At 60.9% G+C, this 56,793-nt stretch carries 54 protein-coding genes, 1 tRNA gene and 1 pseudogene (2 of these 56 cut by a window edge); 19 read left to right on the top strand and 37 right to left on the bottom strand.

Translation table 11 applies throughout. The annotated features are described in order from the left end of the window. From LT42_RS01025 to LT42_RS00995, 7 genes are all read right to left on the bottom strand, one after another. A protein-coding gene (locus tag LT42_RS01025; protein ID WP_037009158.1) for a TRAP transporter small permease crosses the window boundary here: on the bottom strand, positions 1-40 show its 5' portion. Its footprint begins 593 nt before the window's first position; only the first 40 of its 633 coding nucleotides appear in the window; the start codon lies at positions 38-40; the stop codon falls past the left edge of the window. Positions 41-161: 121 nt separating this feature from the next. Further along, a complete protein-coding gene (locus LT42_RS01020; protein WP_037009157.1) occupies positions 162-1,160 on the bottom strand; it encodes a TRAP transporter substrate-binding protein in 999 nt (332 codons plus the stop codon). A gap of 164 nt (positions 1,161-1,324) precedes the next feature. Next, positions 1,325-2,149, bottom strand: coding sequence for an HpcH/HpaI aldolase/citrate lyase family protein (locus tag LT42_RS01015; RefSeq protein ID WP_037009156.1), 825 nt, complete (start codon positions 2,147-2,149; stop codon positions 1,325-1,327). A gap of 353 nt (positions 2,150-2,502) precedes the next feature. After that, positions 2,503-3,702 (bottom strand): CaiB/BaiF CoA transferase family protein, encoded by a 1,200-nt coding sequence (locus LT42_RS01010; RefSeq protein WP_037009154.1) that lies wholly within the window; start codon positions 3,700-3,702, stop codon positions 2,503-2,505. Between the two features lie 140 nt (positions 3,703-3,842). Continuing rightward, positions 3,843-5,192: an MmgE/PrpD family protein gene (locus LT42_RS01005; protein WP_037009151.1), complete on the bottom strand. Its 1,350-nt coding sequence runs from the start codon at positions 5,190-5,192 to the stop codon at positions 3,843-3,845. A 10-nt stretch (positions 5,193-5,202) separates the two neighbouring features. Further along, positions 5,203-6,366 carry an acyl-CoA dehydrogenase family protein gene (locus LT42_RS01000; protein ID WP_037012722.1) on the bottom strand — a complete coding sequence of 388 codons (1,164 nt, stop codon included), beginning with the start codon at positions 6,364-6,366 and terminating at the stop codon, positions 5,203-5,205. 62 nt (positions 6,367-6,428) lie between these two features. Then, positions 6,429-7,268 carry an HTD2 family dehydratase gene (locus tag LT42_RS00995; protein ID WP_037009149.1) on the bottom strand — a complete coding sequence of 280 codons (840 nt, stop codon included), beginning with the start codon at positions 7,266-7,268 and terminating at the stop codon, positions 6,429-6,431. Positions 7,269-7,396: 128 nt separating this feature from the next. Here LT42_RS00995 and LT42_RS00990 point away from each other — a divergent pair, with 128 nt between their 5' ends. Beyond that, entirely contained in the window at positions 7,397-8,305 is a 909-nt protein-coding gene (locus LT42_RS00990; RefSeq protein ID WP_037009145.1) for a LysR family transcriptional regulator, read from the top strand. Between the two features lies 1 nt (position 8,306). Here the strand turns inward: LT42_RS00990 and LT42_RS00985 are convergent, their stop codons facing one another. The 4 genes from LT42_RS00985 to deoC form a co-directional block, all read right to left on the bottom strand. Then, on the bottom strand, positions 8,307-8,687 hold the full coding sequence (locus tag LT42_RS00985) for a cupin domain-containing protein (protein ID WP_037009143.1): 381 nt from the start codon (positions 8,685-8,687) through the stop codon (positions 8,307-8,309). A 625-nt stretch (positions 8,688-9,312) separates the two neighbouring features. Next, positions 9,313-10,158, bottom strand: coding sequence for an AraC family transcriptional regulator (locus LT42_RS00980; RefSeq protein WP_052074948.1), 846 nt, complete (start codon positions 10,156-10,158; stop codon positions 9,313-9,315). Positions 10,159-10,185: 27 nt separating this feature from the next. Beyond that, positions 10,186-11,139, bottom strand: coding sequence for an alpha/beta hydrolase (locus LT42_RS00975; RefSeq protein WP_037009141.1), 954 nt, complete (start codon positions 11,137-11,139; stop codon positions 10,186-10,188). A 190-nt stretch (positions 11,140-11,329) separates the two neighbouring features. Beyond that, the gene (gene deoC, locus LT42_RS00970) at positions 11,330-12,010 is read right to left on the bottom strand and encodes a deoxyribose-phosphate aldolase (protein WP_037009139.1); all 681 of its coding nucleotides are present in this window, start codon (positions 12,008-12,010) and stop codon (positions 11,330-11,332) included. Between the two features lie 130 nt (positions 12,011-12,140). Between deoC and deoR the strand changes: the two genes are divergently transcribed. Next, positions 12,141-12,911, top strand: coding sequence for a DNA-binding transcriptional repressor DeoR (gene deoR / locus LT42_RS00965; protein ID WP_037009138.1), 771 nt, complete (start codon positions 12,141-12,143; stop codon positions 12,909-12,911). Between the two features lie 354 nt (positions 12,912-13,265). Here the strand turns inward: deoR and LT42_RS00960 are convergent, their stop codons facing one another. From LT42_RS00960 to LT42_RS00940, 5 genes are all read right to left on the bottom strand, one after another. Further along, complete coding sequence (locus tag LT42_RS00960) at positions 13,266-14,351, bottom strand: aldose 1-epimerase family protein (protein ID WP_037009136.1); 1,086 nt, start codon at positions 14,349-14,351, stop codon at positions 13,266-13,268. Further along, complete coding sequence (gene fucP, locus LT42_RS00955) at positions 14,348-15,679, bottom strand: L-fucose:H+ symporter permease (protein WP_037009135.1); 1,332 nt, start codon at positions 15,677-15,679, stop codon at positions 14,348-14,350. Before fucP ends, LT42_RS00960 begins: the two co-directional genes overlap by 4 nt. Positions 15,680-15,746: 67 nt before the next feature. Then, entirely contained in the window at positions 15,747-16,667 is a 921-nt protein-coding gene (gene rbsK, locus LT42_RS00950) for a ribokinase (protein ID WP_037009133.1), read from the bottom strand. 538 nt (positions 16,668-17,205) lie between these two features. Further along, positions 17,206-18,156 (bottom strand): DUF979 domain-containing protein, encoded by a 951-nt coding sequence (locus tag LT42_RS00945; protein WP_037009132.1) that lies wholly within the window; start codon positions 18,154-18,156, stop codon positions 17,206-17,208. Continuing rightward, complete coding sequence (locus LT42_RS00940; RefSeq protein WP_037012717.1) at positions 18,153-18,881, bottom strand: DUF969 domain-containing protein; 729 nt, start codon at positions 18,879-18,881, stop codon at positions 18,153-18,155. Before LT42_RS00940 ends, LT42_RS00945 begins: the two co-directional genes overlap by 4 nt. An 84-nt stretch (positions 18,882-18,965) precedes the next feature. Between LT42_RS00940 and LT42_RS25880 the strand changes: the two genes are divergently transcribed. Then, positions 18,966-19,232 (top strand): hypothetical protein, encoded by a 267-nt coding sequence (locus LT42_RS25880; protein WP_160176703.1) that lies wholly within the window; start codon positions 18,966-18,968, stop codon positions 19,230-19,232. Beyond that, positions 19,186-20,142: a LysR family transcriptional regulator gene (locus LT42_RS00935; RefSeq protein ID WP_037009130.1), complete on the top strand. Its 957-nt coding sequence runs from the start codon at positions 19,186-19,188 to the stop codon at positions 20,140-20,142. The genes LT42_RS25880 and LT42_RS00935 overlap by 47 nt, the downstream gene beginning before the upstream one ends. 194 nt (positions 20,143-20,336) lie before the next feature. Here LT42_RS00935 and LT42_RS00930 read toward each other — a convergent pair whose 3' ends face one another. Further along, positions 20,337-21,224, bottom strand: a complete 888-nt coding sequence (locus tag LT42_RS00930) for a LysR family transcriptional regulator (RefSeq protein WP_037012715.1) — start codon at positions 21,222-21,224, stop codon at positions 20,337-20,339. A 118-nt stretch (positions 21,225-21,342) separates the two neighbouring features. Here LT42_RS00930 and LT42_RS00925 point away from each other — a divergent pair, with 118 nt between their 5' ends. Together LT42_RS00925 and LT42_RS00920 are read left to right on the top strand one after the other, a co-directional pair. Further along, positions 21,343-21,828: a multidrug/biocide efflux PACE transporter gene (locus tag LT42_RS00925; protein WP_037012710.1), complete on the top strand. Its 486-nt coding sequence runs from the start codon at positions 21,343-21,345 to the stop codon at positions 21,826-21,828. A 121-nt stretch (positions 21,829-21,949) separates the two neighbouring features. After that, complete coding sequence (locus LT42_RS00920) at positions 21,950-22,387, top strand: carboxymuconolactone decarboxylase family protein (protein ID WP_037009129.1); 438 nt, start codon at positions 21,950-21,952, stop codon at positions 22,385-22,387. 123 nt (positions 22,388-22,510) lie between these two features. Here the strand turns inward: LT42_RS00920 and LT42_RS00915 are convergent, their stop codons facing one another. Together LT42_RS00915 and LT42_RS00910 are read right to left on the bottom strand one after the other, a co-directional pair. Beyond that, positions 22,511-23,662, bottom strand: coding sequence for an MFS transporter (locus LT42_RS00915; RefSeq protein ID WP_037009128.1), 1,152 nt, complete (start codon positions 23,660-23,662; stop codon positions 22,511-22,513). 737 nt (positions 23,663-24,399) lie between these two features. Beyond that, entirely contained in the window at positions 24,400-25,041 is a 642-nt protein-coding gene (locus LT42_RS00910) for an HD domain-containing protein (protein WP_037009127.1), read from the bottom strand. A 282-nt stretch (positions 25,042-25,323) separates the two neighbouring features. On the opposite strand from LT42_RS00910, the gene rarD reads away from it, so the two are divergent. Next, complete coding sequence (rarD, locus tag LT42_RS00905; RefSeq protein ID WP_037009125.1) at positions 25,324-26,208, top strand: EamA family transporter RarD; 885 nt, start codon at positions 25,324-25,326, stop codon at positions 26,206-26,208. 103 nt (positions 26,209-26,311) lie between these two features. Here rarD and zapE read toward each other — a convergent pair whose 3' ends face one another. Beyond that, the gene (zapE, locus tag LT42_RS00900; protein WP_037009123.1) at positions 26,312-27,433 is read right to left on the bottom strand and encodes a cell division protein ZapE; all 1,122 of its coding nucleotides are present in this window, start codon (positions 27,431-27,433) and stop codon (positions 26,312-26,314) included. 8 nt (positions 27,434-27,441) lie between these two features. Then, positions 27,442-28,650, bottom strand: coding sequence for an MFS transporter (locus LT42_RS00895; RefSeq protein WP_037009121.1), 1,209 nt, complete (start codon positions 28,648-28,650; stop codon positions 27,442-27,444). A gap of 190 nt (positions 28,651-28,840) precedes the next feature. On the opposite strand from LT42_RS00895, the gene LT42_RS00890 reads away from it, so the two are divergent. After that, entirely contained in the window at positions 28,841-30,286 is a 1,446-nt protein-coding gene (locus LT42_RS00890) for a SulP family inorganic anion transporter (protein ID WP_037009119.1), read from the top strand. Positions 30,287-30,310: 24 nt separating this feature from the next. Here LT42_RS00890 and LT42_RS00885 read toward each other — a convergent pair whose 3' ends face one another. Together LT42_RS00885 and LT42_RS00880 are read right to left on the bottom strand one after the other, a co-directional pair. Then, a complete protein-coding gene (locus tag LT42_RS00885; protein ID WP_037009117.1) occupies positions 30,311-30,871 on the bottom strand; it encodes a cysteine hydrolase family protein in 561 nt (186 codons plus the stop codon). A gap of 46 nt (positions 30,872-30,917) precedes the next feature. Then, positions 30,918-31,841 (bottom strand): annotated as a pseudogene (locus tag LT42_RS00880) (LysR family transcriptional regulator). 119 nt (positions 31,842-31,960) lie between these two features. Here LT42_RS00880 and LT42_RS00875 point away from each other — a divergent pair. Both LT42_RS00875 and LT42_RS00870 read left to right on the top strand, forming a co-directional pair. After that, positions 31,961-32,710 carry a 3-oxoacyl-ACP reductase family protein gene (locus tag LT42_RS00875; protein ID WP_037009116.1) on the top strand — a complete coding sequence of 250 codons (750 nt, stop codon included), beginning with the start codon at positions 31,961-31,963 and terminating at the stop codon, positions 32,708-32,710. Positions 32,711-32,874: 164 nt separating this feature from the next. Next, positions 32,875-32,964, top strand: a tRNA-Ser gene (locus LT42_RS00870). Between the two features lie 130 nt (positions 32,965-33,094). Here LT42_RS00870 and LT42_RS00865 read toward each other — a convergent pair. Then, complete coding sequence (locus tag LT42_RS00865) at positions 33,095-33,547, bottom strand: hypothetical protein (protein ID WP_037009114.1); 453 nt, start codon at positions 33,545-33,547, stop codon at positions 33,095-33,097. Positions 33,548-34,332: 785 nt separating this feature from the next. On the opposite strand from LT42_RS00865, the gene LT42_RS24960 reads away from it, so the two are divergent. From LT42_RS24960 to LT42_RS00825, 8 genes are all read left to right on the top strand, one after another. Beyond that, positions 34,333-34,827 (top strand): helix-turn-helix domain-containing protein, encoded by a 495-nt coding sequence (locus LT42_RS24960; RefSeq protein ID WP_037009112.1) that lies wholly within the window; start codon positions 34,333-34,335, stop codon positions 34,825-34,827. Positions 34,828-34,894: 67 nt separating this feature from the next. Further along, a complete protein-coding gene (locus tag LT42_RS00855; protein ID WP_052074947.1) occupies positions 34,895-35,338 on the top strand; it encodes a DUF4124 domain-containing protein in 444 nt (147 codons plus the stop codon). A gap of 191 nt (positions 35,339-35,529) precedes the next feature. Then, on the top strand, positions 35,530-35,928 hold the full coding sequence (locus LT42_RS00850) for a YybH family protein (RefSeq protein WP_037009110.1): 399 nt from the start codon (positions 35,530-35,532) through the stop codon (positions 35,926-35,928). 180 nt (positions 35,929-36,108) lie between these two features. Further along, positions 36,109-37,611: a purine-cytosine permease family protein gene (locus tag LT42_RS00845; protein WP_037009108.1), complete on the top strand. Its 1,503-nt coding sequence runs from the start codon at positions 36,109-36,111 to the stop codon at positions 37,609-37,611. A gap of 192 nt (positions 37,612-37,803) precedes the next feature. Further along, positions 37,804-38,097, top strand: coding sequence for a DUF6388 family protein (locus tag LT42_RS00840; protein ID WP_037009104.1), 294 nt, complete (start codon positions 37,804-37,806; stop codon positions 38,095-38,097). A gap of 133 nt (positions 38,098-38,230) precedes the next feature. Further along, positions 38,231-38,920 carry a crotonase/enoyl-CoA hydratase family protein gene (locus LT42_RS00835; RefSeq protein WP_037009102.1) on the top strand — a complete coding sequence of 230 codons (690 nt, stop codon included), beginning with the start codon at positions 38,231-38,233 and terminating at the stop codon, positions 38,918-38,920. A 148-nt stretch (positions 38,921-39,068) separates the two neighbouring features. After that, entirely contained in the window at positions 39,069-39,821 is a 753-nt protein-coding gene (locus LT42_RS00830; RefSeq protein WP_052074946.1) for a lysophospholipid acyltransferase family protein, read from the top strand. A 92-nt stretch (positions 39,822-39,913) separates the two neighbouring features. Further along, positions 39,914-40,885, top strand: coding sequence for a magnesium and cobalt transport protein CorA (locus LT42_RS00825; protein ID WP_037009100.1), 972 nt, complete (start codon positions 39,914-39,916; stop codon positions 40,883-40,885). A gap of 82 nt (positions 40,886-40,967) precedes the next feature. Here LT42_RS00825 and LT42_RS00820 read toward each other — a convergent pair whose 3' ends face one another. From LT42_RS00820 to LT42_RS00760, 13 genes are all read right to left on the bottom strand, one after another. Further along, positions 40,968-41,690 carry an amidotransferase gene (locus LT42_RS00820; RefSeq protein ID WP_037009098.1) on the bottom strand — a complete coding sequence of 241 codons (723 nt, stop codon included), beginning with the start codon at positions 41,688-41,690 and terminating at the stop codon, positions 40,968-40,970. 161 nt (positions 41,691-41,851) lie between these two features. After that, positions 41,852-43,999, bottom strand: coding sequence for a 3-hydroxyacyl-CoA dehydrogenase NAD-binding domain-containing protein (locus LT42_RS00815; protein ID WP_037009096.1), 2,148 nt, complete (start codon positions 43,997-43,999; stop codon positions 41,852-41,854). A 64-nt stretch (positions 44,000-44,063) separates the two neighbouring features. Beyond that, entirely contained in the window at positions 44,064-45,269 is a 1,206-nt protein-coding gene (locus tag LT42_RS00810; RefSeq protein WP_037009093.1) for an acetyl-CoA C-acetyltransferase, read from the bottom strand. 784 nt (positions 45,270-46,053) lie between these two features. Continuing rightward, complete coding sequence (locus LT42_RS00805) at positions 46,054-46,902, bottom strand: transglutaminase family protein (RefSeq protein WP_052074945.1); 849 nt, start codon at positions 46,900-46,902, stop codon at positions 46,054-46,056. Next, on the bottom strand, positions 46,899-47,858 hold the full coding sequence (locus LT42_RS00800; protein WP_037009090.1) for an alpha-E domain-containing protein: 960 nt from the start codon (positions 47,856-47,858) through the stop codon (positions 46,899-46,901). The genes LT42_RS00805 and LT42_RS00800 overlap by 4 nt, the downstream gene beginning before the upstream one ends. Before the next feature lie 12 nt (positions 47,859-47,870). Beyond that, positions 47,871-49,280: a circularly permuted type 2 ATP-grasp protein gene (locus LT42_RS00795; RefSeq protein WP_037009087.1), complete on the bottom strand. Its 1,410-nt coding sequence runs from the start codon at positions 49,278-49,280 to the stop codon at positions 47,871-47,873. A gap of 458 nt (positions 49,281-49,738) precedes the next feature. After that, positions 49,739-50,077: a ribonuclease E inhibitor RraB gene (locus tag LT42_RS00790; RefSeq protein ID WP_037009085.1), complete on the bottom strand. Its 339-nt coding sequence runs from the start codon at positions 50,075-50,077 to the stop codon at positions 49,739-49,741. A gap of 251 nt (positions 50,078-50,328) precedes the next feature. Further along, positions 50,329-50,565: a hypothetical protein gene (locus LT42_RS00785; RefSeq protein WP_037009083.1), complete on the bottom strand. Its 237-nt coding sequence runs from the start codon at positions 50,563-50,565 to the stop codon at positions 50,329-50,331. Positions 50,566-50,734: 169 nt separating this feature from the next. Beyond that, positions 50,735-52,807: an LTA synthase family protein gene (locus tag LT42_RS00780; RefSeq protein ID WP_037009081.1), complete on the bottom strand. Its 2,073-nt coding sequence runs from the start codon at positions 52,805-52,807 to the stop codon at positions 50,735-50,737. Between the two features lie 268 nt (positions 52,808-53,075). After that, positions 53,076-54,287 (bottom strand): type II toxin-antitoxin system HipA family toxin, encoded by a 1,212-nt coding sequence (locus LT42_RS00775; protein ID WP_276209477.1) that lies wholly within the window; start codon positions 54,285-54,287, stop codon positions 53,076-53,078. Next, a complete protein-coding gene (locus LT42_RS00770; protein WP_037009078.1) occupies positions 54,284-54,535 on the bottom strand; it encodes a helix-turn-helix domain-containing protein in 252 nt (83 codons plus the stop codon). Before LT42_RS00770 ends, LT42_RS00775 begins: the two co-directional genes overlap by 4 nt. Positions 54,536-54,662: 127 nt before the next feature. Next, complete coding sequence (gene speE, locus LT42_RS00765; RefSeq protein WP_037009076.1) at positions 54,663-55,523, bottom strand: polyamine aminopropyltransferase; 861 nt, start codon at positions 55,521-55,523, stop codon at positions 54,663-54,665. A 222-nt stretch (positions 55,524-55,745) separates the two neighbouring features. Continuing rightward, positions 55,746-55,937 carry a PLDc N-terminal domain-containing protein gene (locus LT42_RS00760; protein ID WP_037009073.1) on the bottom strand — a complete coding sequence of 64 codons (192 nt, stop codon included), beginning with the start codon at positions 55,935-55,937 and terminating at the stop codon, positions 55,746-55,748. A gap of 222 nt (positions 55,938-56,159) precedes the next feature. On the opposite strand from LT42_RS00760, the gene LT42_RS00755 reads away from it, so the two are divergent. Next, on the top strand, positions 56,160-56,793 hold the 5' portion of the coding sequence (locus LT42_RS00755) for a mandelate racemase/muconate lactonizing enzyme family protein (protein ID WP_037009071.1). Its footprint extends 536 nt past the window's final position; only the first 634 of its 1,170 coding nucleotides appear in the window; it begins with the start codon at positions 56,160-56,162; its stop codon lies beyond the right edge, outside the window.

Here is a 56,793-nt window from a genome sequence, read left to right as displayed (position 1 = left end):
CCTCCTCCAGATGCTCCCAGAATCGCGTCAGCGGGTGCATAGGTATTTTCTCCAAAGGACGCCACACGTAGCCAGGCATAGCGCAGGTCGTGCGGGCTGACCACCCGCACGTGGGGTGGTCGCCGGACCGTCACTGTCTGTAACGAGAAACGATCTAAGGCTCAGGGCGCCTTGTTGGAATCGTCGGCTGCCTTGATCAGGTCGGCGCCGATGTCTTCGGAGAACTTGTCCCAGACCGGTTTCATGACTTCACGCCACTTGGCGCGCTGCTCGGGAGTCAACGTCACGATTTCGCTGGTTTTGGCGTCGATGATCTTCTGCTTCGCCGTCTGGTTCAGTGCTTCGGCCTGCTTGTTCACCTCGACAGTCACCTGGTCGAGGATCTTCTGCAGTTCGTCACGCACGTCCGCTGGCAGGCCGTTCCAGAACTTGGAGTTGGTGATGACCATGTAGTCGATCAGGCCGTGATTGGATTCGGTGAAGAACGGCTGCACCTCGTTGACCTTCTGGCTTTCGTAGTTCGACCAGGTGTTTTCAGTGCCGTTGACGGTGCCGGTCTGCAGGCCTTGATAGACCTCGGCGAAGCTCATCTTGCGCGGGTTGGCGCGCAGGGCAACGAACTGGGCTTCGAGGACGCTGGATGCCTGAACGCGGAATTTCAGGCCGCGCGCATCCTTCGGTTCGACCAGCTTCTTGTTGGCCGACAGTTGCTTCAAGCCGTTGTGCCAATACGCCAGGCCGTGAATGCCTTTGTCGTCCATTGAGGTCAGCAGGGCCTTGCCCTGAGGGCCTTGCTGGAAACGGTCAACGGCGGCCAGGTCATTGAACAGAAACGGCAGGTCGAAAATTTGCACTTTCTTGGTGTACTGCTCGAACTTGGCCAGAGACGGCGCCAGCATCTGCACATCACCCAGCAGCAGGGCTTCCATTTCCTTGCCGTCGCCGAACAGCGAAGAGTTCGGGTAGACCTCGACTTTGACCTTGTCTTTCAAGGCGGGGTCAGCGGCGACCATTTTCTGGAAGAGTAAGGCCCCTTGGCCTTTTGGTGTGTTTTCGGCCACCACGTGGGCGAACTTGATCGTGATCGGGTCAGCGGCGTGTGCCAGGCCGGCCACGGAAACAGCGGCCGCGCAGAAAAGCGCTTTGGTCAGCTTCAACATCGATATCACCTTCTTATTTTTGTAGGAGCTTATGTTTGCAGGAGCAGGTGGAGAGCATGAGCATAGTGCAATGTCACGATGACCAACCCCGAGTGTTTGGAGAATCAGGTTTTGTCTAAGCCGGCGTTCGCCGGTGCTGAACGCGAGCATGCGTTCAGGTGCGCTTATCCCGCCGCCAATGCCAGCAAGCGCTGAGCACGCAGCAGCACGGGTGCATCGATCATTTGCCCATCCAGCTGAAAAGCCCCGGCACCCCGTGCTGCGGCGCTGGCATCGATCACCTTGCGTGCCCAGTTGAGGTCTTCGGCACTGGGCGCCAGCGCGGCGTGGATGACCGGAACTTGCGCCGGATGAATGCACAGCGCGCCGCCGTAGCCCATGTCGTACGCGTGCCGGACCGCGCGATGCAGGCCCTGCTGATCGCCGATCGCGGGATAGACACCGTCCAGCGGTGGCAGCAGTTCCGCGCCTCTGGAGTGCAGCTGCACCGACATCCGCGCCTGATCCAGAAACATCTGTGCGGCGGGGGTTCCCGTATTGAGGCTCAGGTCCAGGGCCAGATCGAGCCCGCCGAATGACAAACGTTGGACACCAGTGGCGTGAGCGATCTGCTCCAGTGCCAGCAACCCCTTTGCGCTTTCGATGATCGGCCACACCGGCTTGCCCGCCTGCCAGACGGCCGCCACGTGAGCAGCGCTTTCGACCTTGGGCAAGAGCACCCCGACAACCCCGGCCTGTTGTCGGCAAAACGCCAGGTCATCGGCATGCTCGGCATGGGCAGGTGCGTTGACCCGGACCCATACGGCCGCTTGCGGATGGCTGTTCAGGAAGACCCCAAGGTTGTCCCGCGCCTGGCGCTTGAGCGATTCTTCGACGGCGTCTTCAAAATCGACAATCACCGCATCGGCGCCTGCGGCCAGCGCCTTGGCAAAGCGCTCGGGGCGACTGCCGGGAACGAACAGCGCGGAGCGAATGAGGGGGTGCGGCATGGTTGAAGCTCCTGAATAACGATTGTCGGCGCAACCCTCTGGCATGACCGGAAGGCGCTGGATCTAAATGGCGAAGCCTGTTTTCAGCCGCGGAAGATATGGCGGATGATCCGGCCTCTTCGCGGGCAAGCGCGCTCCTACAATGGTGGGCAGCGGCGAGTAGTCCGCATGGTCGTGCAATGGCGGGCAACGGCGAGTAGTCCGCATGGTCGTGCAATGGCGGGCAACGGCGAGTAGTCCGCATGGTCCTGCAATAGCGGGCAGCGACAATGGGACCGCGCTCTGCGATGGCGAAAGGACCCCGCGTTCCAATAAAGACGGGCATTGGCGACAGGTCCACGCGGTCGTGAGGCTTACACCACCCCGCCCGCCGCCATTCGCGTCTGGTCTTCGGCAGAAAACCCCAGCTCGCCGAGGATGCTGGCGGTGTGCTGACCCAAGCCCGGCACGCCGTCCATACGCGGAGTAAACGCCGCGTTATGGCCCGGCGGCAGCAGCGAGGGCAACGGGCCGGACGGGCTGTCGACTTCGCGCCAACGGTCACGCGACTTGAGCTGCGGATGGTCCCAGACGCCTTGCATGTCGTTGACGCGGGCGTTGGCGATCTGGGCGTCTTCCAGGCGTGCAACCACGTCGTCGACCGTCAGCGCGGCGAAGCCATCGACAATGATTTGTCTCAGCACCTCGCGGTTTTCAGATCGTTTGAAGTTCGCCGAGAAGCGCTCGTCCGTCGCCAGCGCCGGCTCAAGCAGGACTTTCTCGCAGAACAGCGCCCATTCCCGCTCGTTCTGCAGACCGAGCATGATGGTGCCGCCACCGCCCGTAGGAAACGGCCCATACGGATAGATCGTCGAATGCGATGCTCCGGCCCTTGGCGGCGGCGATGCGCCGTTGTAGGCGTAATACATCGGGTAACCCATCCACTCCACCAGGCTTTCGAGCATGCTGACGTCGATGCGGCTGCCCTCCCCGGTCTTGTCGCGCAGCATCAGCGCCGAAAGGATGCCGGTGTAGGCGTACATGCCGGCGGCGATGTCGGCGATGGAGCATCCGGCCTTGGCCATTTCGTTCTCGCCAGGCCCGCCGGTCACCGATAAAAAGCCGCCTTCACTCTGGATCAACAGGTCGTAGGCTTTCTTCTTCTCGTACGGCCCGCCTTCGCCGTAACCGGAAATGTCACACACGATCAGCCGCGGGAAACGTGCATGCAGGGTCTCGAACGACAGGCCCATGCGCGACGCAGCGCCCGGCGCAAGGTTCTGCACCAGCACGTCGGCCTTACCGAGCAGCGACTCCAGAATATCGCCGGCCTCGTCCTGCTTGAGGTCCAGGGTCAGGCTTTCCTTGGAGCGGTTGGTCCAGACGAAATGCGAGGCCAGGCCATCGACGCGCTGGTCGTAGCCCCGAGCGAAATCGCCAACGCCGGGGCGCTCGATCTTGATCACGCGCGCACCCAGGTCCGCCAGTTGCCGGGTGCAGAACGGTGCGGCGATGGCGTGTTCAAGGCTGACCACGGTGATGCCGTCGAGGGGACGGAGGGGTTGTTGAGTCATGTTCGTAAACCTCATAGCCCATGCCGGGCGACGATCTTGTAGGAGCGCGCTTGCCCGCGAATTGCGGAGTGCCAGTCACCGGCGCTGTCTCTGACACACCGCATCGCGGGCAAGCGCGCTCCTACAAAAAAGGGTTGCTGTTAGATCAGGTCGTGCAAATCCCGCGCGTCGCGCAGCTGCCAGACCCGCTGAATCAACGCCGTGCCCTGCTCCACCGTGCGCGCACCGGAGAACGCCAGCAGGCGCTGGACCTTGTCCTCAAGCTCGGCCCTGGACAGGGTGTTGCCCGGATCGCCTTTGGGCTCATCAATGCCCGCGCTCAGGGTGCGGCCATCGGTGGTGGACACCATGACCCGGCCCAGCCATCTCGCGGGATAAGCGTCATCCACTTCGGGGTCCAGCTCCATCGAGACCTTTTCGCGGAACGCAGCAACGTCAGGATCCGTCAGCGCCAGGTCGCGAAATTCGATCAGCTGGGCGCTGCCATGGACTGCGATCAGGCCCAGCACCGCGCCCATGGAAAACTTGGCCTGATGCACGGTCTGTGGCACATCAACCCGACCCAGCACATCAATGGCACCCTGATGCACCCGCGTGACGACCCTGGCGATCTGCTCATGGCGCAGGCCTTCCCGTTGCATCAGGTGCAGCAACGCATCAGCGGCGGGATGGGTATGCCGGCACGAGGCATGGAATTTGAACGAGGTTTCAACCAGCGCCCAACGGCTGCCGAGGCGGTCGGACAATTTGGTGGCATCGCTGTCGCTGGACATGCCCGCCGCCATGCCTTGATCGCCCTCCAGAATATTGCGCGCGCCGGTCAGGCCGTCTTCGGTGAGGTACGCCGCCAGCAGGCCATCGGCTGCAGCCTTGGCGGTGTGCAGCTGTTTGGAATCGGCAGCGTCACGCAAGAACTCCCACAACCCGGCGGCCTGCGTGCCTGCGGTGCCCAGCAGGTTGATGAATTGTTCCTTGTCAAAGTCCAGCAGCTTACCCACACCGACCGCTGCGGCGAGGGTGCCGACCGTCGCGGTGGTGTGAAAGATGCGGTAGTGCGAGCGGCCCATGAATTCGCCGATGCGAATGCCGGCCTCGTAGCCGGCCACGGACGCCAGCAACAGGTCCTGGCCAGTTTTGCCGAGGTCCTGCGCCGCTGCCAGCACCGCCGAAAAAACCACGGTTGCCGGGTGCAACACCGAGCTGTTGTGCAGATCGTCCTGTTCGACCAGGTGCGACGACGCGCCATTCACCAGCGCGGCGAAATACGCCGAGGTGCCACGACCGCTGACCAGAATCTTTGCCTTGCCCTGTTGCGGCCCCATGCGTTCGGCGTAGCGCTCGAACAGCGGGATGGGCCGTGCGCCCTGGCTGGCCAGCGCCGAGCCGATCCAGTCAAGAAACAGGTCTTCGGTGCGGTCGAGTACGACGCCTGGGATTTGCTCGTAGGTCAGCTCGGCGAGGAACCCCGCCAATGCCTGGGTATGGCTCATAGGGGAATCCTCAGAAACTGCGTGGCAGTTCGAGCAAGTGCTCGGCGACGTAGGAAAGAATCAGGTTGGTGGAGATTGGCGCGACCTGGTACAGGCGGGTTTCGCGAAATTTGCGCTCCACGTCGTATTCGCAGGCGAAGCCGAAGCCGCCGTGTGTTTGCAGGCAGGCATTGGCAGCCTCCCACGATGCCTTTGCGGCCAGGTACTTGGCCATGTTGGCGCTGGCCCCGGCGTTCTTGCCGGCGTCGTATTCTTCACAGGCACGCCAACGCATCAGGTCCGCGGCCTCGATCTCGATGTGCGCTTCGGCAATGGGGAACTGCACGCCCTGGTTTTGCCCGATCGGACGACCGAATACCACGCGATCACGGGCGTAGGCGGCGGATTTTTCGATGAACCAGCGCCCGTCACCGATGCACTCGGCGGCGATCAGTGTGCGTTCTGCGTTCAGGCCATCAAGGATGTAGCGGAAGCCTTTGCCTTCCTCGCCTATCAGGCTGTCGGCGGGCAGCTCAAGGTTGTCGAAAAACAGCTCGTTGGTTTCGTGGTTGACCATGTTGGCGATGGGCTGAACGGTCAGTCCGTTGCCAATGGCGTCACGCAGGTCGACGAGAAAGATCGACATGCCTTCGGACTTTTTGGTGACCTCGGCGAGCGGCGTGGTGCGCGCGAGCAGAATCATCAGGTCGGAATGCTGCACGCGGGAGATCCACACCTTCTGGCCGTTGATCACATACTTGTCGCCCTGCCTGACCGCCGTGGTCTTGATCTTGGTGGTGTCAGTACCGGTGGTGGGCTCGGTCACGCCCATCGACTGCAAGCGTAATTCGCCGCTGGCGAGCTTGGGCAAGTAGTAACTTTTCTGCGCCTCGCTGCCATGGCGCAGCAGGGTGAACATGTTGTACATCTGGCCATGCACCGTGCCGGAGTTGCCGCCACAGGCGTTCACTTCTTCGAGGATGACAGAGGCCTCCGCCAGGCCCAGGCCGGAGCCGCCGTATTCCTCGGGGATCATCGCCGACAGCCAGCCGGCATCGGTCAGCGCCTTGACGAATGCTTCCGGGAAACCTTTTTCTTCGTCGATCCTGCGCCAGTACTCGGCAGGGAACTCGGCACACAGCGCACGCACGCCGTCACGGATGGCATTGAGGTCTTCGTCTTCGTAGGGATTCATGGTGTTCACTCGCATCGGCCGGCGCGGGGATGACCGCCACGCTGGCTCAGTAAAAGAAGCAATCAGTCAAAGAGGACTTCAGCGCTCTGGGCCACGCCGGCATCGTTGCCCGCCCACAACTGCGCTTTGCCAGGCTCGACGACGCGCCCACCTACGCGGAAGGCCGCCGGCACGTTGAGCGGTCGCACGCCGCGATAGGCGAAATGCCGCACGTGCCTGTCGGGGTTGGCGCGGATGAACGCGCGAAGATTGAACGTGGCGATCATCGGCCCGTGCACGACCAGGCCTGAGTAGCCTTCAGTGTCGGTGACGTAGGGATAGTCGTAATGAATGCGATGACCGTTGAAGGTCACTGCCGAATAGCGGAACAGCAGCGTCGGCGTCGGCTCGATAACCTCGTTCCAGTCGCCCTGCTCCGGCGCGTCGCCACTACTGAGCTTGGGCGGGTTCGGCTCGCGGTAAACGATGTCCTGCTCTTCGCGGACGCAGAGTTCGCCCTGCTGCGAGTAGTCGTGACGCACCGTCACGAACAGCAGCGAGCCGGTACGACCGTGCTTCTCTTCAATGTGCAGGATGGTCGACAGACGATGCGCATCAGCGCCCACTTTGAGCGACCGGAGGAATTCAACCCGGCCACCAGCCCACATGCGGTTGCGATTGTCCGCAGGGGGCAGAAAGCCGCCGCGGGCCGGATGGCCGTCACCGCCGAGCTGCGATTCAAACACCGGTTCCTGAAAGAAACACCACTGCCACAGCGGCGGCAGAGGATCCCCAATGGCCGGGGTCGGCTCGCCAAAAGTGGCGGCGATGCGCTTGATCAGGTTGACGCTCAGATGATCCTGGGCTTCTTCGGTGCGCCCAATCCAGGCAGTGAAATCCATGGGCGTATCTGCAGCACTCATTGGAAGTAACCCTCCGGCTTTGTTGTTGTGGGCTGATCATGAAAGTGCGCCGGCATTCTGTGAATTTGCATTTGCGAATAGCGGCGTTCGGGTATGCTGAACGCCTTCTGCACCCCCCGGACACGTCCATGCACTTCGACCTTGCTGACCTGCGCCTCTTCATCCACATCGGAGAATCACCCAGCCTGACCCAGGGCGCGCGCCGGGCTTTTCTCTCTCCTGCAGCGGCGAGCGCCCGGATCAAGGCGCTGGAAGGCCAGCTCGGCACACGCCTGCTGTACCGCGACAGCCGCGGGGTTGAGCTAACCCCGGCCGGCCAGCGCCTGCTCAAACACGCGCGGCTGATCATGAGCCAGGTGGATTACCTCAAGAGCGAGTTCACCCACTACGGCACCGACTCGGCCGGGCACATCCGTATCTTCGCCAACACCACGGCCGTGACCGAGTTTCTGCCCGAGGTATTGGCCGGCTTTCTTGCGCAGCGGCCAGGTGTCACGGTCGATCTGCAAGAGCGTCTATCGCGGGACATCGTGCGCGGCGTGCTCGACGGCAGCAGCGACATGGGCATCATCGCCGGCCCGGTTGAAGCGGCGGGCTTGCAAGTGATCCACTTCAGCACCGACCGGCTGGTGCTGGCGGTGCCGGTGGGCCATGAGCTTGCAGGGGAGAAAAAGGTCACGTTCAAACAAACTCTGGCGTTTCAGCACATCGGCCTGCACGAAGGCAGCACGTTGCTGAGCTTTCTGCGCGATCACGTCGAGCGCATGGGCCAGCAGCTGTCGCTGCGGATTCAAGTATCGAGCTTTGAAGCCATCTGCCGGATGGTGGAAGCAGGCGTGGGGATCGGGGTGATCCCGGAGTCGGCGGCCTTGCGCCACAGCCGCACCATGAAGCTGGCGACCATTGAGCTCGACGAGCCATGGGCGGTGCGTGAACGCAGCATTCTGGTGCGTGAACTGGACGCCCTGCCCGGTGTGGTCAGGGCGCTGATTGCAGTGCTGCTGCCCAAGCCCGAGGCCGAGCAGCCGGCGACGTGAATCAGATCCAGACGTCGTTCTGAGCGGTGCGCGCGTTGGTGTCGTTGCCGGTATTGATCACACCTACGGGCTCGATCAGCATGAGCTTCACTTCCTGCTCGGCGGAGGGCTTGTGCTCCACCCCCTTGGGCACCACATACAGCTCGCCTGCATCGAGCTCGACAAAGCCGTCGCGAAAATCAATGCGCAGGCACCCTTCGAGCACGATGAACGTTTCATCGGTGTCGTCATGGCGGTGCCAGAGAAAATCCCCCTCCAGCCGCGCCAGCTTGAATTGGTAGTCGTTCATCTGCGCGACGACCTTTGGCTGCCACTGTTCGGTGAACAGGCTGTATTTGTGGGCGAAGTTGACGGGTGTGTGGCGGGTTTGGGACGTGGACACGTGAGCGGCTCCGAAGGCGGGTGATGTGGGCCAATCTAGAGCATGCGTTCCAGCAGGGTCTTGAACGTTATTGCACGGTTGAAGTGGCGGCCATTTCATTCTGGAGGAGCCGGCTTGCTGGCGAATCCGGTTTGATCAGCGCCGCTGCAGTGCCTGAAACTGCGCCTTCGCCAGCAAGCCGGCTGCTACAGTTTTGCGACCGACGCCAAATTCTTCGTTTGACGCCATTCACTCTGCAGGAGCCGGCTTGCTGGCGAACCCAGTCGCTCGGCGACATACCCGGCAACTGACACACCGCCTTCGCCAGTAAGCGCATTCGCGCAGGTTTTGCGACCGGCGCCAAATTCCTCGTTTGACGCCATTCACTCTGCAGGAGCCGGCTTGCTGGCGAACCCAGTCGCTCGGCGACATACCCGGCAACTGACACACCGCCTTCGCCAGCAAGCGCGTTCCCGCAGGTTTTGCGACCGGCGCCAAATTCCTCGTTTGACGCCATTCTGTAGGAGCCGGCTTGCTGGCGAACCCGGTCGCTCAGCGACATACCCGGCAACTGACACACCGCCTTCGCGGGCAAGCGCGCTCCTACAGGTTTGCGACCGGCGCCAAATTCCTCGTTTGACGCCATTCAGACGGCTCGCTGGACCTTCAACATCTTCAACCAGCGTCCCGGCGGGTAGCCGAAGGTTTTCACAAAATGGCGGGTCATGTGGCTCTGGTCCGCGAAGCCTGCCATGGCTGACGCGTCGGTGAGCGAGACGCCCAGCGCTATCGAATGGCGAACCTGGTCCAGCCGGCGCAGAGTCAGGTAGCGATAAGGCGTGGTCCCGAACAGCGCGCGAAAATCCCGCGACAGGCGCCAGCGATCGGTATCGCTGGCGTGCTCCAATTCAGCCAGGCTGACGCCTTGCTCCAGACTCGCCAGCAGCAATTCACGCGCACGCTGCGCGCCGGCGTAATTGACCGTCTGCCGTCCCTTGCGTACCCCGGCGGCTGCTTGCAGCGCGACAGCGATGTCGTAGAGGGCGTCGTCCAGCTCAAGCGGATCCAGCGCCGCGTCGAGGTCCGCCAACAACGCCTGAGTTGCGCTGAACAAACCGGGATGATTTGACGCGGCGCCCTTGATGAACGGCAGTGGCGTGCCGCCCAGCACCTGCTGGATCAAGGCCGGCTCCAGGTAGAACATCCGGTAGCGGAAGCCGTCCTCGGTGCCGGCACGCCCGTCGTGCGCCTCATCCGGGTGAAGCACAAGCGTGCGGCCCGGCAGGTTATTCACCCTTTCATTTCCGTATCGAAAGCTCTGCACACCCGACAGGGTATGACCGATGGCGTAGGTGTCGTGCCGGTGCATGTCGAACCCGTGCCCGTGAAAATACGCCTCGATCCTTTCCAGCTGCGGCAGCGGCGCAGCACGCAGTACCCAGTCATGCGGTGAGTGGGTCAGATGTGCATCGTCATGAGAGTGAGTGGCCATCGGTAGCGCTCCGCCATCGTGAAGAGACTAACCGGCCTGTTTGAGCGGTGCGGACTCGGCGGCGGAGGCATGCGCCGCCGGCGGCTTCGCGCTGAGCAGGTTCTGGATGGCCTGGGTATAGGCCTGACGTCCGAGGCTCATGCTGTTGTTGTGATTGCCGCCGGGCACCATCAACAAACGTTTGGGTTCTTGCGCGGCCTCGAACAGCGCCTCGCTGAATTGCGGCGCGACGAACTGGTCCGCTGTGCCGTGGACGATCAGCACGGGCATGTGCACGTCGGCGATTTTGTCGATGGAGTCGAATTTCTGCGAAACGAGCCAGCGCACCGGCAACGAGGTGCGTTTACTGGCGACCGAGGACGCCACGTCGGCCAAGTTGGTGAAGGTTGATTCGATGATCAAGCCGCGCGCCTGGATCGGCTCGTCGCCTTTTTGCGCATCGCGGCCCAGCTCGGCCGCGAGATCGACCGCCACAGCGCCACCCAGCGAATGCCCGTAGATCAGCCGCTTTTGCGGATCGGGCTGCAGCTGCACAAGGCGCTCCCAGGCGATGCGCGCGTCTTCATACACCGACGCCTCAGAAGGCAACTGGCCCTTGCTCTGGCCGAAGCCGCGATAGTCGATGGCGAGGATCGAGAAACCCAGCGCGCGCAATTGCTCGATACGAAACAGCTGGCCCGTCAGGTTCCAGCGCGAGCCGTGCAGATACAGAATCGCCGGGGCGTCTTTTTTGTCCGACGGCCACCACCACGCATGGATGTTCTGGGTGATGCCGAAGGAAGGCGCCTTGAGCTCAAGCTCTTGCACATCGGACGGCAGACCGTGGTACCAACTCGCGGTACCGGGTTCGATCATGAAAACCAGCTCACGCTCCTTGTGTTGCAACGCCGCGCACCCGACCGGCAGACCGACGACGATCACCAGCAGGCACAGCCAGAAGAACCAGCGAGCCTTGAGCCTCGCCAGGGAGAATGTTTGCATGGGGGATGAGTGTCCGGTGCAGAAATGAATGCACCGGCAGTTTGCCATTCATTGGCGGGGTGGGTCCTCTTCTTTCCGCTGAAAGGCCTTTCGTCGCAAGGCTTTCCGTCGCAAAGCCTTCCCTCAACAGGCCGGACGGATCGGGAGCGCTGCAACGCGATGGGTGCAGCGCTCTCTGACCGGGTGGCAATCAGTAACCTGTGCCCGACGCCGTTGCGCCGGTGACGATTGCGATGCCGGAGCTGGTGCCCAGCCGCGTGGCGCCCGCTTCGATCATCGCCACAGCCGTCGCGTAATCACGCACGCCGCCGGAGGCTTTTACACCGACGCCCTGCCCGACCACTTTGCGCATCAACGCCACGTCTTCCAGGGTCGCGCCGCTGCGGCTGAAACCCGTGGACGTTTTGACGAACGCGACATTGAGCTCGCGACAGATTTCGGCCGCGCGGGTTTTCTGTGCGTCGTCCAGCAGGCAGGTTTCGAAGATCACTTTCAAAGGCACGGCACCGCACGCGTCTTTGACCGCCGCAATGTCATCACGCACTTCGTCGAACAGACCGTCTTTCAGCCAGCCGATGTTCAAGACCATGTCGATCTCGCCAGCACCGGCAGCGATCGCCTGCCTGGCCTCGAACGCTTTGGTGTCGCTCAGCCCGGCGCCGAGTGGAAAGCCCACCACGGCGCAGACCTTGACGGCCTGCCCCTGCAGCAACGAAGCGGCATAAGGCACCTGGCCGGAATTCACGCACACCGAATAGAATCCGTGTTCCTGGGCTTCGCGGCACAGCATTGCGATCTGCTCGCGGCTGGCGTCGGCGGCCAGCAACGTGTGGTCGATGTACTGCGCGAGTGCTGCGGGTTCAATCTTCATGGCAAATCGTTTCCTGATAGTGAAGCGGTAACCGGCGACACGCTTTAAGCTTCATGCCTGAGCGCATCATTTTATGTTGTAAATATAACAATGAATGTTATTTTTTTACCATATCCATTCGACAATCGGAATGCCCGTGGACAGTAAAAAATCCGACCGCATCAAATTGATCCAGCAGGCCCTGCAAGACCAGAAGGCCATTCACCTGAAGGAAATGGCCGCCCTGCTGGATGTTTCGGAGATGACCCTGCGCCGCGACTTGACCCGGCACCCCGACAAATTTCATTTGTTGGGCGGGCACATCACCCTGGCGTTCGATCCGGCCGAGGCCAGTGACTACAAGGTCACCGAGCAAGGCATGCGTCACGTGGAGGAAAAGCGGCGCGTCGGCAAACTGGCCGCCGCGTTCATTCAGCCAGGCGACACGGTATTTTTTGACTGTGGGACGACCATTCCTTTTGTCATTGACTTCATACCGGATGAGCTGGAGTTCACTGCTGTGTGCAACTCGCTCAACGTGCTGCTCAAGCTGCAGCAGAAACCCAATTGTTCCATCGTGCTGTGCGGCGGCACCTTTCATCGCAAGAATCAGGTGTTCGAGCACCACAGCGAAGCGACGATTCTTGATGGCATTCGGCTGACTTGGGCGTTTGTCTCGGCTGCGGGTGTCAGCGATGAACTCGGCGTGACCTGCTTCAACTTCAACGAAGTGGAGGTGAAGCAAAAGGTCCTGCGTCAGGCCCGGCATTGCATGCTGCTGGCCGACCATTCCAAGTTCGATGCCGTGCGTACCGCGCACTTCGCCACGCTGCAGGATTTCCACGTGGTGGTGAGCGACAAGAAGCTGCCCAAAGCCTATCGGGATTTGATCGAGGGGTATGGGGCGCGTTGGGTGGTGTGAGCAACGCCCAGTCAGTGGCGCTGCCCGGTGGGCAGTGTGCGGTGTGCGACACATTCCTGATCCGTAGGAGCCGCCGGGGGGCTCCACCGTGCTGGCGAAGGCGGTCTGCCTGCAAGCGGATCCGCAGCTGAGCCACCGCGTTCGCCACTGTCGTAACCTCCAGCAGCTCCTACAGTGAGTGCGTACAGCCTCGACGGCCGGGGCGCCCGCAGCGCCCACAGTGACTGCGTACAGCCTCGACGACCGGGGCGCCCGCAGCGCTCACAATGACTGCGTACAGCCTCGACAGCCGGGGCGCCCGCAGCGCCTACAGTGAGTGCGTACAGCCTCGACGCCCGGGCGTCGACTGATCCCTCAGCGTTTCAAATCTCCTTCCAGCTGCTGCACTTCTTCTGCGGCCAGATACCCCGTTGTCACGCTGAACGAGGCGCTCTGCCCTGCGTCCAACTCGCGCACATTGCCCTTGGTCTTTTCCGCCAGATAACCCTCCGGCTCGCAGGTCGCAGGCAGCACGAAGGCGGCCACTTGCTGATCGGCGTTATGCAATATCCATCGGGCCGCGTGATCGAACTGTGCTGGCTGGTAGCGCGTGTAAAACGCCGGGCCGTCGGGATGCTTGAGCAGAAAATGCGCGTTGCCCTGAGCGTCCGCCCGGGCGCCGTCGAAGAAGCAGACGATCTCCGGGTCGTACAGCTCGGGCGTTTCAAGGCTTTCAAGCCGCGCAGGATCCTCCGTCAATTCGGCCATGTACGCCGACCACGCCGGCGTGGGCTTTACGTGGGCGGGAACGCTGCTGCGCACCCGCGTACGCTCCACGCCCAGCGGTTCGACGAAACGAGCGCCGTCTACGTAGGCGTAGTTCATGTGCGCCATGTACATCAGCTCCATCGGCTTGCCGGCCAGGTTGCGCACGTCCATGCCGATGTCGAACAGCGCCGAACCTGCGCGCAAGGTCACACTGGGCATCGCGCGATAGTGGTCACCGAAGCCCATCACGTACTCGTATTCGCCGCCGAGGCGCAAGAACGGTCCGGCGGCATCCTCACCGACTTCCAGCCACGCCCGGTCCATGGGCGCGCAGGGCATCTCGCCGTGCAGCGGGTGGTCGTCATCCGGCGTCGGGCAGCCGTTGCGCAGCAGACCGCTGTGAAACATGAAGCAGCCGTAAGTACCAATCACCGTCGGGCTGGGGCGCGGCTGTTCGAACATGTTGCGCATGGTCAGGTCGCAGCCGTCAAACACCGCCGACCAGACCATCTGCCCCTGATAAGGCAACACCACGACCCGGCCCCGATTGTTTTCCAGCGCCAGGGCCTTCACACCGCTGGGGTAGGCCCAGGCCAGCACACGAAAGTCGGCCGATTCCAGCAGTGTTTTCTCATCCCCGCTGAAGAGCTCGGGGTACACCGAAATGGTGGTGCGCTTGTCACTCGCCATCATGATGCCGTCACCGCGCCAACGGGTGCTTTGGCGGTCAGCGGGTCACGCATGCATTTGATCGCGTAGGCCACGATCACCACGAAGCACAGCAACGGTACGGTGTAGGCAATCTGCATGTTGCCGTGGGTGGCATCGGACAGCAGGCCCTGGAAGATCGGCATTACGCCGCCACCAACGATGCTCATCACCAGCAGCGAGCCGCCGACGCCGGTGTCTTCGCCCAGACCGTCAATGGTCAGGCCGTAGATGGTCGGCCAGCAAGGGCCCAGGAAAATGCTCACGCCGACGGCCGCATACACCGCGCTGATGTTCGGCACCAGAATGGTGTACGCCAGTAGCACGATGGTCAGTACGCCGTAGATCGCCAGCACCTTGGCCGGGGACATTTTGCGCATCAGCAGGTTGGCAACCATCTTGCCGACAAAGTAAGCGGCGAAGGTGGTCAGCAGGAACCACGAGGCGCTGCGCTCGTTCATCCCGCCCATTTGCATGGCCAGGCGAATGGTGAAACTCCACACGCCGACTTGCGCGCCCACGTACAGGAACTGCGCCAGCACACCGAAGGTGAAGCGCGGGTTACGCCACAAACGCGACAGGCTCTGGCCGATGCTGCTGGATTTGACCTGGGTCTGGACGTTGCCTTTGCAGGCCGGAAACTTGGTGAAGGCGATCAGCACGAACATCAGGATCAGCACCGCGATCATCCATTTGTACGGCAGCAGCGTTGACTGGATCATCTGCAGTTGCTGGATGGCCGCCTCCGAAGCACTCATCTGCGTCAGTTGCTCGGTGGTCGCATCGGTGTCCTTGAACATCACGAAGCTGCCCACGTATACGCCGGTCATCGCCCCGAACGGGTGGAAGGTCTGCGAGATATTCAGGCGACGGGTGCCGGTTTCACGCGGGCCCATCAGCGTCGAGTAGGTGTTGCATGCGGTCTCAAGGAACGCCAGGCCGGCCGCGATGACGAACAGTGCCATCAGGAACATGCCGTATTTGGCCATTGACGCTGCCGGGAAGAACAGCGAGCAGCCCGCCATGTACAGCACCAGGCCGATGAGGATGGTGGTCTTGTAGCTGAAACGCCTGACGACCATGGCCGCCGGAATCGCCACGAAGAAGTAACCGAGGTAGAACGCCGATTGCACAAAGGACGTCTGCACGTCGCTGAGCAGGAAGGCCTTTTTAAAGTGCGCGATGAGCACGTCGTTCATGCTCGCCGCCGCCGCCCACAACGCGAAGCAGCAGCACAGCAGCAGGAAGGCGAACCACGGCGTGCGGTTCAGGTAGAACCCGTCCGGTGATTGTTGGAGCGCGGGCGTTGTCATTGTTGTTCTCCGGGAAGTGCAGGGAATACCCGCCCCACCGATCAGGCGATCGGCAGGGCGCGGCGGCTCAAAGGGTGTCGAGAAAGTGGCCGAACGCGGCAGCGTCCGGGTAAGAACTCTGGGTACCGAGGCCTGTGACCGAACAGGCGGAATAGGCCACCGCACGGGTCATGGCGTTGCGCATGTCGCCGTCTTCGCTCCAGTGGCGGGCGAAGCAGCCAATGAACGCATCGCCTGCGCCGGTGGTGTCGCGGGCGTCGACCTTGATGCCCTCAACGCGAAATTCGCCTTCTTCGCCCACGTACAGCGCGCCCTTCTCACCCAGGGTCACGATGACGTGGCGGATACCGTCCTGTACCAGTTGCAAGGCTGCGGCGCGTGCCGATTCAAGGGAATCGACGGTCTGCCCGGTGATCAACGCCAGCTCGGTTTCGTTGGGGATGAAAAAGTCCAGCTGCGACAGGTGCTCACGGCTCAAGCCTTTGACGGCCGGCGCAGGGTTGAGCAGCACTGGAATCCCGTTGGCCTTGGCGAATTCGATGGCGTAGTAAACCGTCTCAAGCTCGATTTCCAGCTGCAGCACGATCAGCGCGCAATCGCGCAGTGCCGCCTGTGCCGCATCGATGTCTGCCGGCTTCAGGTGCGCATTGGCGCCTTTGACGATGAGGATGCTGTTGTGCGAGTCGCTCTGCACGAAGATCGGCGCCACGCCACTGGAAACCCCGGGCACCCGCTGCACGAACTGGGTATCGATCCCGTAGCGGGTGAAGTTGGCCAGGGTGTTGTCGGCAAACATGTCGTCGCCAACCTTGCTCAGCATCAGCACGTCCGCCCCAAGCTTGGCAGCCGCTACAGCCTGGTTGGCACCTTTGCCCCCGCAGCCCATGGCGAAATTGGGTGCTTCGAGGGTCTCGCCCTGCGCCGGCATCCGGTCGATGTAGGTGATCAAATCCACCATGTTGCTGCCGATGACCGCGATCTTGTTCATGTGTGTGATTACCTTGTGCACCCGCTGGGCCCGGAAGATGAGCCGCCGTCGCGGTTTTATTTTTGTTATTTAAATAACATTTTGTGTGACTATTCAACCTATTTTTTCAGGTGCTCACAGGCGCTTGTGCGCCAGCGGCGAAAAGCGCACGCCGAGGGTCGTTGGAAGCCTTGAGACAGAGGCTTCGCAACCACCGGTCGTACAGACCACGGTTTAGCGCAAACGTTTGCGATGAGGGGATTTAATGTCGTTAGTTATGGTGCCGGGAGGCAGAACAGTTGATCTGGAGACGAGGCTGGGCAGCGCAAGAGGCAGGAAAAGCAGGGAGGGATCGATTGCGTGGTTTGCTGCCGCTTCGCGCCAGATCGCGGGCAAGCGCGCTCCTACAGGACCGCGATGCCACTCGACCCTGAGCGAAAGCCAGACGCGGATGGAGATGGCTTTTGATCCTGAGCGTAGGCCGCAGGAGCGCGCTTGCCCGGGAAGGCGTCAGGGCAAGCTGTCATTTCATCGGCAAGTGAAGCCGATAACTCCACAATTACATCAGGAAATAGAGCAGCACTATGTTGGCCACCAACATCGCCAGCGCCGTCGGTATCTGCGCTTTGATCACCGCGTATTTGTCCGGCAGCTCCAGCAACGCGGCCGGGATCAGGTTGTAGTTTGCGGCCATCGGCGTCATCAGCGTGCCGCAGTAGCCCGAAAACATGCCAATCGCGGCCATGACCGCTGGATTGGCGCCGTACATGCCCACCAGCACCGGCACACCGATGCCGCCCGTCATTACCGGGAACGCCGCAAAACCGTTGCCCATGACAATAGTGAACAGCGCCATGCCCAGCACGTACACCATCACCGCGACGAGCCGGAAATCAAGGTTGATGTACGCCGTTGCCAAGTGCGCCACCGCCTTGCCAACGCCAGCATCGTTGAACACCAGCCCGAGCATCGCCAGCATCTGCGGCAGGACCAGCGCCCAGCCCAATGCTTCGGTGAGACGCCGCGACTCGCGCATGGCTTGCACCGGCGTGTCCCGGGTCAGCCAGCACGCCAGCCCCAACGCCACCAGGCTGCCAATGCCCAGCGACACGAACGTGCTGTTGGCCGGGTCCAGTAAATAGACATCGCCGAACTTGACGTTCTTCAGCAGCACCGCACCGACCACGGTGACCAGGGGAATCGCCAGGGCCGGAATGAACAGTTTGTTCTTCAACCGCCCTGCACTCTCGCGCCGTGCCCGGTCATTGAGGTTCTCATGCTGGCCGAAACCCACGCCGCCGAACCCGGCAATGACCGCCATGACGATCACACCGACGCCCACCCACACCGGCGGCAGGCGCTCGCCCACCAGGAACGCGATGGCGAACAAGCCCCAGAACAGCCCTGTCGTCCAGCGCTTGGGATTGCTGCGATCAGTGACGGTCATGAACGCGGTGATCGCCAGAATCACGCCCGCCAGCCAGTAAAGGTAGTGAATGGAAATGATCATGGCGCGAGCTCCTTCCGCGCAGCGGAGCCTGGCGGCAGCGCCTGCAGTTCGCGGTCAAGGCGCTGATCGAAACGGTGCAGGCGGATGGCGTGGATGACGAACGCGCAAATCGCCGTCGGGATTCCCCAGAAGGCGATGTGCATGGGGTCAACGTCAATGCCCGAGCCCAGCAGAAAGGTGTGCATCAGGGCAATCGCGCCAAACGCCACAAAGATGTCCTCACCGAAGAACAGCCCGACGTTATCCGTCGCCGCGCACAGCGACAGCAGCTTGATGCGCAAGGCTTCGGGTAACTTGCCGAAGCCCGACTCAGCGGCACCCTCGGCCATCGGCGCGAGCAGTGGGCGCACCATTTGCGGATGCCCGCCCAGGCTGGTAAGCCCCAGCGCCGCGGTGGTTTCTCGCACGAACAGGTAAGCGATCAGCAAGCGCCCTGCCGTGGCACCGGTGAATCGGGCGATCCAGTTTTGTGCATGCAGACGCAGGCCGTGCCGCTCAAGCAGGCCGATCACTGCCAGCGGCAGCAGGATGATCAGCGGCAGTGTGCGGGTCTTGATGAAACCGTTACCGATGGTGGCCAGCAGGGTGTCCAGCGGCATGCTGGCTGCAAGACCTGTGGCAAGCGCGGCAAGCGCCACGACCAGCATGGGATTGAAGCGCAGGACGAAGCCCAGAACGATGACCAGCACGCCGAGCAGCGGCCAGAGGTTGATTGCGGTTTGCATGATGGGATTCTCGGTGGCGGTTGCGATACCTTGCTGGGACACAAATGAGAAACGGATTGGCGAAACGAGCCGACGGCAGCGCCCATGCTCAGCGTAGTCATCGCGCCGCCGGCCCATGGCACCGCAGTCAGCGCCGCGACGTCCAACGGGAAAAAACCGCTATGCCCGATAAATTTTTCTGTTGCCCGGGTGGCATGCAACCTGCTGCCGCGTCTGCAGATTATTCCGGCGGTGACAGCCTCGCGCGTCGATTCCACGAGCGTGCTGCACGTCTCCGGGCCTCCATTGTTCAAGGAGTTTTTTGGTGAACCTCAAGTTTCTGGAAACCTTCGTCTGGGTCGCGCGGCTTAAGAGCTTTCGCCTCACGGCGGAAAAACTGTTCAGCACCCAGGCGTCCATTTCCAGCCGTATCGCCGCGCTGGAAGATGAAATGGGCGTGCGGCTGTTCGTTCGAGATTCCAGGGGCGTGTCGCTGACCACCGAAGGCCTGCGCGTGCTGGAATATGCCGAGCACATCATGGACACCCTGCAAAGCATGAAAGCGGCCATCAAAGACCCGAACCAGGTGCGTGGCCGCATTCGTATCGGCGCCATGGATACGGTCATACACACCTGGCTCAGCCCGTTGGTAACACGCCTGATGAAGTGTTACCCGAATCTGGAAATCGAGCTGACCGCCGAGACCGCCAGTAATCTTTGCTCGCAGCTGGAGAAGGGTTATCAGGACATCATCTTTCAGACCGATGTGCTGCGCTTCGACAGCGCGCGCAATGCGGTGCTAGCGCGCTACCCCCTGCGCTGGGTGGTGCCGGCCGGATCGGCATTCGACCGGCCCGACGTCACCCTTGAAGAAATTGCCGAGGCGCGCATCGTCACTTTCTCGCGCAACTCGCGGCCGCATCAGGACATCCTCAACATGTTGCACAGCGCCCACATCGTCACGCCGCGCATCAACTGCGTAAACTCGGCATCGGCCATCACCCGGCTGGTGCGCGACGGTTTCGGCATCGGCGCACTGCCGGTCACGCTGGTGCACGGGGAGTTGGCCCAAGGCGTGTTGACCCTGATCGAAAACGTGCCGCTGCCGCCCGTGATGGACATCGTCGCCAGCTGGCGCACCGGCGCCGGCATGGAACTGGTAGAAGACATCGTCGGCCTGACCCGCGAGGTGGTGAACGCCTTCGCCGAGGAGATGCCAGAGGGGTTTGTGCTGCCAGGGGTTGGGCTGGAGGGATTGGATTCGCCCGCTTTACCGCACTGATGGCAGACGCAGATCCTGTGGGACCGACCCGGGGGTGGCGCTCCACCTTGCCCGCGAAAACGATCGGCCTGACACACCTGTGCGGTCTGGTCTGACGCATCGCGGGCAAGCGCCTCCTACAAGGGGATGCGGGGCCTCTGAGGGCGCGATCAGACGGGCCGACGGGCAAAAACAGTGCATTTAGACCGCCTGGATTAATACCCGCCTCGCCCCTCCAGCAGCGTGTCCAGCAACCACGTCCCTGCCGGGCCGAGGCTCTTTTGCCGGGACCAGATCACGTCGACCGCCGAGCTGCGCGGCCAGCCCGGCACCTTGAGTTCCCTCAACCGACCCTGACCGCAGGTGCTGACCAGCCAGCGCGGCAGCGCCGACCAGCCGAATCCAAAGATCGCCATGTCCATCAACAGCAAGTAGTTGGGCGCTGACCAGCTGCGTCGCGCCCCACTGGGCAGGTCGTCGGTGGGCACGCTTTCATCGACGATGGTGTTCAGGCGCAACGCCCGATGCTGCGCCAGGTGGCGGTAATCAACAGCCGTTTCGGCGGCCAACGGGTGGCTGTGGGAAACGAAGATGCCAAAGTCGGCGCGCTCGACAATGGTCGCGTAGCCCACTTCCGGCGGGTAGGAAGCCTGGGCGGACAGCAAGCCCAGGGACGCGCGTCCCGTCTGGATCAAGTTGATCGCGTCGCCATGCTCGGCAAACACGCACTCCAGTTCCAGCTCCGGAAAGCGTTGATCAAGCTCGGTCATGCGGGCCTGGAATTCGGCGAACTGATTGGCGTCGGACAGCACCAGTGTCAGGCGCGGTTCCATCCCTTCAACCAGACGGCCCGCCGCGCGACGCAGCGTATCGGAGGCGGCGAGCACATCCTCGATGCGCCCTTCCAGCGCCCTGCCCGCTTCGGTCAGCGCCGGATGGCGGGTCGATCGATCAAACAGTTCGACGCCGAGATCAATTTCCAGCCGTGAAATGGCCTCGCTGATGGTCGACTGGCTTTTGCCCAGACGCCGGGCGGCGGCGCTGAACGAACCCAGCGCGATGGTCTGGGCGAACGCTTCGAGGGCTTCGGGGGAATAGCTCACAGTGGACACCTCTGAACAGCACATAGCGCCGCCATCGGTTTTTCCGATGGGACCGATCTTCACTCTAGCCCATGGCTACCTGACAATGCACGCCTGCCCTCGTAAAGCGATTGCCCACATGCCCCTGCACACTCTGTCATCGAAGCCGGTCGCCAAACCGGTCGTTGCGCCCAAGTCCCTCAAGGAGCGCGCGCTGCATGCGCTGCTGTTCGAGCTGATTGGCGTATTGATGTTCGCCCCCGGGCTGGCCTGGGTGCTGGGGCAATCGATCGGCAAGATGGGCGCGATGACGGTGATGATTTCCACAGTGGCGATGCTCTGGAACATGGTTTTCAATGCGCTGTTCGATCGCCTGCGGGCCCGCGTTGGCTTCGCCATGAGCCTGAAAGTTCGAGCCTTGCACGCCATCAGCTTTGAAGTGGGTCTGGTGTTTATGGTGGTGCCGATGGTGGCCTGGTGGCTGTCGATCAGCCTGCTCGAAGCCTTTGTGCTGGACATTGGCCTGCTGCTGCTGTTTCTGCCGTACACGATGCTGTTCAACCTCGCCTACGACCGTCTTCGCGAGCGCCTGCTCGCCCGTTCTCGCCCCTGTATGGTTGATTGACCGCGGCGTAATTGGACTCCCGGAAACCCTCTTTATTGGCTATTCGGCGCATCGCGGCCCAAGCGTAAAGTCTCGCCACGTGAAGCGACAGTCGCTGACCCCTACGAAGAGACCCTTTGCCATGAACACACGAATTGCCTGGGCGCAGAAATCTCCGGAAGTCTACAAAGCCATGGCCGGCCTCGAAGTCGTGCTGAGTAAATCCGGGCTGGACCACTCATTGCTGGAGCTGATTCGCCTGCGGGCTTCGCAGCTGAATGGCTGCGCCTATTGCGTCAACATGCACGCCAATGATGCGCGCAAGGCCGGTGAGACCGAGGCCAGGCTGCAGACGCTCAGCGTCTGGGAAGAGACCGAGTTCTTCACCGAGAAGGAAAAAGTCGTGCTCGCCTGGGTTGAAAGCCTGACCCTGCTGCCCGTGCATCGCGCGCCGCAGCATCAATACGAAGCGCTGCTGGAGCATTACAGCGAGGCCGAAGTGGTCAACATCACATTGGCCGCGGCGACCATCAATGCCTGGAACCGCTTCGGTGTGGGCTTTGCGATGATGCCAGGCTGATACTCAGCGCGGTCCGGGCGACAGGACGGCGCTGTATGAGCCTGCTCGCCCACAGGCGTCGCTGTCGCCGCGCCCCCATTGACGGACGCACCTTTAAAAGATGCATCGATCCGGTGCCAGGCATCACACCCGCAAGAACCGGCCACTGATTGCCACACCCAGCAGCATGACGGCGATCACCATGAACGCCGCACCGAGGCTGCTCAGGTGGGCGACGAAACCAATGCCGGCAGGCCCCATCAAAATGCCGGCGTACCCCAGGGTGGTGATCGCCGGCACCGCGACGTTCTCCGGCATGGTTTTCTGCCGCCCGACCGCGCTGTAGAACACCGGCACGATATTGGAACAGCCAATGCCCACCAGCGCGTAACCGCACAGCGCGGCCTGCCATACCGGAATCAACGTGGCGACGGTCATGCCGGCCGCCGCGCACAAGCCTCCGAACAGGATGATTTTGTGCACCCCCAAACGCCTGACGATAGGATCGCCGCACAGGCGTCCGATCGCCATGGCCAACGCGAACACCGCGTAACCGAACCCTGCGTAGGACGGCTCGACCCCGCGCTGCGCGCTGAGGAACACGGCGCTCCAGTCGAGCATCGCGCCTTCAGTGAGGAACACCGTGAAGCACATCAGGCCGAGGAACAGCACCACGCCACGGGGAATCGCAAACGCCGGACCTCCCGCTTCGCCCCCATAGGGCAGCAAATGCGGCGCCGCCTTGTACAGCGCAATCGCAATGAAAAACGCCACTACGCCCATCGCCAGCCAGGGGAAAACACCGACGCTGAGCAGAGCCGAAACACCTGCCGCGCCCACAATCCCGCCACAACTGAAGAGACCATGAAAACCGGACATCATGGTCTTGCCGCTCGCCCGTTCGACGATGATGGCCTGGATATTGGTGATGCAACCCAGCGCGCCCATGCTCCCGCCATAAACGAAGAGTGTGAGCACCATCAACGGCACGGAGGTCAGTGTCGCCAGCAGAGGCAGACACAGGCAGGCGATGGTGCCCGTCAGCAGGATCAGGCGCCGACAGCCATAGCGCACGGTCATGGCGCCGGCCAACGGCATCGAAACAATCGAGCCGATGCCCAGGCACAGCAGCAACAGGCCGAGGCCAGCGTCGTCCAGCCCTAGCCGGCTTTTTGCATAAGGCACCAGCGGCGCCCATGCGGACATGCTGAACCCGGTAACAAAAAAAGCGATACGTGTGGAAAACTGCTCCAGCCGCCCCGGTACAACAGGCGCTGCGGTGCTGATGGAGGTCATTGCCGCTCCCTTGAATGCCTGGACGGGGACAGATTCATTTACGGTGAAGCGATGTAAACAAATGAGTCCCCCTCGAAATAGGGACCAGCCTAACAAAGCTTGAAACAATGCCGAAGAAGGGATGTTGAAGGGACCCGCCTCAAGAACGCCTCAACCGGTCAGGGACACACCGACGCGGAGTGTCGACGGATGCATGACCACGCGGGGCGTGGGGAACGATCGATTACTTCAGTGGGACCGGCGTCAGTCGGGAAGAGGCTTGTGCGTACCCCCATCATTCTGCGGCGCGTCGCTCGACGCCTTCCCGGCTAAAGCCGGTCCCACAAAGGCATGGCGCGTTCCTTCAATTAACCCCAAACACAGCCCCCACTGAATGGACACGATGCTTTAGTGGGACTGGCTTCAGCCGGGAAGCAGTTGATCTGCTTTAAGAGCGCTTTTGATCTCCGTACGCAAAAATCCCAGTCACCGCCAATCGCGACTTGGGTGCAGGCTGAACGCAGGTCTCGTGGAGTGGGCCGAGCGGCATGGATGCCGTGAGAGCCGCCCCCCGCCATGGATGGCGGATGGCGGCGGGCCCACGGAGCGAGAGCGGAGTGAAGGAACCCCGACGAAGGAGGGGCCAAACCAGGAGCAGGCACTTTTGGTTACTTTTAGTGCTTTTTAAAAGTAACTCGCCGAAGGCGAAACCCGAGGCCGTTAGGCCGAAGCCCTTGATCTCAAGGACTTTGATCTGGTCACGCCCTCCAAGCCGACTGCCGAATGATCTGCACGAAATTCATCGGCTTGAACCCAGGATCTTCATCCACCAATACATCCGCGTTCACCGTACCAAACGTCGTATCAGGCTTATGCCGAAAGCCATCGGCAAACGCGCACAAAATGCACGCTTTGAAGTCCTCGCCGCGCGGGTGCGCATGGGTCACTACCTCACGCTGCTCCTCGCTGAACTGCGCGTAGTTGATGCCCAGCACGTCCATCTCGACGCCCGCCGTTACCAGCGCAACGTTCGGCCGCAAGTGCTCGGGGACACCCGGCGTCGTGTGCAACGCGATCGACAACCAGACCTGCTCCATATCCCCCTCAGACAACCCGAACGGCTGCATGAACGCCCGCGCGGCGTTGGCCGAATCCACCTCGAAACGCAGGTCCGCACTGCGATGCTGCTCCACCAGACCAAGGTCATGAAACATCGCACCGACATAAAGCTGCTCGGCGTCGTACTTGAGGCCCTTGCGCTCACCCGTCAGCGCGCCCCACAGAAACACCCGCCGTGAATGGTTGAACAGCAGGTCGCCCTCCTGATCGCGAATGTATTCGGTGGTCGCGCGCGCCATCGCGCTGTCAGGAAGGGTGATACCGGCGATCGATTGGGTCATGGGGGTGTTTCTCCAGCAGCCGCGCCGGTATGGCGCGTTGAGAAGAAGTCTGGGCGTGCGTGCAGATCGGCTCAATCGGCACGCGGTCTCGTTCTCTGCCAAACGTGCATCGTTTACTGCCAGCCCATCTGGGGTTTACCAGATTGCTGCGGACCTCCCACGGCCGCTCGGATAAACTCTGCTCGTTTTTTGCGACTGCGTGTCCTTCAAGTGTGCCGCCAGAGCCACCGTCATAAGCAATCCTGCACCTGATTCTGATTCATCGAAAAACAAGGAGCCCCTGTGTACAAGGGTGTTGCGTTATCGGTCATGGCCTCCTGCCTGTTCGCGGTCATGTACTACTACACCTCACTGCTGAAGCCATTGAGCGGTGAGGAAATCTTCGGTTGGCGCATGCTGCTGACCCTGCCCTGCGTGACGCTGTTCATGCTCTCCAGCGGAGACTGGAAACTCGCCCGCGCGCTGGCCGTGCGAGTGCGCCAGACCCCCGCGCTGCTGGCCGCGATGGCGTTGTCGGCGGCGCTGATGGGCGCGCAGTTGTGGCTGTTCATGTGGGCGCCGCTGCACGGTCGCAGCCTGGAGGTCTCGCTCGGCTATTTTCTGCTGCCGCTGACCATGATCCTTACCGGCCGCCTGGTGTATGGCGAGCATTTGTCACGCTTGCAGAAGATTGCTGCCTGCTGTGCGCTGGTCGGCGTCGGCAATGAGCTGCTGCGGCTGGGCAGCTTTTCCTGGGAAACCCTGCTTGTGTGCCTGGGTTATCCGCTGTATTTCATACTGCGGCGCAAACTCAAGACCGATAACCTTGGTGGCTTGTGGTGGGACATGTTGCTGATCCTGCCCGTGGCGGTGCTGTTCATCTGCCAGGGCAATCCGTCGGTGGTCGAACAATTCCCACGCTTCTATGTGCTGATTCCCGTGCTGGGGGCGATCAGCGCGTCTGCACTGGTCAGCTACATTCGCGCCAGCCGCCTGTTGGCCTTCAGCGTGTTCGGTTTGCTGAGCTACGTCGAGCCGGTGCTGCTGGTCGGCGTCGCCCTGCTGCTGGGTGAATCCATCAGCCGTGATGAATGGCTCACCTACCTGCCGATCTGGCTGGCGGTGATGGTGCTGGTCGGCGAAGGCGCAAAGCACGTACTGGCGCAGCGACGCCGCAACAGCGTGTGAGTGGCTATCGACAAGTGCCCAGTACCACAGCGCGTCTGCCGAATGTCAGCCTTCGGGAGCGAGCTCGCTCCCACGGGATCGTCGGTTGACTCCGCATCTTCTGTCAGCGTCCGAAGCGTGCCAGTTGCATCTCCTGCAACCGGCTCAACGTGCGCCGGAAGGCGAACGCCAGATAGCCCTCGGTATACAGCTCGGTCATCGGCAATGCCGCCTCGATGTACAGCGGCACCTTGCGGTCATAGCATTCGTCGACCAGCGCGATGAAACGCCGCACGCCATCGTCATAAGGCGATAGCTGCGGCAGTTCACGGTCGCCCGCGGTCACCTGTTCGACACCATCCTCGGTGCCTCGGGCAATGCGCCCCTCGCGCTGGGGAGCGCTCAGCGCCGGAACGTCACTCAACAGCACAGCCTTGTAGCGGTCACACAGCTCGATGAAATCCATCGCCGCCAGCGGTTGCTCGCACAGCTCGGCATAGCGGCACCAGACCACCGTGCGACTGCTGCGCACCACTGGCACATGCCGCCGCCCCAGTGGCACGGGTTGAATTGACACGGATTCACCGCTGCTCAACGTCTCGAACACCTCGACCAGCGCACTTGGGCCCGCCTCGGATTTGACCCAGTAACGCTGCTGCGCCTGACCGGGATGCAGCCGATGGTCTTCACCGCCGTCCACCGAGACGACGTCCATGAAGTGGTTGATCGCTGTGATCGCGGGCACGAAACGCTCGCGGTTATGACCGGTGGCATAAAGCTGTTCGGGCAATTGGTTGGAGGTGCAGACCAGCACCACGCCCTCCTCAAACATCGCACGCAGCAGCCCGCCGAGAATCACCGCATCGCCGATGTCATTGACGAACAACTCGTCGAAGCACAGCACGCGCACGTCCTGCGCCAGCTCCCGGGCCAGGATCTGCAGCGGTTTGGCCACGCCAGTGAGCTGGAACAGACGCTGATGCACCCAGCGCATGAAGTGATGAAAATGCTGGCGACGAGCAGGCACTTGCACGCTCTCGTAAAAACGGTCCATGAGCCAGGTCTTTCCGCGCCCGACCGGGCCCCACAGGTACACGCCTTTAACGGCGCCGCCCCGCTTGCCGTCGTGCAACGCCTGCCAGCAGGCTTGAAGGTGCAGCGCCGCATTGCGCTGCGCCTCGTCCGGCTGAAAACCCTGCGTGTCGACGGCGTGTTGCCAGGCATCAAGAGGAGAAAGAACAGTCATTTAACGCTTCACTGCACAGAGGAGTTTTGATCATGGCGTCTGGAATACGAAGCGCCCAACAGATAAAAACAGCCGCCGGCGATGATGAACGCCGCCAGCATGTAAAACATGAAATGTGCCGACTGGCTCGCCAGGGCAAACCCGCACAGCACCGGCCCCAGAGCGCCGCCGAGGTTGGACAGGTTCTGCGCCCCGTAATACATACCGCGCAAATGCGTCGGCGCAATCCGGTCGATGAACATGTATTCGGCCGGAAACACGATGATTTCGCCAAGGGTGAACACCGCGACAGCCAGCGACCAGTGCAGCACCGTGGTCGACATCGCAAACCCCACCACGCCCATCAGGAACAGGCTGAACCCTGCGGTCAGCCATTGGTTGAGGTACTGATGGCTGATGCGCTTGCCGACCACGTATTGCAGGCAAATCACCACGGCAGCATTGACGGCGACGACTGAGCTGATCACTTGATAAGTGAATTCCGGCGTGCGGGTGGTGACCAGGTATTGCGACAGGTAGGCCGTGAACTGACCGAACACCACGGCGCTGAGCACACCGCCGATGGTAAAGCAGACCAGGCGATGATCCTTGAGCAGAATGCGCCCCACCGCGATGAAGGAAATCGGCCCATTGGCCGGGTCCGCCGAACTCAGCTTGCGGTCACCGTAAAGCGCGTAGACAAGGAAGAAACCGAGTCCCAGCAGCGCGGACATGACGAACGGCAGCTTCATGTTCCAGTGCGCCAGGCCGGCGCCAATGAAGGGCCCGACCGCATAGCCAATATTGATCAGCGTGTAGCGCACCGAGAACACCTTGCTTTGCTCGCTCACCGGCAGCAGCTTGCCGAAGGCGGCCTTGACCACGATATCAACCACCGCGTACGCGAAATTGAACGACACCAGAAACAGAAAGAACAGCCAGAGTTTGCTGGTCACGCACATGCCGATAAAGCCGGCCACAAAGAACCCGGTGAAGCTCAGAATCAGGCGATAACTGGACAGTTTGTCGGTGAGATAACCGCCATACAGGCTCAGCAACGAACCGACGATCAGCGCACCGCCGACGATCATCCCGATGTCGCTCATGCTCAGGACGAAGTTGGAGGACAGGTAGATCACCAGATAGGGCAGCGTAATGGCCCTTCCCAGCGTCAGAAAAAGCGACGACGAAAGCAGGAGATTGACTGAAGCTGGGTAGTGCTTGAGCGCAGCGAGCATCCGTGTCCAATCCTTTATGACAGGCCGGGCAAGTCGGCCGTATTTTCGGGTCAAACATGGTTACACAATCGGGGTTGACTGGACACCTGCACGATCCATCGCGGTGCCATGTCGAGGCTCAAGCGGCTGGCCGTGCGCGTTCACATTCCGTAACATCGCCCCCTTTTGCGCATTGCACGTCAGGTATTTCATGAAACCCGCCCGTCTTCGTGCCGACGTCCTCGCCGGCCTTACCACCTCTTTCGCCCTGGTGCCCGAGTGCATCGCTTTTGCCCTGGTGGCGCACCTCAATCCGCTGATGGGCCTGTACGGCGCCTTCATCATTTGCACGCTGACCGCCCTGTTCGGCGGGCGTCCCGGCATGGTCTCGGGGGCGGCAGGTTCGATGGCCGTGGTCATCGTGGCGCTGGTGGTGCAACACGGCGTGCAATACCTGCTGGCGACAATTCTACTGGGCGGGCTGGTGATGATCGCCTTCGGCTTGCTGCGCCTGGGCAAACTGGTGCGGATGGTGCCCTACCCGGTCATGCTCGGTTTCGTCAACGGCCTGGCCATCGTCATCGCGATGGCGCAACTGGAGCATTTCAAAAGCGGGGAATCCTGGCTCAGCGGCACGCCGCTCTATCTGATGATCGGCCTGGTGGCCATGACCATGGCGGTGGTGTATCTGCTGCCGCGTCTGACCCGTTCAGTGCCGCCAGCGCTGGTTGCGATTCTCGGCGTTGGCCTGCTGGTTTACCTCTTCGACCTGCCGACGCGCACCCTCGGTGACATGGCGCACATCGCGGGTGGCTTGCCCGGCCTGTCACTGCCGGACGTGCCGTGGAACCTCGACACCCTGCGGGTCATTGCGCCCTACGCCATTCTGATGGCACTGGTCGGTCTGCTGGAAACCCTGCTGACGCTGAACCTCACCGACGAAATCACCGAGAGCCGTGGCTACCCCGACCGCGAATGCGTGGCCTTGGGCGTGGCCAACATCGCCTCGGGCCTGTGCGGCGGCATGGGCGGCTGCGCCATGATCGGACAGACCGTTATCAACCTCAGCTCCGGTGGCCGTGGTCGTCTGTCGGGGATCGTCGCCGGTGTGATGATTCTGATGTTCGTATTGTTCCTGTCGCCGCTGATCGAGCGCATTCCGCTGGCGGCGCTGGTCGGCGTGATGTTCGTGGTGGCGCAGCAGACCTTCGCCTGGGCATCGCTGCGGGTGCTGCGCAAAGTCCCGTTGAACGATGTCTTTGCGATCATCGCGGTGACCATCGTCACCGTGCTCACTGACCTGGCGACTGCTGTTCTGTTCGGCATCCTCATCGCCGCCCTCAACTTCGCCTGGCAGCAGGCCCGCGAGCTTTATGCGGACAGCCACGTCGAGCCCGATGGCAGCAAGATGTACCACCTGCATGGCACGCTGTTCTTCGCTTCAACGACGCCGTTTCTCGATCAGTTCGATCACCTGAACGACCCGCAGCACGTCACCCTGGACTGCCGCCACCTGATCTTCGTCGACTATTCGGCAATCGCTGCGCTGAAAACCCTGCGCGAGCGCTATCAGAAAGCCGGCAAGCATCTGCGCGTGGTGCATCTGTCGGAACGCTGCAAGAAGCTGCTCAAACGCGCAGGCGTCCAGCACGCCTAAGCGACTGGCTGCTAGCGACAGGCTTTAACGGAGGGCGCTCAGCAGGTCCTCGGTTGCCACCACCTGCGCATATTCGCCGTGCAGGTTCGCCAGCGACATGGCATGGATGTCCTCGGCGCTGCGCGGCTGGCCGAAAAAGTCCGCGCCGTCGAAGGTGTAGCAGGCATCGTGAGGCACGATGACCTCAAAGCCCAGATTGCCGCCGGTGCGCGCGGTCGACTCCACCGAGTTGTTGGTGACGACGCCAACAATCACCACCTGATTGATTCCGTCCGCACGCAGCCAACCTTCCAGCGCCGAATGGCAGAACGCATCGGGCACCTGTTTGTGCAGCTCGCCCTCACCGTCCCACGGCGCAAACGCCGGTTGAAACTCGACGCCCGATTGCTGCGGCCAGAACACCGAGTCGGGAGAGCGGGAGAAATGCCGGACGTGGATGACCGTCCGCGCGCTGTCACGCCAGGCGCTCAACAACGCGAGCATCTGTCGCTCGGCGTCCGGATTGTTGCGCCGTCCCAGCTTGGGGTGATTGATGCCCTGCTGCATGTCGATAAGGACCAGCGCGGCCTTGGGGTGGATATGCATCGTTATTCCTTTTGCCTTATCAGGATGCCCAACGGGGGCTGTCGGGTTACACAGCGCTGAAATGCTGCGCCCAGTTTTGCTCGGCGAACTGTTCAATCATGAAGTCGACGAAGGCGCGGGTCTTGCCCGGCAACAGGGCGTGCCCACTGTAATAGATGGAGATGTTGCCGTCCTCGACATACCACTCCGGAAGCACTCGCTGAAGTGCGCCGCTGCGCAGATACGGCAGCGCAAACGGCATGCTCACCAACGCAACGCCCAGCCCCTGCCCGGCAGCCCGACACGCTGCCTAGGAATCGCTGAGAGTCATGCGCACTTTCATGCGCAACGGGCTCTGTGTCTGGCTGCGATGACTCAAGGGCCAGGAACGAATCCGCCCGGTCTGCGGCGAACGGATCAGGATTCCGTCGCAATCGTGCAAATCATCTGGGTGCTCGATATCTGTGTTGGCCTGTAGCCATTCCGGCGATGCCACCAGCACACGGTGAGCAGGCGCCAGCTTGCGGGCGACCACGCCTTGCGGGAGTTCGAAGCCACCGCCGATGGCCGCGTCGAAGCCCTGCCCGATCAAGTCCACCTGACGGTTATCGAAATGCCAGTCAGGGATGATGGCCGGATAACGGCGGAGGAATTCGGCCAGCAGAGGCACCACGTACAGGCAGCCAAACAGGGTGCCGACGCTGACTTTCAGGGTGCCGGCGGGAGAGCCTTCGGCGCTGGCCAGGTTGGCGACGGCGTTCTGGATGGTGTTCAGGCTGGCGCTGACCTCGTTGAGGAAGCGCGCGCCCGCCTCGGTCAGCGTCAATTTGCGGGTGCTGCGCTGAAACAATCGTACGCCAAGCTTTGCCTCCAGCTTCGCGACACTTTTGCCTACCGCGGCGGGGGTCAGGCTCAAGCGCCGCGCCGCCTCGGCAAAGCTGCCGACCTCGGCGCTGCGCACGAAGCACTCGATGCTGCTGAAGTTATCCATCGCACCCACTCACAACTTTTGGTTTACACAGACTATCGTGAATACCGGCTACCGCGGCGGTAATGCCCGGCAGATACTCATGCCCATCCACTCAAGCCCTACCGTTAACGGAGAGCAACATGACTCACCCCACTAATCTGATCGGCAAAACAGCACTGGTACAAGGCGGCTCCCGCGGCATTGGCGCCGCCATCGTAAAACGTCTGGTGGCACAAGGCGCAGCGGTTGCCTTTACTTACGTCAGCTCTCAAGCAAAAGCCCAGGAGTTGCAGGACAGCGTCACGGCAGCGGGCGGTAAAGCCCTCGCAATCAAAGCTGACAGCGCCAACGCTGAAGAGATAACCAGCGCTGTCGACAGGACAGTCGAGGCGTTCGGCGGACTCGACATCCTCGTCAACAACGCCGGCGTGCTGGCGATTGCCCCGCTCGACGAATTCACCCTCGAAGACTTCGACCGAACCTTGGCCATCAACGTACGCAGCGTGTTCATCGCCAGTCAGGCGGCAGCGCGGCACATGAAAGAAGGCGGTCGCATCATCAACATCGGCAGCACCAACGCAGACCGCATGCCCTTTGCAGGCGGCGGCGTCTACGCCATGAGCAAATCGGCGCTGGTCGGCCTGACCAAAGGCCTGGCCCGCGACCTCGGCCCGCGCGGCATCACCATTAACAATGTACAGCCAGGCCCGGTGGACACCGACATGAACCCGGCCGATAGCGACTTCGCTGACTCACTGATGAACCTGATGGCCGTCCCGCGCTATGGCAAATCCGAGGAGATCGCCGCCATGGTCGCCTACCTCGCCGGGCCGGAAGCCGGATACGTAACCGGCGCCAGCCTGACCATCGACGGCGGCTTCGGCGCCTGATCCCTGCGCGGTGGCCATAAAGGGCAAGCCTCGGACCTCGATGAGCATCCGGGGCTTTGCGCTTCTGGCTTAAGCGCATGAAAATTCTGAAAAAAAGTTTTGCCTTCGGGAAAGCTTTCGACTACATTAGCGCGCCTCGACAGACTGAACGTCTGACGAGACACGGTGAAGTGTCCGAGTGGCTTAAGGAGCACGCCTGGAAAGTGTGTATACAAGAAATTGTATCGAGAGTTCGAATCTCTCCTTCACCGCCACATTTAAAAAATCCCCGCAGGCTGTCAGCTGCGGGGATTTTTGTTTATGAGGCCCTTACATTTCCAGTACGAGGTTGGCTATCCGACTGGCCTGGATCAGCAACGTGCGCTCCCTTCCCGGCATAGCCGCTCACTCCCGCTCATCCTTTTGGTCCAGGCTCACCCTGTACGATGTGAGACCATCGGCCTTGGTGTATTGCTTGCTGAAATAGCGATATACCACCCCCTTCACTGTAATACCCACGCCGTTGAGCGTATCGCTGACCACTACGTCCTCCAGGGCGCTGTCCGTGATCAGGAATGAGTTGCGGTCATTAAGCGCCTGAAGAATTTCTTCATCAGAACCCATGATCGGGTCAGTCAGGTAAAACCTTAAAGTGTCCAGGTCAGTGGCAGGCGCGCCATAATGAGTGATGTACATCCACGCACCGCCGTTTAGCTTTTGTTTCAATACAAGGTCATCTGCGTCCGCCATTCCACTCAGAACATGCACAAGCAAGTAGTAGATAAGCACCGCACTTCCAAGCATCCAAAAAAGGTACTTGTAAATGCGACCGCTGTTAATAGCCTTTTGATTTTGCATATTCTATACCCTGCATGATCCAGTATTGATCCTTGGGATCGTCCCCGAAAGGTGGTCTCCAATACCAGGCTCCCCAGTCTTTATCCGCGCTTTGGGTGTTTGCGCTAGTGTGGCTGTTCAATCGGTTATCCACCCAGAATGTCTCTGCTCCAGGCTCAAAGCTCGCACTCATAACCTGAACCGAATAAAACACACATATCAAAATACGTGAAGTCGCCATCGCCACTTTCGGAAAAAGGTGAGGAACATTGACAGAAATTTAGTTGATTACGAAAGCTGCAATAAACAAGTAGTACACAAGTTGTTTAAAGCGGCACTGATTAACGGCATGCAGATATATCCGCGTTTCAACATGCTGCCGGACTTCGAGCCAGCACCTCGGAACAATGTGAGCTTGGGCTCCCTCTGATGATGCCTTGGCACTTCCTCACCCGACACCCGCAAGCGGAGGTGCTGCACCCCTGTGCATTCTCCATGCAGGGCCGCTGACGGAATGCGCAGGCTCAGCATTTTGACGCCTTGCGCGCTTCCCAGCCCTGACGAGTGCCAGGTCTGACGCTCTAAACGGCCAAAGCCACCCGTGATGTTGAATTTTTCCACGCAAAGCGTCGGAAAAATCGCCATTTGAGTGCATGAGCAGTTACTGTCTACTCATCGTATGAGCTTGAATTGTTCCAACACCCACATGTGGCTCGCTTTGCATACGAGAAAACAGCCCGTGTTCCGGCCCCCATTGCGCACCCGCTTTCACAACGAGCAGGGTGCGAATTCGCAGGAGAAGGTTGATGAATGGTATCGGTAAGCGTTTGAGACAAGAGAGAAAACGGCTGAAGCTGACCCAAAGCGCGCTGGGCGCCATCGGTGGCGTCGAGGCCAATGCCCAGGGGCATTATGAAAGCGGGCAGCGTTTGCCCAGGGCGGATTATCTGTTCCGAATCGCCGCGGCCGGGGTCGACATCACCCGTGTTGTCACCGGCGTGGAAGCGACGGCCCGCAAAGAGATTCCGGTGTTCCCGGCAGCGCAGGACAGCCAGAGCCTGGACAGCGACGAAGACCTGGACAGTTCGGAAAGCATGGTGAAAATCATCAGCCAACTGCGTCAGAGTCTGTGGATTACGGCTAATGCCTTGTGCGAAGTCACCCGACTGGTGGATTCCGAGGAGCCCCGCTCCAGCACCGACCACGTGGAAGATCACCTGAAAGTGCTGCAAGGCGACGCCGACATGTTCGCAGCGTTGGCACTGGCCAAGGTGCAACGAGCGGCACACGAGACGCACTGACCCTAATTCCCAAATCCTGACATTACGCCTCCGGGATGGTAGCCTTGCGCCATCCACGGAGGTCTCGATGATTCAATTCTCTACGCTCTTCAACGCTGGACTGGCGTTGTCCGTTCTGCTCACCGCGAATGCTGCCAACGGCGAAGTCTTCAAGTGTGTCGCAGCCGACGGCACGACCCGTTTTGCGTTCAGCCCATGCCCAACGTACGTCGGTGAATCCACCCTGCAACGACCGGGACCGGCGCGCATCTCCAGCGAATGGGAAGAATCTGACTTTCCGTACCGCCTGAACAAGAACGCCACCGAGATCCTGCAGATCAGCCGACGCCGCAAGTTGGTGATCACCAACGAACGGGAAATTGCCGATCGCCTTCAGAGCATCCGCCCGCCTCCCCCGGCCGCCCCCTCAACCTGCATCGCGCCCCGCTACGACAGCGCCTGCTTCGATCCCTCCGGTGGTCGCGTGCGACAGCCCACGAAAAATGGCCTGATCAAATCCGCAGGTAACTGACCCCTCTGCCCCCTCTCCCACAATCAACGCTCGTGGCTCGTGGCTTGCGGCTTGCGGCTTGCGGCTAAGCGCTTGCCGCTTCAAATACTTGTCAATTTTCTGAACTAAGTTTTTACGGCTGCGGATGTGATGCCCAGGGCGAGCTGCTTAAAGTCAGGCCCCATCGCCAGAATCACAAAAACGAGACGGCCATGACTTCCGACGACCCCCGCCACGACGCAGTTTCACGCGCGGCACGCACGCTGATTGAGGCGTTTGCCAGCAACGATACGGATGCCTATTTCGACGCATTCACTGAAGACGCCACCTTCCTTTTTCACACGCTGCCGGCCCCTCTGTTGTCGCGCGCCGCCTATCGGGAGGTGTGGGCTGGCTGGCAAGCCGACGGTTTTGCCGTACTGAGTTGCGCGTCACGCAACGCGCACATCAGCCTTCAGGGCGAGCTGGCGATTTTCATGCACGACGTCGACACGCACGTGCGCTTCGGCCATGAAGACACTCATTCGAGCGAGCGCGAAACCATCGTCTTCAGGCAGTACGGTGATCGCTGGCTGGCCTGTCACGAGCATCTCTCCGTACAGTCGGGCTAGCCCGTTACTCCATTCCGGCGAATGGCCCGCAGAGGCCGTCGCACTCACTACGCAGCACTTTCAATGATTGATGGTCGCGATGGCGACCACTGCCAATGCCACGATCGTTAAACGATCGAGAGAACGGGCCAGCGCTCGCCGCCGGCCTTATAACAACACGACAGCGCGCAGGAACCTCCCATGACCCACCCCGCCAACCGAATTGAAAGTTTCGGCGTCGAGCAAATCCCCGATGCCGAGCGCGATGCCTCGCCACTTGACCTCTTCCGTCTGACGTTCGGCGGGGCCAACACTTTCGCCACTGCCGTGCTGGGCAGTTTCCCGGTGTTGTTCGGCCTGTCGTTTCAGGCGGGCGTCTGGGCGATTCTGCTGGGCGTCGTGCTCGGGTCGATCATCCTTGCGCCGATGGGCCTGTTCGGCGCCCTCAACGGCACCAACAACGCCGTTTCGTCCGGTGCCCACTTCGGCGTTCACGGTCGCATCGTTGGCTCGTTCCTGTCACTGCTCACGGCGGTTGCGTTCTTCTCTCTGTCGGTGTGGAGTTCCGGGGATGCCCTGATCGGCGGAGCGAAGCGCATGACCGGTCTGCCGGAGAATGACCTGACCCTGGGCCTGGCGTATGGCGTTTTCGCGGTGCTGGTACTGGTGGTGTGCATCTACGGTTTTCGCTTCATGCTGTGGGTCAACAAGATCGCCGTGTTCGCCTCAAGCCTCTTGTTCCTCCTAGGGATATTCGCCTTCAGCGGCAGCTTTGACGCAGGCTTCGCCGGCACGCTGAATAACGGCAGCGAAGGCTTCTGGGCAGCGTTCATCGGCGCTGCGTTGCTGGCCATGAGCAACCCGGTGTCCTTCGGCGCGTTTCTCGGCGACTGGTCGCGCTATATCCCGCGGCAGACGTCGAAGAAACGCATTATGGCGTCGGTGTTTCTGGCGCAGCTGTGCACGCTGATTCCATTCCTGTTCGGGCTGTGCACGGCCACCATCGTCGCCACCCAGGCGCCGCAATACATTGCAGACAACAACTATGTCGGCGGACTGCTCGCCGTGTCGCCCGGCTGGTTCTTCCTGCCGGTGTGCCTGATCGCGATCATCGGCGGTATGTCCACCGGGACAACATCGCTCTATGGCACAGGCCTGGACATGTCGAGCATGTTTCCGCGCCTGCTCAGTCGTGCCCAGGCCACGATCCTGATTGGCATCGCCGCGATTGCCTTTATCTTCATCGGTCGGTTCGCCTTCAATCTGGTGCAGAGCGTGTCGACCTTCGCGGTGTTGATCGTGACCTGCACCTCGCCGTGGATCATCATCATGGTGCTGGGCCTCATCGTTCGGCGTGGCTTTTATCACCCGGCGGACTTGCAGGTGTTCACTCGGGGGCAAAGCGGCGGTCATTACTGGTTCGAGCACGGCTGGAACTGGCGCGGCCTGGGTGCGTGGATCCCCAGCGCGGCGGTGGGTCTGTGCTTCGTCAACTTGCCGGGGCAGTTCGTCGGTCCGCTGGGTAACCTGGCCGGAGGTATCGACATCAGCCTGCCGATTACCCTGGGCCTTGCAGCACTGCTCTACATCACGCTGCTGCGCACGTTCCCGGAACCGGTTGGCGTATATGGCGCGCACGGGCCGCATCCGCTGTTGGGCGACAATGCGCACCGCAATGTGAAGAAACCCATGGCGATCGACTGATTTTCCGACGCTCTTGAACAGGGGCCTGCTTTGAAGCAGGCGCTTTTCATCGAGCGCCGTGTGATCCATGCCACCCCGACCGACGGGCCATCGGTGACTGGCGCGGGCGAATGACATCCCGCACAATCCGGGCTCACCTCAATTTCCATTCACTGCAATACGTCAGCTCGACCCACAGGAGATCACCCCCGCATGAACGCAAACGACTGGACCGAAGCTGCCTTGGCGAAGTACATCGTGACCAATCCGATGTTGCAGGCTGAAATCCAGGACTTGAGCCCCAAAGAGCAGCAACAGCAAACGCTCTGGGCCTTTGAGGATGAAGCGGAAAGCCTGGGCATCCCGACCTGGGAACTGGCATTGACGTTCATCGCCGAAACCCCGGAGCAGCTCAAGGAGCTGCGTCTGGCCGCACACAAGGAAGCCGCCGAAGCGCTGGACATGGACTGGGAAGAATACTGCGAGCTCAACGAAGTCGAAGTTTAGCCCCTCCCTCTCCCTCGGGTCGCCAGGCTGGGTGACCCGCACCCTCTGACTCCCCGGTCATCCTTTGTGCTTTACCTCGCACCGCCGGGTGAGTAACGTCTGCGCCACTTCAAAACAACAAAGGACGTGCTCCATGAGTGACTTGGTCGCCTATCAGCTGGACGACGGCGTTGCGACGCTGACCTTGGCCAACGGCAAGGTCAACGCCATCAGCAATGATGTGGTCGCTGCGTTCAACGCCGCCCTTGACCGCGCCGAGCAAGACCGCGCCGTGGTCATCATCACCGGCCAGCCGGGGATCCTCTCGGGCGGCTACGATCTAAAAATCATGACCTCATCCGCCGAAGCGGCGATGGGCCTGGTGGCCGAGGGCTCTACGCTCGCGCGGCGCATGCTGTCTTTCCCCTTCCCTATCGTCGTCGCGTGTGGCGGTCATGCGGTGGCCAAAGGCGCATTTCTGCTGTTGTCTGCGGACTACCGAATCGGCGTTGACGGCCCGTTCAGTATCGGCCTCAACGAAGTGCAGATCGGCATGACCATGCACCACGCCGGTATCGAACTGGCCCGTGACCGCCTGCGCAAAAGTGCGTTCGGCCGCTCGGTGATTTGCGGCGAAATGTTCGACCCCAAAGGTGCGCTGCAAGCCGGCTTCCTGGACAAGGTGGTCGCGCCTGACGAACTCACCGAAGCAGCGCGCACCGTGGCGCTGCAACTGAAGAAGATCAACATGCGCGCGCACAAGCAGACCAAGCTCAAAGTGCGCAAGGAACTGCTTGAAACCCTCGACCGCGCCATAGAACTGGATCGCCAGATCCCCCTTTGACCCGGCACGGCATCGCGCTGGAACCTCGCAGCGCGTTGTCCTGAAATATCCCGTTAAATTCCTCTGCCCCGCCCGGGCCATGTTCGATTGCCGACTTCAGTGCACACCCGTACACTGCGCGGCTTTTCGCCTGCCGGGTGGGTTTTGCATGCTGTTTGTTCTGCGTATGTTGCTGATGGGTCTGCACTTTATCGCTGCGGGCGTGCTCGGGCTGCTGCTCGGCTTGTGTCGACCTTTCAACCCGGACAATAGCCGCCTGTGTGCCCGCCTGTACGCGCGCCCCGCCATGCGCATTCTCGGCCTGCGCCTTGACGCGCAGCTCAGCCCGCAGTTCGCACGGGCGCGGCCTTGCGTCATCGTCTGCAATCATCAATCCAACTACGACCTGTTTGTGCTCGGCAACATCGTGCCGCCCCGCACGGTCTGCATCGGCAAGAAGAGCCTCAAGTGGGTGCCGCTGTTCGGCCAGTTGTTCTGGCTGGCGGGCAATGTGCTGATCGATCGCGGCAACCCGTTGCGGGCGCGTCGCTCCATTCTTCAGACAACCGAAACCCTGCAGCATAAAGACACCTCTATCTGGGTCTTCCCCGAAGGCACCCGCAACAAAGGCCATGGATTGCTCGCTTTCAAACGCGGCGCCTTTCAGATGGCGATCGAGGCCGGCGTGCCCATCGTGCCGGTATGCGTCAGCACCTATGTGCGCAGCATGAACTTACAGCGCTGGCGCAGCGGCGAAGTGATTATTCGCACGCTGCCCGCCATCCCGACCGCTGGCCTGTCCGCCGAGGATATCCCCCAGCTCATCGCGCAGTGCCACGCGCAGATGCAGGCCTGCATTGTCAGCATGGACACGCAACTGGGCGATGCCCTGCCCGACCAAACAGACGCTGAACGACGCTGAAAAAAACCTGCGAACTCGCTGATAACCGCCGACTCTGATCTGGGAGAGCGCTAAGCTGCGCGTCAGTTTCCTAAAAGAAGAAGCAGATCATCATGGGTCGAGTGGTTGCCGCTGCCGTCTACAGCGCTGGAAAGAAAGTCACCAATATCTCTCTGGATGAAGGCGCAGCCTGGGCAGCCAAGCCGGGGCATTTCGTCTGGATCGGCCTGGAGCACCCCGGCCTGGAGGAACTCACGACCCTGCAACGCCAATTCAACCTGCACGAACTGGCCATTGAAGATGCGCTGGAAGTCCACAGCCGACCCAAGCTGGAGACCTTCGGCGACGCCCTGTTTATCGTGACCTACGCGCCGATCCGCGAAAACGGCAAGCTGATTTTCATCGAAACCCATATCTTCGCCGGCAAGGGTTACATCATCACCTCACGCAACGGCGACTCCAAATCCTACGGGCTGGTGCGCCAACGCTGTGAGGCGAGGCCGTTGCTGCTGGAGCACGGTGAGGACTTCGTGCTCTACGCGCTGCTGGACTTCGTCACCGAGAACTACCAGCCGGTCACCGAGTCGATCCACTGCGAGCTCGAAGAGCTGGAGCACAATGTGCTGCGCAAAGACCTCAACGAATCCTACATCCATCGCATCCACGCCCTGCGCCGGGACCTGCTGCGCCTGCGCCGCTACGTGGCGCCCATGGTCGAGATCGGTGAAGAACTGCAAAAGCTGAGTTTCCCCTTCATCGACAAGAACATGCGGCCGTACTTCCGTGACGTTGAGATTCATGTCAAACGGCAGATGGAAGACCTTGCCAACCTGCGCGACATTGCCAGCCAGACCATTGAGATCAGCCTGCTGCTAGAGTCATCCCGGCAAAGCCTTACCCAACGCAAATTCGCAGCATGGGCGGCGATACTGGCGTTCCCGACAGCGATCGCCGGCATTTACGGAATGAATTTCCAGAACATGCCCGAGCTGACCTGGCATTACGGTTACTACGTGGTGCTGGGCGTGATCGTGGGCGGATGCGGGATTTTGTTCGCGAGCTTCAAGCGCTCCGGTTGGCTATAAGAGCCTGGCTGCAAACCGCCTCGCTGCTTACCGCCTGGCGTAAACCGGGCACGTCCGGCGCCCGCGAGCGCCGGGTTGCGCATCAGACTGCTGGACGCTTGTTGGCGACGAACCTCATCATCCATTCCGCAACGGCCGTGCCGTGGTGGTCTTCCTCCAGGCTTGCGATACCTTTGCCATAGACCTGCTCACCCAACGCGTCCTGGCGGATGTCGAGCAGCGTCCGGGAATAGTCGTGGATGAATTCCGGGTGCCCCTGAAAGCACAGCACCTGATCGCCGATGTAATACGCCGCGAGCGGACAGAAGTCGCTGGAAGCGATGACTGTCGCGCCTTCAGGCAGCGCCGTGACCTGATCCTGATGGCTGATCAGCAGCGTGAGCTTATCCACCGCAGGCGTCATCCAGGGCTCGGTCGGCGCCAGGTTGTAGTGATGGATGCCCACACCCCAGCCTTGCGTGGCCCGCTCGGTCTTGCCACCCAGCAGCAGCGCCAGCAACTGATGGCCAAAGCACACGCCCAGCAGCTTGTCGCCACGTTTGTAGCGTTCGAGCAAATAGGTTTTCAGGGTTTCGATCCATGGGTCAGTGCCGAAGGAATCAGCCTTGGACCCGGTGATCAGGTAGGCGTCGAACTGCTCTTCATCAGGCGGATAGTCGCCTTGCATGACGTTGTAGACGACGAATTCGGCAGGAATCGGCTGACGTGCGAAAAGCCTTTCGAACATCCGCCCATAACCCTGGTACTGATCAACCAGTTCCGGGCGAAGGACGTCGGTTTCCAGAATGCAGATGCGTAACGACATATAAATCCCTGAAGCGGAAAAGGCAAAAATGCAGGGCCCAAGCCTGCCTTGAAGGCCCGGGCAAGGCAAGGCCCAGTTGGGTTGCGCGCCCTGTCAACCGCACGCCGTTGCGCCTTCATTTGAAGGTGCGACGCAGCCGTGGGCGCATCTCAGGCCGGTTATTAAAACCGCGCCCCCTCTTCTGCCTTTTCCAGCAGCAGGGCCGGCGGCTGGAAGCGCTCACCATAACGCTCGGCCAGGGCGCGGGCGCGGGTAATGAAGGCTTTCAAACCGTATTGATTGATGAACTGCAACGCTCCTCCGCTCCATGCAGGAAAACCGACACCCAACATTGATCCGATGTTCGCGTCGGCGGTTGAGCGCACGACGCCCTCCTCCAGGCAGCGAACGGTCTCCAGGGCCTGAATAAACAGCAACCGGTCGCGAATGTCCTGACCGCTGATGTGCGCCTCGGGCTTTTCGAAACGAAGTTTCAACGGCGGCCACAAATGCCTGGGCGCGGCGTCGGGGTAATCGTAAAACCCGCCACCGCCGGCTTTGCCTGTACGGCCATGCTCGCTCAATAACTGCTCAATCACCGCGTCGGCCGGATGTGCTCTGACCTCAATGTCAGCTCCTTGTCCAGCGAGGTCCTTGCGGGTCTGCTGGCGAATGTCGCTCATCAGCCTCAACGACACCGCATCCGACATCGCCAGCGGGCCTGCGGGCATCCCGGCCTTGCGCGCCTCGGTTTCGATCATCGGCGCACTTACCCCTTCGCCGACCATCGCAATACCCTCGTCTGCGAACGCAGTGAATACACGCGAAGTGAAAAAGCTGCGCGTGTCGTTCACAAGGAGGGCTGTTTTGCCCACTTGCCGAACGAAATCAAACGCACGGGCCAGGGTCATGTCGTTGGTGCGCGCGCCTTTCACGATCTCCACCAGGCGCATCTTTTCCACGGGGTTGAAAAAGTGCAGACCGACGAACCGCTCCTGCCGGCTGATTGCGCTGGCCAGGCCGGTAATCGGCAGCGTCGAGGTGGTGGAGGCGATCACTGCATTGGGCACCACCACCTGCTCGGCTGCGGCGCTGACCTGCGCTTTCAGTTCGCGGTCTTCGGCCACCGCCTCGATGATCAGGTCGCAACCCTCCAGATCACTGTCGCGACCGGTGGGCTTGATCCGCGCCAGCACCGCGTCGCGCTGAGCCTCGGTAAGGCGTCCTGCGGCAACCTGACGGTCCAGAAGTCGTACGGAGTGGTCTTTGCCCTTCTGCGCGGCCGCCAGATTGAGGTCCTTGAGGATCACATTGACGCCTGCCATCGCGGTGACATAAGCGATCCCGCCGCCCATCTGGCCAGCACCCAGAATGCCGACTTTGCGCATATGAAACACCGGCGGCGCCTTGGGTCGGCCCTCGATCGCCTTGACTTGATTGAGCTGAAACCAACTGCCGATCATGTTTTTGGCGATGGGACCAATGGCCAGCTCGGTAAAATACCGCGCCTCGATCTTTTCGGCGGTGTGGAAGTCCACCTGGGCACCTTCCACCGCCGCGGCGAGAATCTTTTCCGGCGCCGGGTAGCAGCCCTGGGTTTTGCTGCGCAGTATGGCGGGCGCAATGGCCAGCATCTGCGCGACCTTCGGGTTCGCTGGCGTGCCACCGGGCAACTCGAAGCCGGGCTGATCCCACGCTTTGAGCGGGGCCGGATTGGCGACGATCCATGCCCGTGCCTTGGCCAGCAGGTCGTCGGCGTCGCTGGCAATCTGATCGATCACACCTGTTTCCAGGGCAAGTTCTGCACTCAGCGCGCGCCCCTCCATCAGCAACGGCAAGGCCTTCTCCAGCCCCAGCATGCGCACCAGCCTCACTGTCCCGCCGCCTCCAGGCAGCAAGCCAAGGGTGACCTCCGGCAGTCCCAGCCTGACGTGGCTGCCCTTCAGGGCAATGCGATGATGACAGGCCAGGCACAACTCCAACCCACCGCCCAGCGCCGCGCCTTCTATGGCAGCGACGACGGGTTTGCCGAGCGTTTCCAACTGGCGAAGCTGGGCCTTGATGCCCATGGTCATTTGATAAAACCCGGCGGCACGGGACGCATCGACCTGGCCCAGCTCGTTGAGGTCGCCCCCGGCGAAGAACGTCTTTTTTGCCGAGCGGATGATGACCCCGGCGATGAATGCCTTATCGGCCTGCAGGCGCTCCAGAATGTCAGCCATGGCCTGACGGTAAGCGGCGTTCATGGTGTTGGCTTGCTGGCCGGGCATGTCGAGGGTCAACGTGACAATCTGATCGGCCCCCGTTTCGTAGCGAATGGCGTCGGTCATACGGTCGTTCTTCCTGAAACTGTTTGCGGATACACGCGTGCGGTCAAGTGCGCGGGGTTCATGCTCATACCCGCTCGATGATCGTCGCAATGCCCATGCCGGCTCCGACGCACAAGGTCGCCAGACCATAACGCAGCTGCCGGGCCTCCAGCTCGTCGAGCAAGGTGCCCAGCATGATGCAGCCGGTGGCCCCGAGTGGATGACCGAGGGCAATGGATCCGCCATTGACGTTGACCTTGTCGGGGTCGACCCCGGTGTCCTTGATGAATTTGAGCACCACTGATGCAAAGGCCTCGTTGACCTCGAACAGGTCGATGTCATCCAGCACAAGCCCGGCCCGCGCCAGAGCCTTGAGCGCGGCAGGCGCAGGCCCGGTCAGCATGATGGTGGGATCGGTACCGGTCACGGCGGTCATGACGATGCGCGCACGCGGCCTGAGCCCAAGAGACTGACCGATGTGTGCGGTGCCCAGCAGCATCAATGCAGCGCCATCGACGATGCCCGAACTGTTGCCGGGCGTGTGCACGTGCTCGATGCGTTCGACGTGGCTGTAGACGCGCAGCGCTGTGGCGTCGTAACCCATTTTGCCGATGTTCGCAAAGCTGGGCCGCAGGCTGGATAGCGCTTCCAGCGAAGTGTCCGGTCGAATGCACTCGTCATGGTCGAGCAAGAGCATGCCGTTCTGGTCGCGCACCGTCACCAGCGAACGGCGAAACGCGCCGCTCGCCTGGGCCTGTGCGGCCTTGCGCTGCGAGCCCAGCGCAAAGGCGTCAACGTCTTCGCGACTGAAACCTTCCAGCGTGGCTATCAGGTCAGCGCCAATGCCCTGCGGGGTGTACTGAGTGTGCAGGTTGGTGTGCGGATCTCCCATCCATGCACCGCCATCGCTGCCCATTGGCACGCGCGACATCGATTCCACCCCGCCGACCACCACGAGGTCCTCGAAGCCGGAGCGGATTTTCATCGCGCCCAGGTTCACCGCCTCAAGGCCGGAGGCGCAGAACCGGTTGACCTGCAGCCCGGCGACTCGCGTCGACCAGTCAGCCACCAGCGCGGCCGTTCTGGCGATGTTAGCCCCCTGTTCGCCGATCGGGGTCACGCAGCCCAGCACAATGTCGTCGACCAGGGCCGTGTCCAGATGACTGCGCAGTTGCAGCTCCTTCAGCAGCCCGGTCACCAGATCCACTGGTTTCACGCTGTACAGCGCGCCGTCCGGCTTGCCTCTGCCACGCGGCGTGCGCAGAGCATCATAAATAAACGCTTCGGTCATCCTGTCCTCGCTAACCCACTTTTTTCGTTCACTGACAGCACGATTGTCATCACGCTGCTGCCTTGATGTTTGACTGGCGTCTATCTCTCACTGCGCGACCGTCGCTGCCGAACCGCTTGATAGGGTAGCTGGTTGTGAGAAGTTTCGGACTCAGACGAACGGTAGCAAGGTAACGAACAATGGCGGTAAACGGTGAAGGCGTCTAGGAGGGGAATGTATGCGTGATAGCAATTCGCCAAAAAACATCTCGGTTATGAGAAACCGGCTGTCCAGCTCATAACGATCTAAGCCGCGCGGCACGTGGGCTCTAAGGTTAAGTCAGTAGCAGTGGCGCGATAACAAAATCGATTCATCAAGCGCCTGTCGTCCACGGTCTGCTGACCGGGAAACCTGCTCTTTTGCCTCACCTTTGCCAACCCTTCGCTTTGGTCATCCCCGAAGCCTGTGGGTTTCTGTCGCTCAGGAATAACAAGAAAAGGCATCTACTATGTTCAAGCGCTCAAAAATTCGTCAGGCCGGGTTGATTGTTTTCGCGACGACCCTGCTCCTCATATTGCCAAACCTCACCCGATTGTTTGGCTGAGCCTCCCGGCGGCAAGCTCGTGCTCCGATCACGCCGATGACTGCATTGCGCAGGCAGCGTTCTCGGTGTGCACGTACTTGCGAGTAGCTCAAAACGAATGAGTACCAGCCGGCAGGCCTGCACGGCTGTTCATCGAGGACGTGGCGAGTCGATGGGCATTGCTGAAAGCAAGTGGCGGTCGGTACGCCCGACCGAACTTCCTCAACCCTGACGCTGCACCTGGATCATGGGCGCAGCAGTCTTTTCGGGCGCAGACGGGACCGCGATCGGCGCAGTGGGCGATACGACAACCTTGGCGTGCATCTGCTCGCAGCCGCCGCCACGGCGCATGCCGCGAACCGGACAGGCATCCAGATAATCCAGGCCGACCGCCAGCTTGAGGTGCCGCTGCGGGATCGCCAACTGGTTGGTCACATCGAAGCTGTACCAGGCGTCGTCGATCCATGCCTCTGCCCATGCGTGGCTGGACAGGTGTTCGCTGCTGTCGCTGTACAGATAACCCGAAACATAGCGGGCCGGCACCCCCAGACTGCGGGCGCAGGCCAGGAACGCATGGGTATGGTCCTGACAGACCCCGGCGCGGCTGGCGAAGGCCTGGGCAGCGCAGGTGTCGACGGCGGTCACCCCAGGGGTGTACGCAATGTGCTCGTTGAGCGCGTGCATCATATCGATGAGCGCCGTGCGGTCGGTGCGTGCGTGCGTCTGCGCCACGGCGAAGGCGCGAATCGCTTCGTCGGCTTCAGTCAGCCGGGTAAAGCGCAGGAACGGCAGTGAAGACTGGGTTTCGTGTTCAGCCTCACGCTTCTCATCGATCTCAACCTGGCCCCGAGCCCCAATCACGATGGCCTCGTGGGGTTCGTCCAGGGTCAGCACGTGGAGGATGTTGCCGAACGGATCGATTTGCGCACGCACCGGACGCGGCAGCGCCAGTTCCCAGCTCAAGACTTGCTGGCGCTCGCTGTCATGGGGGGTCAAACGCAAATACTGGATGCTGGCGCGGACCTGATCGTCGTAGTGATAGGTGGTCTCGTGGCTAATTGAGATTCTCATGCAGCCTCCAGGTAAGAAGTGTGAATGACGCTACCCAGTTGGGCCAGAAGTGGAATGAATTCGTTCAACCACTCATGCAGGCCTTCATCGAGGATTTCGTCGATGCCGGTGTAGCGAAGGCGAGCGTCCAGCTCGGCTGCCAGCCGCTGCGCGGGACGGCCATTGGCGCCCGGCAGGCTGGCAAGAATGAGGTCCAGTTCCTCCAGGCAGGCGCGTAACGAACGCGGGATATCGGCTCGCAACAACAGCAGTTCTGCAACCTGCCGCGCACCGGGCGCATCGCGATACACCTCCGTGTAGGCCTCAAAGGAGGACAACGCGCGCAACAACGCACTCCATTGGTAATAACCCGCCGCTGAACTGTCCGCTGCGGCATTGGCAGAAGGACCGCGAAGCTCCAGCATCTCGTAACGCGCGTCGAGCATGCGCAGCGTGTTGTCGGCGCGTTCGATGAAGGTGCCGAGACGAATGAAGCGGAAAGCGTCGTTGCGCATGATGGTGCCGTAAGTGGCCCCACGGAACAGGTGCGAACGCTCCTTGACCCATTCGCAGAAACGGCTCATGCCATAGCGGCTCAGGCCCTGCTCCGCGATGCCGCGAATTTCCAGGTAGGTGGCGTTGATGTTCTCCCACATGTCCGCAGTAATACGCCCACGCACGGCATGGGCGCTGGCCCGCGCAGCGCCGAGGCAGCTGAAGATACTCGCGGGGTTGGCCGCGTCCAGGGCAAAAAAGTGCAGCAAGCGCTCGGCGTGCAAGTCGCCGTGGCGCTCCAGGTAATCGTCCAGGGTTCCGGTGATCAACAAGGGCATGGCCATTTCATTAAGGCCATCCCCGCGTCCGTCCTGTGGCATCAGCGACAGCGAATAACTGACGTCGAGCATCCGCGCCAGGTTTTCGGCGCGCTCAAGGTAACGCGACATCCAGTACAGATCCGAGGCAGTTCTACTTAGCATTGGCAGGCATCCTTAATCCTCGACCACCCAGGTGTCTTTGGTCCCGCCACCCTGCGACGAATTCACCACCAGCGACCCTTCGCGCAGGGCAACGCGCGTGAGGCCACCGGGCACTACACGGGTCTCGCGGCCGGCCAGAACGAAGGGGCGAAGGTCAATGTGACGAGGGGCGATGCCGTTTTCGACGAAGGTCGGGCAGGTTGACAGACACAAAGTCGGTTGCGCGATGTACGCATGGGGCTTGGCCTTGAGCCGCGCCCGGAAGGACTCGATTTCAGCGGCCGTGGCGGCAGGGCCGACCAGCATGCCGTAGCCACCGGAGCCCTGGGTTTCCTTGACGACCAGATCGCCCAGATTGGCGAGCACGTGAGACAGTTCCTCGGGCTTGCGACACTGCCAGGTCGGCACGTTCTTGAGGATCGGCTCTTCGTCGAGGTAGAAACGAATCATGTCAGTCACGAAAGGGTAAACCGACTTGTCGTCAGCGACCCCGGTGCCAATGGCGTTGGCCAGCACCACGTTGCCGGAACGATAGGCGGCCAGCAGGCCCGGCACTCCAAGCATTGAGTCGGGGTTGAACGCCAGCGGATCGAGGAACGCGTCGTCGAGCCTGCGGTAGATCACGTCCACCGCTTTGGGGCCATCGGTGGTACGCATGAACACGCGGTCGTCGCGCACGAACAGATCGGCGCCTTCGACCAGCTCGACGCCCATTTCCCGCGCCAGAAAGGCGTGCTCGAAGAACGCGCTGTTAAAGCGTCCGGGCGTGAGTACCACGACGCTCGGATTATCCAGCGGGCTGGAGCTTTTCAAGGTATCCAGCAGCAGATTCGGGTAGTGATCGATGGGGGCAATGCGTTGCGCCGCGAACAACTCGGGGAATAACCGCATCATCATTTTGCGGTCTTCCAGCATGTAACTGACGCCGCTGGGCGTACGCAGATTGTCTTCCAACACGTAATACGTGCCGTCGCCGTCGCGCACCAGATCGACACCGGAAATGTGCGAATACAGGTCTCGATGAAGATTCAGGCCCTGCATCGCCAACTGATACTGCTCGTTGGCGAGGACTTGCTCGGCGGGGATGATGCCGGCCTTGATGATGCGCTGATCGTGGTAAAGGTCTGCCAGAAACATGTTCAGCGCCTTGACGCGCTGAATGCAGCCGCGCTCAACGACGCGCCACTCACTGGCCGGAATGCTCCGTGGGATGGTGTCAAAGGGGATGAGCCTTTCAGTGCCCTGCTCATCGCCGTACAGCGTGAACGTGATCCCGGCGCGATGAAACAAAAGGTCAGCCTCGCGCCGGCGCTGAGCAAGCAGCTCAGGTGGCGCTTCACCCAACCAGCGGGCAAATTCCCGGTAATGCGGACGAACTGCGCCGCCCGCATCGTACATCTCGTCGTAAAAGGTGCGGATCATGCCGTACTCCTTGTCACCATGGACATCAGAGCCTTCGCAAGGCCCGTGCCATCGGCATAAACGCTTAGATTTCAACGGGTTGGTTAAACCAGTCAGACCACTCGCACCATTCCTGTGCGCGATGCGCCCTCACCCACTCGCTCACGCTTCATAGCGATGCGTGCCACGCTTGAAAAAACTATCGACGGCATAGCGAGAGACGATTTCCGCCGACCCGCCCCGACTCGCATAATCGCCCCATCGCGAAGACCCGCCGCCAGATCACACAAGGCAGCCGGCTTCGAAACTATTTCGGCAGCACCGTCAGTGCGCCACCCGCCATTCCCTTTCCGCCGCTCCGATGAGAGCGGCTTTTTTTTGTCCGTGATTCAGTGCGGTGCATCTCCCGCCTCCGACTCGTCATTGAACGAGGACGGAAAAAGCTCACGGGAGATATCTGGACAGCGTGCCTTCCAATATCAATGCAGACGCTTGAGTTCCTGTTTGACGCCCCACCCTTCCACTTCCCCGTCCAGACCCAGAATGGCCGTCTGGAAATCCTGCTCGAAGTCCCCGATCCCGTCGTAAGTCGCGTACATCACCTTGCTCAGCTCCAGGTGCCAGGCACCGTCCTCCCGTGCATTGAGTTGGACATTGACGGATTCCCCACGGAATTTATCAGCGGCCTGACGCGCGCGATCCTCGTCCGGAAACGTGGCATAGAACTCGATGGGGTGGATGCGGGCGAAGTCGAAACCGCCTTCTTTCATGCAGCGCAGTACATGGCTGCTGATGTCTTCCTGATAGGCTGTGCTCATGAAACGTCCTCCTATGCAACGATAGATAGAGTTTCAACAATTCCGAAACACGCCACGATGGCGGGGCGTGAAGCGGCAGGTCATCTGCCGCCCGGAACTCAAGCATGTCGCTGATAAAGCCAGTGCGTTATTACAAAACGGGCATGCGCACGTGAGCGAACTCAGGTGGATGCATCACCGACCTCACTGGCAGAGTACGCCCATTGGAGGGGCGTTGCCAATTGGCAGGATTGCAGGAAAAAGCAGGTGTTTTACGAAGCTTCGACGATGGAGATGATCTGTACCGCATTCTGCTCTTTGAGTGTCTTCACGGTGGGCTCGGCGGTGCGTCCATCGAGGTCATTGAGATCAAGATCACTGGCCACCGGAAACAGAATCGGACGGATTTTCTGCGCAGCCTCTTCTTCACTGGGACGGTGATCGGAGTCAAGATCGAGGCTCTGCTGTACACCGTCTTTGTCCAGAAACGAAATAGTCCACACTTTCATCAATGTCTCCTTAGTAAAGGCCTGACAACGGCCTAATGATCTTGACCCTTGCAGCGCAACGACGTTCAACCCGCGTTGTCAGCGCTTGGGCTGGCCACGCGGCCGTATGCGGGCTTTTGCCCGGCAAAAAAAACGCCCCGGACTCGGGGCGTTTTTTATCAAGCTGCGGTCATTGAGGCTTGGCGTCTTTTACGCCAGCGGTATTGTCGAGCAGGCTCTTGGTCGCCGTCTGCAGGAAGCTGTCGAGTTTATTGCGCAACTCTGCAGCATCCGGTGCGTTGGGCACCAGCTCGGCGTGCGGCTTGTTACCCAACTCATAGCGGTAGACCTTCGCCTCCATTTCCTTGGGTTCGATCAGGATACGGTCGCCGGTGACCAGCGCAACGGTCTGCTCGCTGCCCGAAGGCTTGATCACGCCAAAGCCCAGATCGCCAGACGGCAGGTTCAGCAAATCGCGACCCCAGCACTGATGCACGGTCTCGCCACCCAGTCGACCCATGATGGTCGGCACGATGTCGATTTGCGTGCCGACAATGCTGCTGCGCTTGCCGAATTTGTCCTGCAGGCCCGGCGCGATCATCAGCATCGGGACGTTGAAGCGACCCAGGTCCATCTCGGTGATCTGCTCGTTGTTACCGAAACCATGGTCACCGACGACCACAAACAGGGTGTCCTTGTAGTACGGCTCTTTCTTGGCTTTCTCGAAGAACTGCCCCAGCGCCCAGTCCGAATAGCGCATGGCGGTGAGGTGTTCATCCAGCGTGCCATGCCCGGTCACGCGCTCGACCGGCAAGTTGGCCGGCAACGCGTACGGCGTGTGGTTGGACAGGGTCTGCAGCAAGGCATAGAACGGCTTGCCTTTGGCTTCACGGGCTTTCAACTCCTCGGCACCACGGTCAAACATGTCCTGATCGGACACACCCCAGGTAGGGTCCGAGAACACCGGGTTGACGAAGTCATTGCGGCCAATGAAGTTGGTCATGCCCTGGTTGCTGAAGAACCCCGACTGGTTATCCCAGGCGAAGTCACCGTTGTACACATACACGTCGTCGTACTTGCGTGCGCTGAGCAGTTGCGGCAGACCGGACAGCTTGTGGCTGCCTTCCGGGGTCTGCATCAGGTATTCGAAGCCCGGCAGGTTAGGGAAACACGCCATTGTCGCAAACATGCCCTGATGGGTGTGCGTGCCGTTGGAGAAGAAGCGATCAAAGAGCAGGCCCTCCTGCGACAGCTTGTCAAAGTACGGCGTGATATTGGACTCATCGCCCAATGCGCCCACCGAGTGACCGGCGAAGCTTTCCATCAAGATCACGACAACGTTCTTGATCGGCAGGGTGTTGGCTTGCGGCGGGGTAAAGTCCCGGCGCACCGCAGCCTTTTCAGGGTCTAGCAGCTTGTCGTTGGGGGTCAGCAGCATGTCACGCACGATCTGCTGGGCTTCGGCTTGCGGCAAGGTCGCCTTCCAGATGTTGTCGCGGTCTTCGGACATCCGGCTTTTCGCCGCTGCGATCAGCGTCAGCGTGCCATTGAGCCCCAACGTATTGGCGAAGTTGGAGTCGGTGGTGTACGCATCGCCCCAGCGCAATGGCGGGCCCTGGCGCAGCGTGCCACGGGCGGCAATAACGGCCACCACCAGACACAGCAGGAACACCACAGCGCGTTTGTACAACGGCGCCACCACGCGATTGTCAGCGCTGGCGACGTTGAAACCGCCTCGCGGCCGGGTCACGCGATCCACGCCTTTGAAGACCAGGCTCAGCAGCCAGGTCACCAGTGCCCACGCCAACAGATAGCGAACGACCGGATAGCCGTACCAGATCATGCTCAGAACGGTTTTAGGGTCTTCCTTCACGTACTGGAAAACCAGGCCATTCAGGCGCTGGTGGAATTCGCGATAGAAATCCATTTCCATGAGGCCGAAGAATGCGGTCAGGCTCGCGACCAGCGTCAGCCAGAAGCGGAACACGCCACGGGCGGCCATCATGCGTGCGCTGAACAGGGACAGCAGCAAAGGAATCAGGATGTACACGACCAGCCGCAAATCGAATCGCAGGCCATTGCCGAATGCTTCGACAAACGTCGAGGCCGGCGTCGCACCGATGCCTTCGCGGTTATAGACCAGCAATGCAATGCGCAAAAGGGTGTACAGGACCATCAGCACCAGGCCGCTCAAAAGCGTATAGGCCAGGTGCGATTTGACGGTAGGTTGCGGCGCGCGCGCCGGGGCGTCCGTTTTGGCCATGTGTTGTGGGATCCGTTGGATTTCAGGTTGGGTTCAAAAGCTGTGCGCCGACGACGTTCGCATGTCAGGCCGGGCTTTGGGTGGCAAATACTACGTGAACCTCTGCGGTTTACCACCGATCCGACGCATTCTTCATGACGACTCGGGGTAAAAACTCACGTCAATCTGCGGGCAGCTCTGTGACGGCGCGAATATTCACCAGCCACCGGTGAAAATTCCGTTGAATGACAGCGCGTCTCACACTTTCTTACAAAGGCTTGAATCGCCTCTATGCCTTGAAGGTCTGTGCATACGGATCAACTGCTTGCTCTACGGCCTCGAAGACATGCACTGCATGCTGCCTGAGCGAAGCATTTGCCCTCAGCGATTCCTGCACCGCGGCGATGAGCCGAGCGATGCGCTGATGCGGTTTGCGAATGTCGCAGGTCGAAGCCAGAGCCAGAATACCCAGCCTCGAACCAAACAGGCTCTTGGAACCGTCCAGACGCAGGGCGAGCGCATCGTCCTTTATATAGGCGGTGGTGTTGACGATGTCGTACGCCGGCGCCAACTGCGCGTCCGCTCCCGACGGCTCACGATAAAGCACGCCGAAGTTCTTCAGGTGGGCGTCACCGTTACCGACCATGCAACTGAGCGCGACGATGTCGAAAAAACGATCCAGTGAACCGCGTACCTGATCAGGGGCGCAGAACAGCCGGATGGCCTTGGCAATATTTTCATAGCTGGAGTCGTACTTCTGTTCCGTGCCCAGGCCCATGAGCACGGCCATGTCCTCAAACCCGATGGCGCGCTGGTCAGCGTCGCGGTCAAAGCGGCGCATCACGAACAGTTGTCGGTTATCCGACAGATAAAAGTCCGGGACCGGCATACCGGCAAGGCGCGCGGCGTCCATGCAGAGGTATTCGTTTACAGCAAGACCGGGGAAGTCTGCCCTCCCCGACTTGACGATCAGCTCCGGCATCAACAGCGTGGCTTTGGGATCCACCACGAAATCCGAATCCGGGACGATGACTTTGGGCTGAACGCCCGAGATCCCTGTGCGCAAAATGTACTGATCGACCAATTCGGCAAACAGGTCCTGTGTGCCGTCCCAACTCAGTATCTGGCTCAGACTTCGGCCGTCGCCAGGGTTGGCAGAGCCGAGCAGTTGGTCAATCACGGACGAGGCCACTGCCACACGGCCAGCGGGCGATCCGCTCCCCGTGAGGGCCATCAACAGCATGGGGTTGATCGGCGTGGTTTTGGCCAGGCGGTTGCGCAATTGCTCAAGGACAAAACCTTCGGGCAAATTCATCTGAAACACCGGATGCAGACTGCGCGACAGGTACGCCGCGTCGCGAACGCCCATGGTCAGGCTGATCTGCGAGTTCGGATCTGCATCCAGCCCATAGCGAAACAGGTAATCACCCGACTCCGATGCGGAAAGTTCTCCACTCTCACCCTCCGGGGTGAGAATTCGCACACGGTCCAGTGGCTTCACCGGAACACCTCACGCAGCTCTTCAAACGTGGGACGTCGGGCGGGCACGACTTTAATCTCGGCGTTTAACGTCGCCAGAACCTTCGCATAGAAATTCACTGCGACTGTCGGGCTGCCCTTTTCGACTTCCGCAAGCTTTTGCCTTGTCAGTCCACACAGGGCCGCCAGCTGAACCTGAGTCAGACCGCGGGATTTGCGCATCTCCTCAATCTGCCTACCCAGTCTCTCCAGCAATAAACTCGCGTCCATCTGTCACGCCTACATAACATTACTGATTGAATGGAATGTATACGTGGCATGCCGGGACGCGCAAGCGGAAGTTACGCAAACATGACATGCGAGCATCGATGTCATGCTTGCGTAACAAATTGAAAGATCAGTCGTTGCTCGGTTTGCTGATGGCCTGCAGAACATATTGAGGCAGCGCGAAGGCGCCAAGGTGGATTTCCGGGTTGTAGTAGCGGGTGACAATGCCGCTGCCGGCGAACCGTTGGCGCAATGTTTCCAAGGGGATTTTGCGGTGCTGGGCGTCTGTGGATCCCCAGGCGAACGTCATCGCGCCACCAATGTAAGTCGGCACTGCCGCCTGATAGAAGTGCCAGTCAGCGAACAGACCCGTCATCCGGCCTGCCGTGGTCTGCACACCGTTCAGCTGCATGAACGGCGTGCCGTTTTGCGTGACCAGGATGCCGCCTTCGTTGAGGCAACGATGGCAGGCTTGGTAGAAGTTCTCCGAAAACAGCACTTCGCCCGGCCCGATCGGGTCCGTCGAGTCGGAAATGATGACGTCGAATTTCTCTTCCGTGGTCGCGACGAAGCGCATGCCGTCATCAATGACCAGGTTCAGACGCGAATCGTCGAAAGCGCCCCTGGAGTGGTTCGGCAGATACTCTTTGCACATCTCGACCACAGTGCCGTCGATCTCGACCATGGTGATGTGCTCGACCGTGGCGTGTTTGGCCACTTCACGCAGCATGCCACCATCGCCACCGCCAATGATCAGCACCCGCTTGGCCCGGCCATGGGCCAGAATCGGCACGTGGGTGAGCATTTCGTGGTAGATGAATTCGTCGGCTTCGGTGGTCTGGATCACGCCGTCCAGCGCCATCACGCGGCCCATGCGCGGGTTCTGGAAGATCACCAGGTGCTGGTGTTCGGTGCGCACCTCATGAAGCAGTTTTTCCATGCGAAAGCGCTGGCCGTAGCCTTCGTACAACGTCTCTTGATAATCGCTCATGGATGGAGTCCCCGATAATGACTGATGACAGGACGGCAGGCCGCCCACAAGAAGGCGCGCATTCTACGTCGCGGAGCATGACAGGTCGAATGTCGTGCAGGGCTGCGCAAACCCTCGGTGCAACGACGACCTCAACGGACAGCGGCAAAGAGACAGGCAACGAAAAACGCCTGACCGGCCAAGCCCGTCAGGCGTTATTTGTTCTGCAGCCTTGTCGTCGCACTAGATGCGAACGTTGCCACGCGGGCCGGCGATTGCCCAGATGATCAGGCCGAGTACCGGCAAGATGACAATCAGCAAGATCCAGAGAATTTTCTTCCCGGTTTCCGCACCGCTTTTCAGCACGTTGATGATGGCCCAGATATCCAAGGCCAGAATGATCAGGCCAATCAGACCGTTGAAGGTAGAACCCATGGTGTTGCTCCTTATTGAAGGCTTGCCCACTTAGGAGTAGCGGCCTGCGACGAGGGTTCCGTTGGCGCCGCGACGAGCGGCTAATAATTATGCGTTCAAGCTGACAGGCGCCAGGCAAGGCAGCCGCCATGCATCTTGTGCATAGGGTGCGGCATTAACAGCATTGGGCGCGGGGCGATGCGCCGCATAACGTGGGGCCACTGACAACAAGAGGAACCCGCCATGCGCATTGTTGAGATCCGTGAAAAAACCGTATCGATTGCCTCCCCGATTGCCAACGCCTACATCGACTTTTCCAAGATGACCTGCTCGGTCGTCGCGGTCATCACTGATGTGATCCGCGACGGCAAGCCTGTTATTGGCTACGGGTTCAATTCCAATGGTCGCTACGGTCAGGGGGCGTTGATGCGCGATCGGTTTCTGGCCCGCATCAGCGAGGCCGATCCTGAGTCCCTGATAGACCATGAGAACAACAACCTGGACCCATTTGCCATCTGGAAAGCGTTGATGACCAACGAAAAGCCGGGTGGCCACGGCGAGCGCTCTGTCGCCGTCGGCACCATCGACATGGCGGTGTGGGATGCGGTGGCCAAGATCGAGGGCAAGCCGCTGTATCGCCTGCTGGCTGACCGTTACCGCAACGGCGTCGCCGACGACAAGGTCTGGGTCTATGCAGCGGGCGGTTACTACTACCCCGGCAAGGACCAGACCAAGCTCAAGGCAGAAATGCAAAGCTATCTGGACCGCGGTTACGACGTCGTCAAAATGAAGATCGGTGCGGTGCCTCTGGACGACGATATCCGCCGCATCGAAGCCGTACTCGAAGTGGTTGGGGACGGTCAGCGACTGGCCGTCG

This window comes from Pseudomonas lutea (assembly GCF_000759445.1).
Lineage (GTDB): Bacteria > Pseudomonadota > Gammaproteobacteria > Pseudomonadales > Pseudomonadaceae > Aquipseudomonas > Aquipseudomonas lutea.
This window is presented reverse-complemented; position numbering and strand designations above follow the sequence as displayed.

Bases quoted from the DNA above. Each gene is read 5' to 3' on its own strand.
- deoC (WP_037009139.1), bottom strand. From the start codon at position 12,010: ATGAAGATTGAACCCGCAGCACTCGCGCAGTACATCGACCACACGTTG.
- LT42_RS00990 (WP_037009145.1), top strand. From the start codon at position 7,397: ATGCACTTCGACCTTGCTGACCTGCGCCTCTTCATCCACATCGGAGAA.
- LT42_RS00830 (WP_052074946.1), top strand. From the start codon at position 39,069: ATGCTGTTTGTTCTGCGTATGTTGCTGATGGGTCTGCACTTTATCGCT.
- LT42_RS00910 (WP_037009127.1), bottom strand. From the start codon at position 25,041: ATGACCCAATCGATCGCCGGTATCACCCTTCCTGACAGCGCGATGGCG.
- LT42_RS00760 (WP_037009073.1), bottom strand. From the start codon at position 55,937: ATGGGTTCTACCTTCAACGGTCTGATTGGCCTGATCATTCTGGCCTTG.
- speE (WP_037009076.1), bottom strand. From the start codon at position 55,523: ATGAGCGATTATCAAGAGACGTTGTACGAAGGCTACGGCCAGCGCTTT.
- LT42_RS00975 (WP_037009141.1), bottom strand. From the start codon at position 11,139: ATGCAAACATTCTCCCTGGCGAGGCTCAAGGCTCGCTGGTTCTTCTGG.
- LT42_RS01015 (WP_037009156.1), bottom strand. From the start codon at position 2,149: ATGCCGCACCCCCTCATTCGCTCCGCGCTGTTCGTTCCCGGCAGTCGC.
- LT42_RS00875 (WP_037009116.1), top strand. From the start codon at position 31,961: ATGACTCACCCCACTAATCTGATCGGCAAAACAGCACTGGTACAAGGC.
- LT42_RS00940 (WP_037012717.1), bottom strand. From the start codon at position 18,881: ATGCAAACCGCAATCAACCTCTGGCCGCTGCTCGGCGTGCTGGTCATC.
- LT42_RS00855 (WP_052074947.1), top strand. From the start codon at position 34,895: ATGATTCAATTCTCTACGCTCTTCAACGCTGGACTGGCGTTGTCCGTT.
- LT42_RS25880 (WP_160176703.1), top strand. From the start codon at position 18,966: ATGCTCAGCGTAGTCATCGCGCCGCCGGCCCATGGCACCGCAGTCAGC.
- fucP (WP_037009135.1), bottom strand. From the start codon at position 15,679: ATGACAACGCCCGCGCTCCAACAATCACCGGACGGGTTCTACCTGAAC.
- LT42_RS01020 (WP_037009157.1), bottom strand. From the start codon at position 1,160: ATGTTGAAGCTGACCAAAGCGCTTTTCTGCGCGGCCGCTGTTTCCGTG.
- LT42_RS00835 (WP_037009102.1), top strand. From the start codon at position 38,231: ATGAGTGACTTGGTCGCCTATCAGCTGGACGACGGCGTTGCGACGCTG.
- LT42_RS00800 (WP_037009090.1), bottom strand. From the start codon at position 47,858: ATGCTAAGTAGAACTGCCTCGGATCTGTACTGGATGTCGCGTTACCTT.
- LT42_RS00810 (WP_037009093.1), bottom strand. From the start codon at position 45,269: ATGACCGAAGCGTTTATTTATGATGCTCTGCGCACGCCGCGTGGCAGA.
- LT42_RS00925 (WP_037012710.1), top strand. From the start codon at position 21,343: ATGCCCCTGCACACTCTGTCATCGAAGCCGGTCGCCAAACCGGTCGTT.
- LT42_RS00815 (WP_037009096.1), bottom strand. From the start codon at position 43,999: ATGACCGACGCCATTCGCTACGAAACGGGGGCCGATCAGATTGTCACG.
- LT42_RS00995 (WP_037009149.1), bottom strand. From the start codon at position 7,268: ATGAGTGCTGCAGATACGCCCATGGATTTCACTGCCTGGATTGGGCGC.
- LT42_RS24960 (WP_037009112.1), top strand. From the start codon at position 34,333: ATGAATGGTATCGGTAAGCGTTTGAGACAAGAGAGAAAACGGCTGAAG.
- LT42_RS01005 (WP_037009151.1), bottom strand. From the start codon at position 5,192: ATGAGCCATACCCAGGCATTGGCGGGGTTCCTCGCCGAGCTGACCTAC.
- LT42_RS00795 (WP_037009087.1), bottom strand. From the start codon at position 49,280: ATGATCCGCACCTTTTACGACGAGATGTACGATGCGGGCGGCGCAGTT.
- LT42_RS01000 (WP_037012722.1), bottom strand. From the start codon at position 6,366: ATGAATCCCTACGAAGACGAAGACCTCAATGCCATCCGTGACGGCGTG.
- LT42_RS00770 (WP_037009078.1), bottom strand. From the start codon at position 54,535: ATGGACGCGAGTTTATTGCTGGAGAGACTGGGTAGGCAGATTGAGGAG.
- LT42_RS00805 (WP_052074945.1), bottom strand. From the start codon at position 46,902: ATGAGAATCTCAATTAGCCACGAGACCACCTATCACTACGACGATCAG.
- LT42_RS00790 (WP_037009085.1), bottom strand. From the start codon at position 50,077: ATGAGCACAGCCTATCAGGAAGACATCAGCAGCCATGTACTGCGCTGC.
- LT42_RS00945 (WP_037009132.1), bottom strand. From the start codon at position 18,156: ATGATCATTTCCATTCACTACCTTTACTGGCTGGCGGGCGTGATTCTG.
- LT42_RS00840 (WP_037009104.1), top strand. From the start codon at position 37,804: ATGAACGCAAACGACTGGACCGAAGCTGCCTTGGCGAAGTACATCGTG.
- LT42_RS00850 (WP_037009110.1), top strand. From the start codon at position 35,530: ATGACTTCCGACGACCCCCGCCACGACGCAGTTTCACGCGCGGCACGC.
- LT42_RS01010 (WP_037009154.1), bottom strand. From the start codon at position 3,702: ATGACTCAACAACCCCTCCGTCCCCTCGACGGCATCACCGTGGTCAGC.
- LT42_RS00915 (WP_037009128.1), bottom strand. From the start codon at position 23,662: ATGACCTCCATCAGCACCGCAGCGCCTGTTGTACCGGGGCGGCTGGAG.
- LT42_RS00890 (WP_037009119.1), top strand. From the start codon at position 28,841: ATGAAACCCGCCCGTCTTCGTGCCGACGTCCTCGCCGGCCTTACCACC.
- LT42_RS00980 (WP_052074948.1), bottom strand. From the start codon at position 10,158: ATGGCCACTCACTCTCATGACGATGCACATCTGACCCACTCACCGCAT.
- LT42_RS00960 (WP_037009136.1), bottom strand. From the start codon at position 14,351: ATGATGGCGAGTGACAAGCGCACCACCATTTCGGTGTACCCCGAGCTC.
- LT42_RS00785 (WP_037009083.1), bottom strand. From the start codon at position 50,565: ATGAAAGTGTGGACTATTTCGTTTCTGGACAAAGACGGTGTACAGCAG.
- zapE (WP_037009123.1), bottom strand. From the start codon at position 27,433: ATGACTGTTCTTTCTCCTCTTGATGCCTGGCAACACGCCGTCGACACG.
- LT42_RS00895 (WP_037009121.1), bottom strand. From the start codon at position 28,650: ATGCTCGCTGCGCTCAAGCACTACCCAGCTTCAGTCAATCTCCTGCTT.
- LT42_RS00865 (WP_037009114.1), bottom strand. From the start codon at position 33,547: ATGCAAAATCAAAAGGCTATTAACAGCGGTCGCATTTACAAGTACCTT.
- LT42_RS00820 (WP_037009098.1), bottom strand. From the start codon at position 41,690: ATGTCGTTACGCATCTGCATTCTGGAAACCGACGTCCTTCGCCCGGAA.
- LT42_RS00920 (WP_037009129.1), top strand. From the start codon at position 21,950: ATGAACACACGAATTGCCTGGGCGCAGAAATCTCCGGAAGTCTACAAA.
- LT42_RS00885 (WP_037009117.1), bottom strand. From the start codon at position 30,871: ATGCATATCCACCCCAAGGCCGCGCTGGTCCTTATCGACATGCAGCAG.
- LT42_RS00845 (WP_037009108.1), top strand. From the start codon at position 36,109: ATGACCCACCCCGCCAACCGAATTGAAAGTTTCGGCGTCGAGCAAATC.
- rbsK (WP_037009133.1), bottom strand. From the start codon at position 16,667: ATGAACAAGATCGCGGTCATCGGCAGCAACATGGTGGATTTGATCACC.
- deoR (WP_037009138.1), top strand. From the start codon at position 12,141: ATGCCCGTGGACAGTAAAAAATCCGACCGCATCAAATTGATCCAGCAG.
- LT42_RS00825 (WP_037009100.1), top strand. From the start codon at position 39,914: ATGGGTCGAGTGGTTGCCGCTGCCGTCTACAGCGCTGGAAAGAAAGTC.
- LT42_RS00780 (WP_037009081.1), bottom strand. From the start codon at position 52,807: ATGGCCAAAACGGACGCCCCGGCGCGCGCGCCGCAACCTACCGTCAAA.